58 protein-coding genes and 1 tRNA gene (2 of these 59 cut by a window edge) are annotated in these 55,605 nt (G+C 72.2%); 30 read left to right on the plus strand and 29 right to left on the minus strand.

The features are described 5' to 3' along the window. The 5 genes from OG885_RS23610 to OG885_RS23630 all read right to left on the minus strand — a co-directional run. A protein-coding gene (locus OG885_RS23610; RefSeq protein ID WP_405734746.1) for an RNA polymerase sigma factor SigF crosses the window boundary here: on the minus strand, positions 1–531 show its 5' portion. The gene continues 363 nt to the left of window position 1, outside the view; only the first 531 of its 894 coding nucleotides appear in the window; its start codon is at positions 529–531; its stop codon lies off the left edge, out of view. Between the two features lie 303 nt (positions 532–834). Next, positions 835–1,719: an RNA polymerase sigma factor SigF gene (locus OG885_RS23615; RefSeq protein WP_405734748.1), complete on the minus strand. Its 885-nt coding sequence runs from the start codon at positions 1,717–1,719 to the stop codon at positions 835–837. A 185-nt stretch (positions 1,720–1,904) separates the two neighbouring features. Beyond that, on the minus strand, positions 1,905–2,198 hold the full coding sequence (locus tag OG885_RS23620) for a Dabb family protein (protein ID WP_399953623.1): 294 nt from the start codon (positions 2,196–2,198) through the stop codon (positions 1,905–1,907). Positions 2,199–2,217: 19 nt separating this feature from the next. Then, entirely contained in the window at positions 2,218–2,394 is a 177-nt protein-coding gene (locus tag OG885_RS23625; RefSeq protein ID WP_405734750.1) for a hypothetical protein, read from the minus strand. Positions 2,395–2,667: 273 nt separating this feature from the next. Continuing rightward, entirely contained in the window at positions 2,668–3,267 is a 600-nt protein-coding gene (locus OG885_RS23630) for a methyltransferase domain-containing protein (RefSeq protein WP_329337275.1), read from the minus strand. A gap of 172 nt (positions 3,268–3,439) precedes the next feature. Between OG885_RS23630 and OG885_RS23635 the strand changes: the two genes are divergently transcribed. From OG885_RS23635 to OG885_RS23670, 8 genes are read left to right on the plus strand one after another with little or no spacing between them, the layout of a single operon-like run. After that, entirely contained in the window at positions 3,440–3,697 is a 258-nt protein-coding gene (locus tag OG885_RS23635) for an acyl carrier protein (RefSeq protein ID WP_399953629.1), read from the plus strand. A gap of 28 nt (positions 3,698–3,725) precedes the next feature. Continuing rightward, positions 3,726–4,997, plus strand: coding sequence for a beta-ketoacyl-[acyl-carrier-protein] synthase family protein (locus tag OG885_RS23640; RefSeq protein WP_405734753.1), 1,272 nt, complete (start codon positions 3,726–3,728; stop codon positions 4,995–4,997). A gap of 26 nt (positions 4,998–5,023) precedes the next feature. Then, on the plus strand, positions 5,024–6,352 hold the full coding sequence (locus OG885_RS23645; protein WP_405742836.1) for a ketosynthase chain-length factor: 1,329 nt from the start codon (positions 5,024–5,026) through the stop codon (positions 6,350–6,352). 56 nt (positions 6,353–6,408) lie between these two features. Continuing rightward, positions 6,409–6,672: an acyl carrier protein gene (locus tag OG885_RS23650; RefSeq protein WP_399953805.1), complete on the plus strand. Its 264-nt coding sequence runs from the start codon at positions 6,409–6,411 to the stop codon at positions 6,670–6,672. Further along, positions 6,669–7,463, plus strand: a complete 795-nt coding sequence (locus OG885_RS23655; protein WP_405734755.1) for an SDR family NAD(P)-dependent oxidoreductase — start codon at positions 6,669–6,671, stop codon at positions 7,461–7,463. Before OG885_RS23650 ends, OG885_RS23655 begins: the two co-directional genes overlap by 4 nt. A gap of 18 nt (positions 7,464–7,481) precedes the next feature. Further along, positions 7,482–8,474, plus strand: coding sequence for an aromatase/cyclase (locus OG885_RS23660; protein ID WP_405734757.1), 993 nt, complete (start codon positions 7,482–7,484; stop codon positions 8,472–8,474). After that, complete coding sequence (locus tag OG885_RS23665) at positions 8,438–9,406, plus strand: MBL fold metallo-hydrolase (RefSeq protein ID WP_405734759.1); 969 nt, start codon at positions 8,438–8,440, stop codon at positions 9,404–9,406. Before OG885_RS23660 ends, OG885_RS23665 begins: the two co-directional genes overlap by 37 nt. Further along, positions 9,394–10,086 carry a 4'-phosphopantetheinyl transferase gene (locus OG885_RS23670; protein WP_405734761.1) on the plus strand — a complete coding sequence of 231 codons (693 nt, stop codon included), beginning with the start codon at positions 9,394–9,396 and terminating at the stop codon, positions 10,084–10,086. The genes OG885_RS23665 and OG885_RS23670 overlap by 13 nt, the downstream gene beginning before the upstream one ends. Positions 10,087–10,137: 51 nt before the next feature. On the opposite strand, the gene OG885_RS23675 is transcribed toward OG885_RS23670, so the two are convergent. Further along, positions 10,138–11,166, minus strand: a complete 1,029-nt coding sequence (locus OG885_RS23675) for an acyltransferase domain-containing protein (protein WP_405734763.1) — start codon at positions 11,164–11,166, stop codon at positions 10,138–10,140. Between the two features lie 178 nt (positions 11,167–11,344). Between OG885_RS23675 and OG885_RS23680 the strand changes: the two genes are divergently transcribed. Genes OG885_RS23680 through OG885_RS23690 form a run of 3 tightly spaced genes read left to right on the plus strand, consistent with a single transcriptional unit; the run spans position 11,345 to position 14,308 of the window. After that, a complete protein-coding gene (locus tag OG885_RS23680; protein ID WP_405734765.1) occupies positions 11,345–12,277 on the plus strand; it encodes a DUF6081 family protein in 933 nt (310 codons plus the stop codon). Positions 12,278–12,325: 48 nt separating this feature from the next. Beyond that, a complete protein-coding gene (locus tag OG885_RS23685) occupies positions 12,326–13,231 on the plus strand; it encodes a nitroreductase/quinone reductase family protein (protein WP_405734767.1) in 906 nt (301 codons plus the stop codon). 12 nt (positions 13,232–13,243) lie between these two features. Next, a complete protein-coding gene (locus OG885_RS23690) occupies positions 13,244–14,308 on the plus strand; it encodes an aldo/keto reductase (protein ID WP_405742838.1) in 1,065 nt (354 codons plus the stop codon). A gap of 78 nt (positions 14,309–14,386) precedes the next feature. Here OG885_RS23690 and OG885_RS23695 read toward each other — a convergent pair whose 3' ends face one another. Next, a complete protein-coding gene (locus tag OG885_RS23695; protein WP_405734769.1) occupies positions 14,387–15,496 on the minus strand; it encodes a DUF6081 family protein in 1,110 nt (369 codons plus the stop codon). A 220-nt stretch (positions 15,497–15,716) separates the two neighbouring features. On the opposite strand from OG885_RS23695, the gene OG885_RS23700 reads away from it, so the two are divergent. Genes OG885_RS23700 through OG885_RS23710 form a run of 3 tightly spaced genes read left to right on the plus strand, consistent with a single transcriptional unit; the run spans position 15,717 to position 18,966 of the window. Further along, positions 15,717–16,649 carry a pseudouridine-5'-phosphate glycosidase gene (locus OG885_RS23700; RefSeq protein WP_405734771.1) on the plus strand — a complete coding sequence of 311 codons (933 nt, stop codon included), beginning with the start codon at positions 15,717–15,719 and terminating at the stop codon, positions 16,647–16,649. Beyond that, positions 16,646–17,968, plus strand: coding sequence for an HAD family hydrolase (locus tag OG885_RS23705; RefSeq protein WP_405734773.1), 1,323 nt, complete (start codon positions 16,646–16,648; stop codon positions 17,966–17,968). Before OG885_RS23700 ends, OG885_RS23705 begins: the two co-directional genes overlap by 4 nt. After that, entirely contained in the window at positions 17,968–18,966 is a 999-nt protein-coding gene (locus tag OG885_RS23710) for a DUF6081 family protein (protein ID WP_405734775.1), read from the plus strand. The genes OG885_RS23705 and OG885_RS23710 overlap by 1 nt, the downstream gene beginning before the upstream one ends. A 56-nt stretch (positions 18,967–19,022) precedes the next feature. Here the strand turns inward: OG885_RS23710 and OG885_RS23715 are convergent, their stop codons facing one another. Together OG885_RS23715 and OG885_RS23720 are read right to left on the minus strand one after the other, a co-directional pair. Then, positions 19,023–20,210: an acyl-CoA dehydrogenase family protein gene (locus tag OG885_RS23715; protein WP_405734777.1), complete on the minus strand. Its 1,188-nt coding sequence runs from the start codon at positions 20,208–20,210 to the stop codon at positions 19,023–19,025. A 177-nt stretch (positions 20,211–20,387) separates the two neighbouring features. After that, positions 20,388–21,929, minus strand: a complete 1,542-nt coding sequence (locus OG885_RS23720) for an MFS transporter (protein ID WP_405734779.1) — start codon at positions 21,927–21,929, stop codon at positions 20,388–20,390. 190 nt (positions 21,930–22,119) lie between these two features. Here OG885_RS23720 and OG885_RS23725 point away from each other — a divergent pair, with 190 nt between their 5' ends. From OG885_RS23725 to OG885_RS23735, 3 genes are all read left to right on the plus strand, one after another. After that, positions 22,120–22,572 (plus strand): MarR family winged helix-turn-helix transcriptional regulator, encoded by a 453-nt coding sequence (locus OG885_RS23725; protein WP_329344243.1) that lies wholly within the window; start codon positions 22,120–22,122, stop codon positions 22,570–22,572. A 125-nt stretch (positions 22,573–22,697) separates the two neighbouring features. Beyond that, positions 22,698–23,618, plus strand: a complete 921-nt coding sequence (locus OG885_RS23730) for an SDR family oxidoreductase (protein ID WP_405734781.1) — start codon at positions 22,698–22,700, stop codon at positions 23,616–23,618. Then, complete coding sequence (locus tag OG885_RS23735; RefSeq protein ID WP_405734783.1) at positions 23,615–24,088, plus strand: nuclear transport factor 2 family protein; 474 nt, start codon at positions 23,615–23,617, stop codon at positions 24,086–24,088. The genes OG885_RS23730 and OG885_RS23735 overlap by 4 nt, the downstream gene beginning before the upstream one ends. A gap of 61 nt (positions 24,089–24,149) precedes the next feature. On the opposite strand, the gene OG885_RS23740 is transcribed toward OG885_RS23735, so the two are convergent. From OG885_RS23740 to OG885_RS23750, 3 genes are all read right to left on the minus strand, one after another. Beyond that, complete coding sequence (locus OG885_RS23740) at positions 24,150–25,112, minus strand: 3-hydroxyacyl-CoA dehydrogenase NAD-binding domain-containing protein (RefSeq protein ID WP_405734785.1); 963 nt, start codon at positions 25,110–25,112, stop codon at positions 24,150–24,152. Then, on the minus strand, positions 25,109–25,894 hold the full coding sequence (locus OG885_RS23745) for a BTAD domain-containing putative transcriptional regulator (RefSeq protein WP_405734787.1): 786 nt from the start codon (positions 25,892–25,894) through the stop codon (positions 25,109–25,111). The genes OG885_RS23740 and OG885_RS23745 overlap by 4 nt, the downstream gene beginning before the upstream one ends. A gap of 126 nt (positions 25,895–26,020) precedes the next feature. Then, the gene (locus OG885_RS23750) at positions 26,021–26,626 is read right to left on the minus strand and encodes a DNA-binding response regulator (protein ID WP_405742840.1); all 606 of its coding nucleotides are present in this window, start codon (positions 26,624–26,626) and stop codon (positions 26,021–26,023) included. Positions 26,627–26,957: 331 nt separating this feature from the next. On the opposite strand from OG885_RS23750, the gene OG885_RS23755 reads away from it, so the two are divergent. Both OG885_RS23755 and OG885_RS23760 read left to right on the plus strand, forming a co-directional pair. Then, a complete protein-coding gene (locus OG885_RS23755; RefSeq protein ID WP_405742841.1) occupies positions 26,958–27,866 on the plus strand; it encodes a beta-ketoacyl-ACP synthase 3 in 909 nt (302 codons plus the stop codon). Next, the gene (locus tag OG885_RS23760) at positions 27,863–28,384 is read left to right on the plus strand and encodes a flavin reductase family protein (RefSeq protein WP_405734789.1); all 522 of its coding nucleotides are present in this window, start codon (positions 27,863–27,865) and stop codon (positions 28,382–28,384) included. The genes OG885_RS23755 and OG885_RS23760 overlap by 4 nt, the downstream gene beginning before the upstream one ends. A gap of 150 nt (positions 28,385–28,534) precedes the next feature. On the opposite strand, the gene carB is transcribed toward OG885_RS23760, so the two are convergent. The 10 genes from carB to OG885_RS23810 form a co-directional block, all read right to left on the minus strand. Next, complete coding sequence (carB, locus tag OG885_RS23765) at positions 28,535–31,228, minus strand: carbamoyl phosphate synthase large subunit (protein WP_405734791.1); 2,694 nt, start codon at positions 31,226–31,228, stop codon at positions 28,535–28,537. Continuing rightward, positions 31,221–31,379 (minus strand): hypothetical protein, encoded by a 159-nt coding sequence (locus OG885_RS23770; protein ID WP_399953694.1) that lies wholly within the window; start codon positions 31,377–31,379, stop codon positions 31,221–31,223. Before OG885_RS23770 ends, carB begins: the two co-directional genes overlap by 8 nt. 45 nt (positions 31,380–31,424) lie before the next feature. Next, positions 31,425–33,311 carry a carbamoyltransferase gene (locus OG885_RS23775; RefSeq protein ID WP_405734793.1) on the minus strand — a complete coding sequence of 629 codons (1,887 nt, stop codon included), beginning with the start codon at positions 33,309–33,311 and terminating at the stop codon, positions 31,425–31,427. 32 nt (positions 33,312–33,343) lie between these two features. Beyond that, positions 33,344–35,596 (minus strand): iron-containing redox enzyme family protein, encoded by a 2,253-nt coding sequence (locus tag OG885_RS23780; RefSeq protein WP_405734795.1) that lies wholly within the window; start codon positions 35,594–35,596, stop codon positions 33,344–33,346. A 155-nt stretch (positions 35,597–35,751) separates the two neighbouring features. Beyond that, a complete protein-coding gene (locus OG885_RS23785) occupies positions 35,752–36,783 on the minus strand; it encodes an IopA (RefSeq protein ID WP_405734797.1) in 1,032 nt (343 codons plus the stop codon). 76 nt (positions 36,784–36,859) lie between these two features. Then, positions 36,860–38,095, minus strand: coding sequence for a sensor histidine kinase (locus OG885_RS23790; RefSeq protein ID WP_405734799.1), 1,236 nt, complete (start codon positions 38,093–38,095; stop codon positions 36,860–36,862). Between the two features lie 264 nt (positions 38,096–38,359). Then, positions 38,360–38,444, minus strand: a tRNA-Ser gene (locus tag OG885_RS23795). A gap of 56 nt (positions 38,445–38,500) precedes the next feature. Further along, positions 38,501–38,926: a tRNA adenosine(34) deaminase TadA gene (gene tadA / locus OG885_RS23800; RefSeq protein ID WP_405742843.1), complete on the minus strand. Its 426-nt coding sequence runs from the start codon at positions 38,924–38,926 to the stop codon at positions 38,501–38,503. Between the two features lie 56 nt (positions 38,927–38,982). Then, a complete protein-coding gene (locus OG885_RS23805; RefSeq protein ID WP_405742844.1) occupies positions 38,983–39,534 on the minus strand; it encodes a hypothetical protein in 552 nt (183 codons plus the stop codon). Between the two features lie 232 nt (positions 39,535–39,766). Then, the gene (locus tag OG885_RS23810) at positions 39,767–39,949 is read right to left on the minus strand and encodes a hypothetical protein (RefSeq protein ID WP_399953708.1); all 183 of its coding nucleotides are present in this window, start codon (positions 39,947–39,949) and stop codon (positions 39,767–39,769) included. Positions 39,950–40,077: 128 nt separating this feature from the next. On the opposite strand from OG885_RS23810, the gene upp reads away from it, so the two are divergent. Continuing rightward, positions 40,078–40,713 (plus strand): uracil phosphoribosyltransferase, encoded by a 636-nt coding sequence (upp, locus tag OG885_RS23815; RefSeq protein ID WP_399953710.1) that lies wholly within the window; start codon positions 40,078–40,080, stop codon positions 40,711–40,713. 92 nt (positions 40,714–40,805) lie between these two features. Here the strand turns inward: upp and OG885_RS23820 are convergent, their stop codons facing one another. Continuing rightward, positions 40,806–41,453 (minus strand): LytR C-terminal domain-containing protein, encoded by a 648-nt coding sequence (locus tag OG885_RS23820; RefSeq protein ID WP_405734802.1) that lies wholly within the window; start codon positions 41,451–41,453, stop codon positions 40,806–40,808. A 99-nt stretch (positions 41,454–41,552) separates the two neighbouring features. Further along, positions 41,553–41,849 (minus strand): type II toxin-antitoxin system VapB family antitoxin, encoded by a 297-nt coding sequence (locus OG885_RS23825; RefSeq protein ID WP_003999914.1) that lies wholly within the window; start codon positions 41,847–41,849, stop codon positions 41,553–41,555. A 104-nt stretch (positions 41,850–41,953) separates the two neighbouring features. Here OG885_RS23825 and OG885_RS23830 point away from each other — a divergent pair, with 104 nt between their 5' ends. Beyond that, positions 41,954–43,564, plus strand: a complete 1,611-nt coding sequence (locus tag OG885_RS23830; RefSeq protein ID WP_405734804.1) for a helicase HerA-like domain-containing protein — start codon at positions 41,954–41,956, stop codon at positions 43,562–43,564. Positions 43,565–43,589: 25 nt separating this feature from the next. On the opposite strand, the gene OG885_RS23835 is transcribed toward OG885_RS23830, so the two are convergent. The 5 genes from OG885_RS23835 to OG885_RS23855 all read right to left on the minus strand — a co-directional run bounded on the left by OG885_RS23835 (position 43,590) and on the right by OG885_RS23855 (position 46,187). Next, positions 43,590–43,712, minus strand: a complete 123-nt coding sequence (locus tag OG885_RS23835; protein WP_405734806.1) for a hypothetical protein — start codon at positions 43,710–43,712, stop codon at positions 43,590–43,592. Positions 43,713–43,767: 55 nt separating this feature from the next. Then, entirely contained in the window at positions 43,768–44,061 is a 294-nt protein-coding gene (locus OG885_RS23840; protein ID WP_405734808.1) for a hypothetical protein, read from the minus strand. Between the two features lie 69 nt (positions 44,062–44,130). Continuing rightward, on the minus strand, positions 44,131–44,796 hold the full coding sequence (locus OG885_RS23845; protein ID WP_405734810.1) for an HdeD family acid-resistance protein: 666 nt from the start codon (positions 44,794–44,796) through the stop codon (positions 44,131–44,133). A 54-nt stretch (positions 44,797–44,850) separates the two neighbouring features. Then, positions 44,851–45,444, minus strand: coding sequence for an HhH-GPD-type base excision DNA repair protein (locus tag OG885_RS23850; protein ID WP_405734812.1), 594 nt, complete (start codon positions 45,442–45,444; stop codon positions 44,851–44,853). Between the two features lie 38 nt (positions 45,445–45,482). Then, positions 45,483–46,187, minus strand: coding sequence for a siderophore-interacting protein (locus OG885_RS23855; protein WP_405734814.1), 705 nt, complete (start codon positions 46,185–46,187; stop codon positions 45,483–45,485). A 78-nt stretch (positions 46,188–46,265) separates the two neighbouring features. On the opposite strand from OG885_RS23855, the gene OG885_RS23860 reads away from it, so the two are divergent. The 9 genes from OG885_RS23860 to OG885_RS23900 all read left to right on the plus strand — a co-directional run. Further along, entirely contained in the window at positions 46,266–48,338 is a 2,073-nt protein-coding gene (locus OG885_RS23860) for a penicillin acylase family protein (RefSeq protein ID WP_405734816.1), read from the plus strand. Then, a complete protein-coding gene (locus OG885_RS23865) occupies positions 48,331–48,924 on the plus strand; it encodes a GNAT family N-acetyltransferase (protein WP_405734818.1) in 594 nt (197 codons plus the stop codon). Before OG885_RS23860 ends, OG885_RS23865 begins: the two co-directional genes overlap by 8 nt. Continuing rightward, positions 48,921–49,388 carry a cupin domain-containing protein gene (locus tag OG885_RS23870; protein ID WP_405734820.1) on the plus strand — a complete coding sequence of 156 codons (468 nt, stop codon included), beginning with the start codon at positions 48,921–48,923 and terminating at the stop codon, positions 49,386–49,388. Before OG885_RS23865 ends, OG885_RS23870 begins: the two co-directional genes overlap by 4 nt. Continuing rightward, the gene (locus OG885_RS23875) at positions 49,385–50,143 is read left to right on the plus strand and encodes an SDR family NAD(P)-dependent oxidoreductase (RefSeq protein WP_405734822.1); all 759 of its coding nucleotides are present in this window, start codon (positions 49,385–49,387) and stop codon (positions 50,141–50,143) included. The genes OG885_RS23870 and OG885_RS23875 overlap by 4 nt, the downstream gene beginning before the upstream one ends. Positions 50,144–50,243: 100 nt before the next feature. Next, positions 50,244–51,974 (plus strand): copper resistance CopC/CopD family protein, encoded by a 1,731-nt coding sequence (locus OG885_RS23880; RefSeq protein WP_405742846.1) that lies wholly within the window; start codon positions 50,244–50,246, stop codon positions 51,972–51,974. A gap of 230 nt (positions 51,975–52,204) precedes the next feature. Continuing rightward, a complete protein-coding gene (locus tag OG885_RS23885) occupies positions 52,205–53,503 on the plus strand; it encodes an ABC transporter substrate-binding protein (protein ID WP_405734824.1) in 1,299 nt (432 codons plus the stop codon). Then, a complete protein-coding gene (locus OG885_RS23890; protein WP_405734826.1) occupies positions 53,500–54,480 on the plus strand; it encodes a carbohydrate ABC transporter permease in 981 nt (326 codons plus the stop codon). The genes OG885_RS23885 and OG885_RS23890 overlap by 4 nt, the downstream gene beginning before the upstream one ends. Next, entirely contained in the window at positions 54,477–55,355 is an 879-nt protein-coding gene (locus OG885_RS23895; protein ID WP_405734828.1) for a carbohydrate ABC transporter permease, read from the plus strand. Before OG885_RS23890 ends, OG885_RS23895 begins: the two co-directional genes overlap by 4 nt. Positions 55,356–55,382: 27 nt before the next feature. Next, on the plus strand, positions 55,383–55,605 hold the 5' portion of the coding sequence (locus tag OG885_RS23900) for a glycoside hydrolase family 36 protein (protein ID WP_405734830.1). Its footprint extends 1,091 nt past the window's final position; 223 of the gene's 1,314 nt are visible here — the first part of the coding sequence; the start codon lies at positions 55,383–55,385; the stop codon falls past the right edge of the window.

Here is a 55,605-nt window from a genome sequence, read left to right on the forward strand (position 1 = left end):
GACCGTCGGGGAGCGGTCGAGCTTTTGGGAGAGCTCGTCGCTGGCCTTGGTGAGGGCGAGCCGCAGCTCCTGGAGGCGGCGCGGGACCCGCACCGACCACGAGGTGTCGCGGAAGAACCGCTTGATCTCGCCCACGACCGTCGGCATCGCGAACGTCGGGAACTCCACGCCCCGTTCGCAGTCGAAGCGGTCGATCGCCTTGATCAGGCCGATGGTGCCGACCTGGACGATGTCCTCCATCGGCTCGTTGCGGGAGCGGAAGCGGGCCGCCGCGTACCGCACGAGCGGGAGGTTGAGCTCGATGAGGGTGTCCCGGACGTAGACACGCTCGGGGCTGTTCTCGTCGAGTGCGGCGAGCCGCAGGAAGAGGGAGCGGGACAGGGTGCGGGTGTCGATGGCTCCGGAGACAGCCGGGGGAGCCGGGAGGGCCGGGGCCGGCGCGGCCTCGACAGCGGTTACGTCGTCGAGCGCGGGCGCAGCCTCGCTCTTCGTGAGCGTGAGCACCTTGGAGCTGCCCTGTTCTGCGGACATGCCACCCCCTCTGGGTCGCGGGACGGTCGCGGCGGGCGTTCCGTCGAGGAACGTCAGCCTTCACCTGAATACCGGCGCCGAAGCCCCGGCAAACGCGCTTCCGGCAGAATGTCACATGTCGGCAACACGCTGTAGTGACATGTCGACACGTGAGACGCGAATCCGCCCTGGATAAAGGGGGTCTGACGGTATTTCGGCGCAGAAACGTCGGGATCCGCGCTGGTGAGCGATTCGCTCGCGAAGGTGATCTATCGCTTCTGTATTCGGTTGGGCCTCGTTCGATTCTGGACGAGACCTCTATCGCTAGGCCTCGATGCGGTTCGCGGAGCGCAAACGCTGGAAGCTACGCGCGAGTAGCCGCGAAACGTGCATCTGGGAGACGCCGAGTTCCGCGCTGATCTGAGACTGGGTGAGATTGCTGTAGTACCGCAGCAGCAGGATCCGCTGTTCCCGCTCGGGCAGTTGCACCAGCAGATGCCGGACGAGGTCGCGGTGCTCCACGCCGTCCAGGGCGGGGTCCTCGTAGCCGAGCCGGTCGAGGAGGCCCGGCAGTCCGTCGCCCTCCTGGGCGGCCTCCAGCGAGGTCGCGTGGTACGAGCGTCCGGCCTCGATGCAGGACAGCACCTCGTCCTCGCCGATGCGCAGCCGCTCGGCGATCTCGGCGGTGGTGGGGGTGCGGCCGAAGGCCGTCGTCAGGTCCTCCGTCGCGCTGTTGACCTGCACCCACAGCTCGTGGAGCCGGCGCGGTACGTGCACGGTCCGTACGTTGTCCCGGAAGTACCGCTTGATCTCGCCGACGACCGTCGGCATCGCGAAGGTGGGGAACTGCACGCCGCGGTCCGGGTCGAAGCGGTCGATGGCGTTGATGAGCCCGATCGTGCCGACCTGGACGACGTCCTCCATCGGCTCGTTGCGGGAGCGGAAGCGGGCCGCCGCGTACCGCACGAGCGGGAGGTTGGCCTCGATGAGCGCCCCGCGCACCCGGTTGTGCTCGGGCGTGCCCGGCTGGAGCTCCTTGAGCTGGCCGAAGAGCACCTGGGTGAGCGCCCGGGTGTCGGCGCCGCGGCTGCGCTGGGGGGCGGGGGGCGCCGGGGTCTGGACGGGCGCCGAGGTCTGGACGGGCGCGGGGGTCTGGACCGGAGCCTCTTCCTGGGGTGGCGCAGTACTGGCCGACACGGTCAACGCCACCTCTTCATGGGTCTACATCGGTCTACATCGGTCAACTCATCCGTCAAAAGCGGTCATAGCATCACAAGACATGTGCACTGTGTGCAAGCACCCCATAACACCGTGTTGAGGGAAGAGTTGAGGCACAAGACGCACAAAAGCCCCCCGCCGTTCCGGCGAGGGGCCATATGGAGACGAGGTTCTGCTCAGTACGCGTAATCCGCGATCACCCAGGTGGCGAACTCCTTCCAGAGCCCCACCCCCGCCTGGTGCTCCGGGTGCTCCACGTACCGGCGCAGCGCTTCGGCGTCCTCGAAGCCCGAGTTGATGGCGAAGTCGTAGGCGATGGGCCGGTCGCTGAGGTTCCAGCCCAGCTCCCAGAACCGGATCTCGTCGATCTTCCCCTCGAGCGCCCGGAAGGCCTCGACGCCCTCCTTGACCCGCGGGTCGTCGCGCTCCACACCGTCGTTGAGCTTGAACAGGACGAGATGGCGGATCATGAGCACTCCTGAATACGGCTTACTGCGCCCCGTCGGCGAGCCAGGTGAAGAAGTCGCCGACGGCCTGGGCGGCGTCCGATATGCCCTCGAACCCTATCTGGACGTAGTCGGCCGCCTTGGCCGGGTCCGTGATGATCACGTACAGCACGAAGACCACGAGCACATAGACGGCAGCCTTCTTCGAATTAACCGCCATCGCGGCCTCCCCCGTGACTGTGGTGCCTGTGGGACTGGTGTGCCGGCGGCGAGTGTAACTTCACGTCCTATTTAAGGACCAACGGCCCGCCGTCCCAGGTCCTTTGCCGGGCCCCGGGAGGGAGGCCCCGGCGCAGGGCGGAAGAGAGTGTGGGTCCGGAAAACGGTCGGTGGGTGAGGCCGGGCCCGGCCTCACCCACCGACGGCTGCCTCACCATGGCTGAGGCAGTGTGCCGCCCGCGGGTCACGCCTGCGGCACACGATCAAGGAGCGGCTAACCCGCCCGGCGGGCGAGGATGCCGACTGCGGCGCGGCCCATGGTGCGGCCCTGTATGTCGAGGGTGACGTCCTCGAAACCGGCCTTCACCAGCTCGTCGTGGAGCTGTTCCGGCGTGGTGTTCATGGTGTGCCGGTGGTGCACGATCACCAGACGGCCACCGGGGCGCAGCACGCGTTGCAGCTCGGCGTAGGCCGCCGGGCGGTCCCACAGGGTCACGTTGTTCACGGAGAGTGCCGCCGACACGGACGCGTCGGGCAGGCCGGTGGCATCGGCGGTGCCCTCCTTGATCGACGCGTGCCCGGTGGCGAGATGCAGGGCGCAGTGCTGCCGGGCCATGGAACGCATCGTGGCCGACGGGTCCACCCCGATCGCCCGGCCGCCCGGCGCGACCGCCTCGGCGGCCAGCGCGAGCCCGATGCCGGGACCCGGGCCCACCTCAAGGACCTGGTCCCCGGGCTTGAGGTCGGCCTGTTCGACCGCCCAGGCCTCCTGTTCGGCGTTTCCGCGCTGCATGATCGCGCCTCCGATGAGCCCCGGAATGCCGCTGGGGCGTCCGAAGATCGGGCCGAGGACCGCCAGTAGGAGCGAGTTCATTCGGTCGGCATTCCCGTCTCTGTGAGTGATGGTGCTGGTGGCCACAGAGCGTCGGAGCCGGGACTAGAGGATCACTGGAGAACTCTGCGTGATCGCCGGGCGTCCAGCGAGGCTCGACCGTTCGTCTAGCACCCCCGCCGACCTTGGCGGCCCGTCGAACGGAAGGGGAGTCATGAGCGGGTTCACCCTCACCGAGTTCCGCAAGGTCGTGGAGGCGTGTCTGGAGGGGGCGGATGCCGCCGCCCTCGACGAGTCCGCCGTGGACACCGACTTCGGCGACCTGGGATACGACTCCCTGGTCGTCTACGAGATCGCCATGCGGGTGCAGGACGAGTACCGGGTCACCATCCCGGACGAGGCCTTCGACGACCTGCGCACGCCGGCCGCCTTCATCGCCTACGTGGACGCCGGGCTCCCGGCGGACCGATGACGGCCCTGCCCTGCGAGGAGCTGTTCCAGTGAGCCGAACCGTCGCCATCACCGGAATCGGCGTGATGGCCCCCAGCGGAGTGGGCCGCAAGGCGTTCTGGGATCTGCTGATCTCCGGACGCACCGCGACCCGCACCATCACCAGTTTCGACCCCGCCCGCTTCCGCTCCCGGATGGCGGCGGAGGTCGACTTCACCGCCGAGCAGAGCACCCTCACCCCCCGTGAGCTGCGACGCCTGGACCGGGCCGCGCAGCTCGCGGTGCTCAGCACCCGGGAGTGCCTGGAGGACAGCGGGATCGAGCTCGACACCCTCGACCCCGGGCGGATCGGCGTCAGCGTCGGCACCGCGGTCGGCGGGACGACCAGCCTGGAGCGCGAGTACCTGGTGCTCAGCGACAGCGGCCGGCTGTGGGAGGTCGACGGGAGCTATCTGTCGCCCCATCTGTACGACGCCTTCGTGCCCAGCTCGTTCGCCGCCGAGATCGCCATGATGACGGGGGCGGAGGGCCCCGCGGCCGTCGTCTCGACGGGGTGCACCTCCGGCATCGACGCCGTGGGCCATGCGCGCGACCTCATCGTCGAGGGCACGGTCGACGTGATGATCGCCGGTGGCACGGACGCGCCCGTCTCGCCGATCGCGGTGGCCTGCTTCGACGCGATCAAGGCCACGTCACCGCGGAACGACGACCCGGAGCACGCCTCCCGCCCCTTCGACCGCACCCGGGACGGCTTCGTCATCGCCGAGGGCGCCGCCATGCTCGTACTGGAGGAACTGGAGCACGCGCGGGCCAGGGGCGCCCATGTGTACGCGGTCATCGACGGGCACGCCTCGCGGTGCAACGCCTTCCACATGACCGGGCTGAAGCCCGACGGACGGGAGATGGCCGACGCGATCACCAGCGCGCTCGACGAGGCGCGGCTCGCGCCGGAGGCCGTCGACTACGTCAACGCGCACGGGTCCGGTACCAAGCAGAACGACCGGCACGAGACGGCGGCCTTCAAGCTGGCGCTCGGCGAGCACGCGTACCGAACGCCGGTGAGCTCCATCAAGTCCATGGTCGGGCACTCGCTCGGCGCGATCGGCTCCATCGAGATCGCCGCCTGCGCGCTGGCGATCGAGTTCGGAGCCGTGCCGCCCACGGCGAACCTGCACGAGGCCGACCCCGAGTGCGACCTGGACTACGTCCCCCTGGAGGCGCGCCCGCGCGACCTCGGCACGGTCCTGACCGTCGGGAGCGGCTTCGGCGGGTTCCAGAGCGCCCTGGTGCTGTCGCGTGAGCCGCGGGGGGTGAGGGTGTGACCGCGACCTCGGTGACCGGGGCCCCCGTGACCGGGCTCTCCGCCGGCACCGCCCCACCCGTCGTCACCGGAATCGGGGTCGTCGCGCCGAACGGGCTCGGCGTCCAGGAGTGGTGGGACGCGACCCTGCGCGGCGAGTCCGGCATCCGGCTCGTCCCGGGGTACGACGCCGCCCGCTATCCCTCGCCGCTGGCCGGCGTGGTCACCGGCTTCGACGCGGCCGCGATGCTGCCGGGGCGGCTGCTGCCGCAGACGGACCGGGTCACACGGCTCGCGCTCGTCGCCGCGCAGTGGGCGTTCGAGGACTCGGGGGCCGATCCGGCGGTGCTGCCCGAGTACACGACCGGGGTGGCGACCTCGAACGCGACCGGCGGTTTCGAGTTCACCCACCGCGAGGTCCGCAAGCTGTGGACCGAGGGGCCGGGACGGGTCAGCGTCTACGAGTCGTTCGCCTGGTTCTACGCCGTGAACACCGGCCAGATATCCATCCGGCACGGACTGCGCGGCCCCGGCAGTGTGCTCGTCGCCGACCAGGCGGGCGGTCTGGACACCTTCGGCCAGGCCCGGCGGATGCTGGGCAAGGGCGCGGCCCTGGTGGTGTCGGGCGGGGTCGAATCCGCCCTCGATCCCTGGGGGCTGCTCTCGCACCACTCCGGCGGACGGCTCTCGGGGGTGCGTGACCCGGCCCGGGCGTATCTGCCGTTCGACGAGGCCGCCGCCGGGCACGTGCCCGGGGAGGGCGGCGCGCTGCTCGTCGTGGAGAGCGCGAGCGCCGCCGCCGAGCGGGGCGCCCGGCAGGTGTACGGGCAGTTGGCCGGGCACGCCTCGACCTTCGACCCGCCGCCGGGCTCCGGCCGGCCGCCGGGGCTGGCCCGGGCCGCACGGCTCGCGCTCGCCCAGGCGGGGGTGGTACCGGCGGACGTCGACGTGGTCTTCGCCGACGCGGCGGCGCGCCCGGCGCTCGACGACGCCGAGGCCGCCGCCCTGGAGGAGCTGTTCGGCCCGTACGGCGTGCCTGTCACCGCGCCCAAGACCCTGACCGGACGGCTGACCGCGGGGGGTCCGCCGCTGGACGTCGTCGCCGCGCTGCTCACCCTGCGGCACGGACTGATCCCCCCGACCGCTCATGTGGAGCGCCCCGTCCCACGGCATCGGCTCGACCTGGTCCGCGGCGAGCCCCGCCCCGCCCGGGTGCGCACGGCCCTCGTCCTGGCCCGTGGCCACGGGGGCTTCAACTCGGCCCTGGTCGTCACCGCCCCGTCCGGCGCGCCCGCCGCGCCGGACGCGGACCGCGGCCCACGAACAGAACCGGACGCGGACCGCGGCCCACGAACAGAAGAGGAAGGCATCGCGTGAACGACATCGTCCTGCCGGAGCACTCCGGTCCCGAACTGCACCTCGACGGCCCGCGACTGCAGCTGGCCGATCTACGGAACGTCCTCGTCGAATGCGCCGGCGACCTGGACGACGTGGAACTCGGCGAAGCGGCGCTCGACCGGCTCTTCACCGATCTCGGCTACGACTCGCTCGCGATCCTGGAGACCGCCGCGGCGGTCGGGCAGCGCTACGGCGTCGAGCTGCGCGACGAGGACGTGGCCGAGGCCGTGACCCCGCGGGCGTTTCTGCTGCTGGTCAACCGGACCCTGGCGACCGCGGCCCAGGGGACGCCGTCATGACCGGCACGCGGGCCGCCGAGCCCGGCCCCGCGCTGGTCACCGGTGCGACCCGGGGCATCGGCCGCTCCGTGGCGCTGACCCTCGCCCGCCGGGGGCACCCGGTGTTCCTGTGCGCGCGCGACGCGGATGCCGTCGCCGCGGAGGTCAAGCGCCTCACCGACCTCGGTCACACGGCCGCGGGTGCCGCCTGCGACGTGACCGACGCGGCGCAGGTGCGCGCCTGGGTCGGGGCCGCCGTGGACCGCTTCGGTCCGGTGCGGGTCCTGGTCAACAACGCCGGCCGCAGCGGTGGCGGGCCGACGGCCCAGTTGTCCGAGGACCTCTGGGACGACGTCATCGCCACCAATCTGAAGAGCGTCTTCCTGGTCACCCGCGAGGTGCTGACCACGGGCGGCATGACCCGCCTGGTCAGCGGACGCGTCATCAGCATCGCCTCGACCGGCGGCAAGCAGGGCGTCGTCCTCGGCGCCCCGTACTCCGCCTCCAAGCACGGCGTGGTCGGTTTCACCAAGGCCCTCGGCCTCGAACTGGCCAGGACCGGCATCACCGTGAACGCCGTCTGCCCCGGCTATGTGGAGACGGAGATGGCGGCGGAGGTGCGCAAGGGCTACGCCGGTCTGTGGGAGACCGACGAGCAGACGGTCCTGGAGCGGTTCCAGGCGAAGATCCCGATCGGCCGCTACACGGAGCCCGAGGAGGTGGCCGCGTTCGTCGGCTTCCTCGTGGGCGACGAGGCGGCCGCCATCACCGCGCAGGCGCTCAACGTCTGCGGCGGACTCGGAAACTACTGACACGGGGAGGGGTCGGCCGTGCCGATCGAATCGACCACCACAACGCCCGTTGCGACGACGGCTGCTGAGCACACGGCCCGGTACGCCGGGCCGGCCCGGCGCGGCTACGGGCTGATCGCCGACGTGACCCGCTGGCCGGTGCTCTTCCCGCCGTGTCTGGCGGCCGAGGTGCTGGAGAGCGACCGTGACTCGGAGCGGATCCGGCTGTGGGCCGTCGCCGGTTCCGAGATCCGTACCTGGACGTCCCTGCGCAAGCTGGACGAGGAGCGGCTGCGGATCGACTTCCGGCAGGAGGCGCCGGGACCGCCGCTGGAGTGGATGAGCGGGCACTGGCGGTTCGACGAGCGTGACGGGCGCACGGAGCTGGTCCTCGGACACGAGTGGATCCTGGAGCCCGGGGCGGAGAGCGCGCGGACGACGGTCGCCGAGGCGCTGGGCCGCAACAGCGAGGCCGAGGTCGCGGCCGTGGCCCGCTGGGCGGGGCGGGACGCGGGCCCGGAGGAGCTGCTGTTCACGGTCCGCGACGAGTACGTCGTACCCGGACCGCCGGCCGCGGTGTACGACTTCCTGTACCGGGCCGACCTGTGGCCGCAGCGCGTCCCGCACGTCGCCGAGCTCGACCTCCAGGAGGACGAGACGGCGCTGGTCGGCGGCGCCCGGGTGCAGACGCTCGACATGCGGACCCGCGCCGCCGACGGCTCCGTGCACGGCACCCAGTCGGTGCGGCTCTGCTTTCCCGGCGAACGGCTCGTCTACAAGCAGACGACCGTGCCGCGCGGGCTGCTGGGGCACAGCGGCGCCTGGCTGCTGGTGGAGGCGGAGTCGGGGGACGCCACCCGGGTGGTCAGCGTCCATCAGGCCGCCCTCGACCCGGACGCCCTCGACACCGTCTTCGGCACCGGCACCACGCTCGCCGGGGCCCGGGACCGGGCGGCGGCGCTGCTGGCCGGCAACAGCCGCCGCACCCTGGAGAGTTGCGGGACGTATCTGACGGCGGAGGCGCGGCGGTGAGCGCGTCCCGTACGGCGGCGTCCGCGTCCGCGGTCCTGGAGGAGATCGCGGACGGGGTCCACGCGTATGTGCAGGAGACCGGCGGCTGGTGCGTCAACAACGCGGGCGTGCTGCTCGACAAGGACCGGGCGCCGGTCGTCGTGGACACCGTCGCGACCGAGGCACGGGCCCGCCGGTTCGGCGAAGCGGTGCGCCGGCTCGGCGGGGCGGCGCCCCGGGTGCTGGTCAACACGCACTTCCACGGGGACCACACCTTCGGCAACGCGCTGGTCGCCGGCCCCGACACGGTGATCGTGGCGCATGAGCGGGCCCGGCAGGAGATGGCGGCGGCGGGCCTCGGGCTCACCGGTCTGTGGCCGGGGGTGGAGTGGGGCACGATCGAGCTCAGGCTGCCGGACACGACGTACGACCGCCGTATGGAGCTGCACGTGGGCGGGCGTACGGTCCAGCTGCTGCACCCCGGACCGGCGCACACCACCGGGGACACGGTCGTGTGGCTCCCCGCCGACCGGGTGCTGTTCGCGGGGGACGTCGTTCTGCCCGGGTGCACGCCGTTCCTCCTCATGGGGTCCGTGCGCGGTTCCCTGCGGGCTCTCGCCGAGCTGCGCGCGCTGGCCCCGCGTGTCGTGGTCGGCGGGCACGGGCCGCTCGCCGGGCCCGAGGCGATCGACGAGACGGAGCGGTATCTGCGCTGGCTGCTGCGGACCGCCGAGGACGCGCGGGCGGCGGGCCTCGCACCGCTGGAGGCGGCACGCCAGCTCGGCGCCCACCCGTTCCAGGACTGGACGGACCCCGAACGCCTGGTGGGAAACCTGCACCGCGCCTACGCGGAGGCGGCCGGCGCCCCGGAGGGCGAACCCCTGGACGTGGTGCGCGTCTTCGGCGAGATGGTCGAGTTCAACGACGGCAGACTGCCGACGTGCCACGCGTGACGGCCGGGCCGCCGGTGCTGGGAGAGCTGCTTCCCCGCTGGGCCTGTGTCGTCGAGATGTACGTCGACGTGCCGGTCACGGCGTTGTACGACGAGGAGCGTCAGCTGCTCGCCCCGGCGGCGGTGGAGCGGCGCCGGCGTGAGTTCGCCACCGGGCGGGTCTGCGCCCGGCAGGCCCTCACCGCCCTCGGGGTGCCGTCGCCCGGTCCGCTGCTGCGCGGGCCGGGCGGCGCGCCGACCTGGCCCGACGGCGTGCGGGGCAGCATCACGCACTGCCCCGGCTTTCGCGCCGCGGCGGTCGCCTTCGCCACCGACGCCCGGGCGTTGGGGATCGACGCCGAGCCGCCCGGACCGCTGTCGCCCGCCGCGACGGCGGCACTGACCACGGCCGCCGAACGTGGGGCGCTTCCGTCGCCGCACGCCCAAGTCCCCTGGGAGACGGTGCTGTTCAGCGCGAAGGAAGCGGCGTACAAGGCATGGGCCCCGACGCTGGGACCGGGCCGCACCCTCGCTCTGCGGGACGCGCGGGTGCGCCTGGTCCCGGCCACCGCGGACTCCGGTCGTATGGAAGTCCGGCACGAGCGCGGGGAGTTGCCCCGACTGGAGGGTGCCTACCGGCTGACGTCGGACCTGATCGTGACGGCCGCCTATCTGCCGGCCGATGCGGTCGCGGGCGACTGAGCGCCGCCGTGCGCGGTGCCGACGCTCCTCCTGTCTGCGGTGCGCGACGGCTCATCGGTCCACACCGTCGTGCGCGGGCGAGCGGGGTGCCGCGTACGTCCTGACGGTCGCCACCGCCCGGTCGAACGCCTCTATGTCCGCCGGGCCACCGGTGTGGGCGGCCGGGGCGAGCAGGGGCAGCACCTGTGAGGCGCCGCTGCGTACGGCGGGGTGGCGGCGGGCCGCGGCGCCGAGGGAGCGGTCGGGTGACGCGTCGAGCAGCAGCAGCCCCGGATCGGTGCCCGAGGCGTCGAGCAACGAGGTGAGCGCGGGCCAGTACCGCACGGGCAGCGCGATCTGATCGCCCCAGAACGCCGGGTCGACGGCCTCGCTGTCGCGCAGGGGCCGTGCCGTACGGCAGGACACCAGCGTCGCGCGGGCGGGCGCCGGGCGCAGGGCCGCCACCTCCTGGGTGAAGCGCCGTGCCGTGGCCGACGCCGACGGGCTGTGGAAGGCGTGCCCGGAGCGCAACGGCAGCACCGTGCGGCCCGCGGCCGTCAGTATCGCGCGGGCCCGCTCCAGCGCGTCGGACGGACCGGCGAGCACCGTCTGGCGGGGGCCGTTGACCGCGGCGACCGTCACCGGGCCGAGCCCGGCGGGCAGTTCGTCCTCGGCCGCCGCCACCGCGAGCATCCCGCCCCGGCCGTCGTCCCCGACGACCCGGGCCCGTGCCGCCGCGAGCCGGCCCAGATCGGCGGTGCGGAACACCCCGGCCAGCACGGCGGCGGCCAGCTCACCTGCGCTGTGTCCGAGCAGCAGCCCCGGTGGGCCCACGGTGGCGGCGACCGCCTGCCCGAGCGCGTACCCGACGCCGAGCAGGAGGGGCTGGGCGATCCGGGCGTCGTCGAGGTCCGGGTGGGGCGCGGGCCGCAGCCAGTGCCGGACCAGCAGGTCACCCTGCCCACCCTGTGCGGTGAGCGCGCCGAAGAATCCGTCCATGGTCGCGGTGAACTGCCGGTGTGCCCCGTACAGTCCCGCGGCCATGCGCTCGCGCTGACTGCCCTGTCCGGGGAGCAGCAGCACGGTCGTCGGGTGGCTCACGCGCGGCCTCCTTTCCTTTCTGCGGACGCGGCCTCGGCTCTCCACCGCGGACGCGGCCTCGTCGACCGGAGCCGCGACCCTGCCCGCGGTTTCTCGATCCGGAGTGGACGCGGGCTCGAGCGGATCTCGTGTCCGGGTGCCGACACTCGCGGCCCGCGACCCCGTCCCCGGAGGGACCATGGAACTGTTCGACGACGACTTCCGCGTCGGCCTCGGCGCCGCCTGGGACGTGCCGCCGCTTCAGCCGGTGACCGTGCGGACCGCGGCCGAGGGCCTGACGGTCACGCCGGCCGACACCGACCCGCTCACCGGCGAGCCCGCGTTCGCGCCCCCGGCCGAGGGGCGCGGGGCGGGCGGCCCCGGTGATCATCTCGCGTGGGTGGCGCTGGCCCGCGGACCGGGCGGCGCCCGGGGGTTCGAGGTACCGGACGACGGGACCGTGGAGTGCGCGGCGACCCTGTCGGCGCGCGTCCTGGGCGGGGTCCGGCATCCCTTCGGCGCGGCGGTGCCCGACCCGGACGGCGACGTCCGGCTCGCGACCGCGGCCCTCATCACCATGGACCCGTTCTCCCATGTGGTCTGCGACTTCCTGCTGACCAACACCCGCGTGCACGCCCTGTACGAGCGGGTGCCGTTCCCCGGTGAGCGGTACACCGCGTTCTCGTACGCCGTCCCGGTGGCCTCCCGCACTCCCGACGCGTGGCACCGGCTTTCGATCCGGTACGAGGCGGGCGGCACCCGGGTGGTGTGGTGCGTCGAGGGCGCGGAGGTCTTCCGGGTGGACCGCCCGGGGCTGCGGCCCGCGGACCGCGGCGGGCTGCTGCTGGACCACGGCGGGGAGGAGGGCGAGCCGGTGCGGCTGGGCCGGATGGTTCCGGCGCTCGGGCTGCTCACCCTGCTGGACGGCGCGGGCCCCGACGGCCGGGGTCTGGTCCGCCCGGCCGCGGGGAGCGGGACCTGGTTCGACCCGCGTCTCGGGGCGCCTCGGGAGCAGGAGTTCGTGGGCGACGACGACCTGCTGAAGCAGTCGGCGTGGCGGCCCGGAGCCGTGCTCGGGGCGCGCCGGGTGACGGTGCGGGCCGAGGTTGACAGCGGGGTACGGGGATCCTAGATTCAGGTTGGATTTGCTTTCAAAGCAAAATAAAACGCGGAGACTCTCATGAGTGAAGAGCAGGCAGACAGCGGTCTGAGCTGGAACGAGCGGGTCATCCAGGAGTTCCGGGCGAACAACGGCCGGGTGGGCGGGATGTTCGAGGGCGCCCCCATGGTGGTGCTGACCACGATGGGCCGCAAGACCGGAAAGCCCCATGTGAACCCCGCGATCTACTACAAGGACGGCGACCGCTACCTGGTCTTCGCCTCCAACGCCGGACGCGGGAAGAACCCCGACTGGTACCACAACCTGCTGGACAGCCCCCAGGTGACGATGGAGATCGGCACGGACGAGGGCGCCGTACGGCCGTACGCCACCCGCGCCCAGGTCCTGGAGGGCGAGGAGCGCGACCGGTACTGGGAGTTGCAGTGCTCCCTCGACCCGGCGTTCCGGGAGTACGAGGAGAAGGCGGGCCGTGCCATTCCCGTGGTCGCCCTGCACCCGCTCGACCTCGGTGTGATCACCGAGCGCAGCCGGATGATCGGCACTCAGCTCCTCAAGCACCACGCCGACCTCAGGGCCGAGCTCGCACGGGTGCGCGCGGCCGTCGACGAGACGCTCACCGCCGGCGGCGCCGACCCCGGGTCCATGGCGGACCTCTCGGAACAGCTGCGCAAGCACTGCCTGACGTACTGCTACGGGCTCCAGATGCACCACATCCGTGAGGACGGCTCCTTCTCCGCCTTCGAGAAGCGCTTCCCGCACCTCGTCCCGGCGATCACCCGGCTGCGCGAGGAGCACAAGGTGGTGGAGGCCGCGCTGGCCGAGTTCGAGGAACTGCTCGACAAGGGCGGTTTCCAGAACCCGGACGACGTGGCCCGGCTCCGCGCGGAGCTGGACCGGGTGGTCGGCGGCCTGGAGGACCACTTCCGCTACGAGGAAGAGACCCTGCTGCCGGCGCTGGAGGTCTGAGCGATGACCGAGATGCGCTACCGGGTGCTCGGCAAGACGGGCTTACGTGTCTCCGAACTCGCCCTGGGCACCATGACGTTCGGCGACGACTGGGCGCTGCCCGAGGGCCGCGCCGGCCGGCTCCTCGACCTGTTCGCCGAGGCCGGCGGCAATGTGATCGACACCTCCAACGAGTACGGGCGCGGCAGCGCCGAGTCCACGCTGGGCGAGTTGCTGACCGGTCGCCGCGACTCCTTCCTGCTCACCACGAAGTACACCCTCCAGATCCGCCCCGGCGATGTGAACGCCGCGGGCAACCACCGCAAGAACCTCGTGGTCTCGCTGGAGGACAGCCTGCGCCGGCTGCGCACCGACCACCTCGACATCCTCTGGGTGCACGCCCGTGACACCCTCACCCCGGTCGCCGAGGTCATGCGGGCCCTGGACGACCAGGTGCGGGCGGGCAAAGTCCTCTACGTCGGCGTCTCCAACTGGCCGGCCTGGGAGATCGCGCAGGCCAACACCCTGGCGGAGGCGCGGGGTTGGACGCCCTTCGCGGCCATGCAGGTGCACTACAACCTGCTGGACCGCGCCGTCGAGAACGAGTTCCTGCCGATGGCCCACGCCTTCGACCTCCCCGCGTTCGTCTGGGGACCGCTCGCCGACGGCCGCCTCACCGGCAAGTACCTCAGGGGTGAGGAGGGCCGTCTCGACAAGGTCGCGTGGGGCAGGGCCCGCGGCGCCGGTGACGACGTGGTGCGTGAAGTGGTGCGGATCGCCGAGGAGTTGGACCGCCCGCCCGCCCAGGTCGCGTTGGCCTGGCTGCGCTCACGTCCCGGCACCGTGATCCCGGTGATCGGCGCCACGACCGAGGAGCAACTGCGGCAGAACCTCGGCAGCGTCGACCTCAAGCTCGGCCCCGGGCACCTGGCCGACCTGGACAAGGCCACCGCGGCGCCCGCCGGTTACCCCCATCTGTTCCTGCGTTTCCCGGCGATGACCCGCATGATCTACGGCGAGCACTGGGAGCGCGTGGACGACCGCCGGACGACGACCCGACGCGCGGTCACCGACGACCTCTTCTCGACCCGGGACTGACCGCCCCCCAGTACGCGCAGCGCCCGGCCGGGATCTCCCGACCGGGCGCTGTCCGTCGTACTCAGCTCGATCGCGCACTCACTCCGACGTCGTGATGCTGAACGACCGCACCTTCAGGGTCACGCCCTGCCCCCACAGCCGGTTGCTCTGCAGGCTCTTGTCGTCGTGGAACTTCTGCGGCGCCGGGGCGCCCTTGGCCGGGTCGTAGTAGAAGTCCGGGCTGTCCTCCAGGCGCACCAGCCCCGCCTTGTCCCGGTCGTTGGCGCCACCGCCGCCGTCCAGGAGGTTGCCGGTCGCGATGCCGCACTGCACGGAGGTGGCCGTCACCTGCTCGTCGGGGCCGCTGTGCTCGATGCGCAGGTACTTGCGGTCGAAGGCATGGGTGCCGATCTTGTCCGTCGACAGCACGGTCTTGCCGTTCACCAGCCAGCTGACCCGCTTGCCGCCCTGGTCGTAGCGGATCCGCAGCTTCACCGGCTGGCCCGCGGTCCGCTTGAACACCGGCACCGAGTAGTGGAACGCGGCGTACTCGCCGCTCTCCACCGGGAGGCGCTCATAGACGGCGTGCACCTCATGGTTGGTCACCGAGAAGTTGGCCACGGTGTGACTGGCGTGGTCGACGGTGATCACGGTGGCGCTGGCCAGCCGCGGGTCGGACTGCGGGTCGCTCACCGCCTTGCCGAAGGGCTGCTGCTCGACACCCTCGGCCCTGACGGTGACGTCCGCGTTGCAGTTCCAGGACCCGGTCGCGGGGACGGGGAAGCCGTTCGCCGAGGACACCCGGGGCTGGGCCACCCACTTGAGGTGGTCGCCGGTGCCGCCGCCGAAACCGGACGCGTTCTGGTCGGAGGTCGCGGCGAACGCGGGCCGGCCGGTGCGCGGGTTGCGGCCGGTCGGTACGACGGTGATGCCCTGGGCGTTGGAGGTGATGACGCCGTCACCCTGCGCCAGCTTGCCCTCGGGGGTGTTGGCCGAGCCGAGCAGCCAGGTCTGCTGCGCGTCGAAGCCCTTGCTGAAGTCGTCCGCGAACAGGATCTTCTCGGAGTGCGAGGCCCCGGTCCGCTCGGCGGCACCGGCGCCCGGGGTGAGCGTGAGGGCCGAGCACACGGTGGCCGCGGCCACCAGGGTCACGGCGGTGCGGCGGGAGCGGACCAGGGGACGGGTGCTGTGACCAGCCGCTGCGGGCATGGGGTCTCCTTCGTACATCGGTACGTCGACTGCGTGCGTCGGTACGTCGAACGTCGTCAGCGCGGACCCGGTCGGACCGCGCGGCAGCACCGTGCTCACCACCCCTCGATTTCCACTCGAAGCACACCCGTGCCCGCGACGCCGGATCGAGCGGTCTTCGAGCCGCCGCTCCCACGCTGTGCGCGCAACCGGACAGATCCCCGACGCCAAGGGCAGGCACATGAAGATCCCCGAGGAACTCCTCCAGGTCTCCGAGGAAGTGGCCACCGCGCTCGCCGAAGAGCGGCCGGTGGTCGCCCTGGAGTCCTCCCTCATCACCGCGGCCCCGACCCTCGAACTCCCGCTGGCCATCGAGAAGTCCGTCCGCGACGCGGGCGCCGTACCGGCGACGACCGGCGTGGCCGACGGGCGCCTGCTGGTCGGCATGGACGCCGATCAGATCGAGCGGATCCGCAGCGCCGAGCACGTCCAGAAGCTGAGCGCGCGTGACCTGGGCGCCGCCGTGGCGGGCGGCGGGGTCGGCGCCACCACCGTCGCCGGCACGATCGTCATCGCCGAGCGGGCCGGTATCGAGGTCTTCGCCACCGCGGGCATCGGCGGCGTGCACCGCGGCGCCACCCGCACGCTCGACATCTCGCCCGACCTCCTCCAGTTCACCCGCACCCGGATGGCCGTCGTCTCGGCCGGGGCCAAGAGCATCCTGGACGCCCGGCTGACCGCCGAGTACCTGGAGACCGCCGGCGTCCCGGTCCTCGGTTACGGCACCCCGTGGCTGCCCCGCTTCTACGTCCGCGGCGACGACATCCCGGTCACCCGCGTCGACGACCTGACCACGGCCGCCCGCGCCGCCCGCACCCACTGGCAGCTCAACGGACGCGGCACGGTCCTGCTCGCCGTGCCGGTGGACGACGCGGAGGCGGTCGACGGCGACCTGGTCGAGGAGGCCATCGCGGACGCGCTGGCCGAGGCCGAGCGCACCGGCGTCACCGGCAACAAGGTCAGCCCGTTCCTGATGCGCGCGGTCTCCCGCGCCACCGGCGGCCGCACCACCAGCGCCGGCCGCTCGATCCTCCTCGGCACCGCGCGAGTCGCCGGCGACCTGGCCGTAGCCCTCACAGCGGAACGCGCCAAGGCCACGGGGGAGGAACGGTGAGCGGGGGCATGGCGGCTGGCGGCGCGGAAGTCGGCGGCAATGGGACCGGCGGCACGGGAGCCGGCGGCATGGTGGCCGGCGGCGACGGGAGCGGCGGCGCAGGGACCGGCGGCGCGGGGACCGGTGGCATGGTGGCCGACGGCGACGGGAGCGGCGGCGCGGGAGCCGGCGGCATGGTGACCAGCATCGCGGGAGTCGGCCGCGCGGAAGTCGGCGGCAGCGGGAGCGGCGGCATGGTGGCCGGCGGCGACGGGAGCGGCGGCGCGGGGACTGGCATCGTGGGAGTCGGCATCGCGGGAGTCGGCGGCAACGGGGGCGGCGGCGCGGGAGCCGGCGGCGACGGGAGCGGCGGCGCGGGGACTGGCATCGCGGGAGTCGGCGGCGCGGAAGTCGGCGGCGACGGGGCCGGCGGCGCGGGGACTGGCGGTGCGGGGACTGGCATCGCGGGAGTCGGCGGCAACGGGACCGGCGGCGCGGGGACCGGCGGCATGGTGGCCGGCGGCGCGGGGACTGGCGGAGCGGGAGTCGGCGGCGCGGAAGTCGGCGGCGACGGGGGCGGCGGCGCGGGGACCGGCGGCACCGTGTTCGGCGGCACCGTGGCCGGTGGTGTGGTGAGCGGTGGTGGGCCGGTCGCCGGACTCGTTCTGGATCTCGACGGGACGTTGGCCGACACCCCCAGGGCCATCACCGCGATCATGCTGAAGATCCTCGCCGACCGGGGCGCCCCGGCGGACGAGGCGGACGTCCGGCCGCTGGTCGGGCGGCCCCTGGAACAGAACTTCGCCCAGTTGCTCGGCCAGGCGCCCGACGGTCCCGAGATCGCCTCGGCGCTCGCCGCCTACCGGGAGCTGTTCCGGGCCCACCTGGAGGCGACCGGCCCGGCCGAACTGGCCTGCGCGGGCGTCGTCGAGGGGTTGCGCGCCGCGCGCTCCGCGGGGCTGCGGCTCGGCGTCGCCACCTCCAAGCCGCGCCGGGCCGCCGACAGGGTCCTCGGCCTGATGGGCGTCGCGGGACTGTTCGACGTCGTGGCCGGCGACGACAGTGTGCGGCACGGCAAACCCGACCCCGAGATGGCCCTCCTCGTCGCCGACGGACTCGGGCTGCCCCCGGCCCGCTGTGTGGTCGTGGGGGACGGGGTCGCCGACATGGAGATGGCCCGCGCCGCCGGGATGCGGCCGATCGGGGTCTCCTACGGGGTCGCCACCCCCGCCGAACTCCGCGCGGCGGGCGCCGAGGTGGTCGTGGACTCCTTCGCCGCCGTGCTCGCGCTCGTGACCGGGTCCGCAGCGGACCGCACCACCGACGACAGGGAGTTGTGATGACCCAGCCGACCACCGACCGCGCCACCGTCCTGTGGCGGGACGACTTCCGGGAGGGCGTACGGGCCGAGGGCCCCGACGCGCCCTGGCGGTTCGTCCAGGCCTCGGCCGACCTCATCGCGAACGACGCCGTGATCACCACCGGTCCCGACGGGCTGCGTCTGGTCGCGCGCGGCCGTCATCCCCGTACCGGCGAACCGGCCTTCACCCGCACCGTCCCGCGGGAGACCGGCGAGCCCGGGTCCATCCCCGGCTTCGCCGACCACGCCAAGTGGATCGCCTACGTCAACCGCCAGTCCACGGCCGGTTTCCAGGGGTTCGACACAGAGCCCGGGCGGGTCCTGTCCGTCGAGGCAGTGATCTCGGGCCGCTCCTACGGCACCGCGGGCCACCCCTTCGGGGACGCGGTCGCCGACCCGGACGACGACATCCGGCTCGCCGCCTCGATGCTCAACACCATCGACCCCGAGACCTCCGTGGCCTTCGACTTCCTGCTCACCAACAAGCACGTGTACGCCTTCTACGGCCGCACCAACTTCTCCCGCCGTCACCTCGGCGCCTACGGCTCCTTCGCCAACACCGTCCCGCTGGCCCCGCGTTCACCGGGCGACCGGCACCGGGTGCGGATCTCCCACGACCGGTCGGCCGGCACGGTGAGCTGGGTCCTGGACGGTGAGACCGTGTTGACGGTGGACCGGATCGGGCACCCGCTGGACCGCGCGACCCTCACCCTCGACGAGGGCGGCCGGCTCACCGAGGTGGAACCGCGTCAACTGAGCTTCGGCATGGGCCTGATGAGCCTGCTGGACGGCTCCTGGCCCACCGGCCGTGGCCTGGTCCGGCTCTCCCGCGCCACCACCTACTACCGGCCGGACCAGGGGGCGCCGGCCGAGCAGCGCTTCGTCGACGAGGACAGCGCCGAGAGCAGCAGGCTCTTCGGCCAGGGCGCCGAACTCCGCATCGCCGACTACGTGGTGACGAGCAGCCCGTCCGTCTGATCACCCACCTGAGTGAGGGGCCGCCTCGATCGAGGCGGCCCCTCACTCAGGTGCGGTCAGGACAGATCGCCGAGCGGCACCGCGAGCCGGGCCGAGCCGAACCGTCGGGCGGCGGGCTCCCACTTGAGTACGGCGTGCCCGGCCGCCGTGTTGGCGTCCCGCCAGAACCGCTGAAGCTCGGCGCCGAGCGACTGGCCGCCGGTGCCGCCGGTGCGCTGAAGCCGGCCCACGGCGTCGAGCAGCAGATCGACGGCGACGACATGGTCGCGCTGGGCACGGGCCCCGGTCAGCTCCGTGCCGAGCAGCCCGCGGTCGGCGTCGCGGGCGGCCCGCGTCAGCAGCAGCTCGGCCGCGTCCGTCCACGCGGAACTGTGCGCCAGGTCGAGCTCGGCCGACACCGAGGGCAGCTGGGTGGACGGCGCCGCCGCCCGCTTGTGCGCCGTCGTCCGCGTCCAGGCGTCGAGGGCGCCGCGGACGGCACCGAGCACCGGTGCCGCGAAGGTCAGACCGCTGACGTTCTTGTGCGGCACCTCAAGACAGGCGGGACCCGCGCCACCCGGGTCGCGCCCGGTGGCCAACTGCCGCTGGAGGAAGGTGTGGCCCTCCGGTACGAAGACCTCGTCCAGGACGACGGTGTCGCTGCCGGTCCCGCGCATACCGACCGTGTCCCACGTCCGCTCGATGCCGTACGCGGCCCGCGGGACCAGCAGGAAGCGCACCTGTGAGCGGCCCGAGGGCAGCGGGACCTGCGCGGCGAGCAGCGCGAAGTCGGAGAAGTGCACGCCGCTCACGTAGGGCCAGCGGCCGCTGAGGATCCAGCCGCCCGAGGCCATGCGCGCCGCGCCGCCGGGGACCAGGGCGCCGACGACGAGGGCGTCAGGGCCCTGCGCCCACACCGTGTCCCGGCCCTCCTCCGGCAGGAACGCGGCCATCCGGGAGAGCGAGGCGAGGATGGCGGCGCACCAGCCCGCCGAGGGATCGCGGCGCGACACCTCGGTCACGGCCGTCAGGTAGTCCTCGAAACCCCCCTCGTGCCCACCCCACTTCGCGGGGACGAAGTGCCGTGCGAACCCGGCCTCGCGCAGCGCCTCGGCCACCTCGGGATGGAGCACCTTCTCGCGCTCCGCGTACGCCGCGTGCCGCGCCGCCAACTCGGGCAGCCGGTCAGGGAGTTCGGACAGAGGGGCCGGGCGCGGCCCGTTCGGGCGCTGGAGCGGCGCCTGGTACGTCGTTGTCTCCGACACGGAGTCCTCCCCGCGGTCGAGCCGCCACGCTGCTGCGACGGCAAGGGAGGGCAGCGTGGGCGCCCAGGGTCGAAGCTGCCTCGACGGTGGCTGGACGAGCCTGTCGGCCGCCGGACGACGTACGGCCGTCTCTCCGGTGCGGGAGAGACGGCCGTACGGTCGTGCGGGCGCCGCGGCTCAGTCGGTCGTGCGCCGGGAGGCCAGGGAACCGGACGTCGCGTCGTCGTCCGTACCGCTCTTCTCCTCCTCGTCGGCCGGGCCCGCCTGCCGCGGCGGCTTGGCGTTGCCCGCGGCGGCGAACATCAGGCGGCCCGGAGGCAGGATGAGCGCGGCCGGGGAGGCCAGCAGATAGAGGATGACGACGGTCAGCAGCCCGGCCCCGGCGGCGTCCACGGCCTTGCCGTCGTCGTCCAGGGACCCGAAGAAGACCGTGCCCACCACGGCGATGCCGACGGCCACGCCGACCTGGATCGCGGTGTTGACCAGCGCGGCGGCGGAGCCGGCCAGCCGGCCCGGGGTCTTGGCCAGCACCGTGGCGATGAGGACCCCGGAGGTCATGGAGACGCCGAGGCCCGTGACGAGCATCCCGGGCACCAGCTGCCAGGAGTGCAGGTCCTCACCGGCGGAGCGCACGGCGAGCAGGTTGCCGGCCATGCCGATCGCCGCGAGCAGCGAGCCGACGACGGCGACAGGCCTGCCGTAGGGCCGGATCTTCGGCGCGAACGGGCTGAAGAGCCCGACCCCGACGGCGAACGGAACCATGGTCAGCGCGGTGTGCAGGGGGCTGTAGCCGAGCCCGGACTGGAGATGGACGGTGATCACCAGGGTGTAGCCGGTGCCGGCGAAGAAGAGCACGGCCACCGAGAGGCCGCCCATCGGCGCCCGCTCCCGCAGCAGCCCGGGGTCGATGAGCGGGGCGTGACCGCGCCGGACGACGGTCTTCTCGTACCGCCCGAAGAGCCACAGCAGGACGGGGCAGGCGGCCATCAGGACCCAGGTCCACCACGGCCAGCCCATGGTGCGGCCCTCCACCAGCGGGTAGAGCAGGGCGAGTACGGCGAGGGTGGCGATGGCGAGGCCGCGGACGTCGGTGGTGGCGGCGTGCTGCGCGCGGGAGTCGCGGCACAGGACGAACGTACCGATCAGGGCGGCGATGCCGATGGGGACGTTGATGAAGAAGATCGGCCGCCAGTCGAGCCCGAACAGGTCGGCGTCGAGGATCACACCGCCGATGAGCGGGCCCGCCACGCCGCCGACCGAGAAGTTGAGGCCGAAGAGGGTGGCGGCCTTGTGCTGCTCCTCCGGGGGGAACTCGACCCGGAGCATCGCCAGCACCTGCGGCACCATCATCGCCGCGGACGCGCCCTGGGCGACGCGGGCGGCGACCAGCATCTCGGCGTTGACGGCGAGGCCGGTGAGCGCGGAGGTCAGCACGAACGCGGCGAGGCCCCCCTGGAAGACGCGTAACCGCCCGAAGCGGTCGCCGAGGCGGCCCGCGGTGATCATTCCGGCCGCGAAGGCCATGACGTACCCGGCCACGGCCCATTCGAGCTGGGTGCTGGAGGCGTCCAGGTCGCGGCGGAGGGAGGGGAGCGCGACGTTGATCACCGTGGTGTCGACCAGGTCCATGAACGCCGCGGACAGCGTGACGACGAACGCCGCCCAGCGCCGTGGGTTGTACGAGGTCGTGTCCGGTGCGGGTGGGGCGGAGAACGACATCGGCCGTCCCTTTCCTGATCAGTCCCGGAGCGAGGGTGTCCGGTATCGTGGAGAACGGAGAGATGATTTGCTTTGAAAGCAAAGGTATTGGGGGTTGTGGCTGATGTCAACGCAGCGCGGGGCGCGGCGCGCCGAGGGGTCGGCGGGTGCCTCTGACGAGGCGGTCGACGGCGGCGCCGGTGACGAGGAGATGAGCCGGGACGACGCCGTCCGCGCGATGCTCGTCCTGATGCCCCGCGTGGCCCAGCGGCTGAAGAAGACGACCGTCCCCGAGCGGCTCAGGTCCCTCAACCTCGCCCCCCGGCATCTGTCGCTCCTGTCGCACCTGGTCTTCGACGGCCCGGCCCTGGTGAACGAGCTGGCCGCCCGGCTCCAGGTGGCGCCGACGACGGTGAGCCTGATGGTCGCCGACCTCAGCCGCCAGGGCGTGGTCGAGCGCAAGCCGGACCCGGCCGACCGGCGCCGCACGATCGTCTCCATCTCGGACGACCCCGAGACCCAGGAGGCGATCAACGGCTGGCTGGCCCGCGGCGCCAGCTCCTGGGGCAAGGCCCTCGAACCGCTGACCCCGCGGGAACGGGCGGTGTTCGTCCGGACCATGGAGGCGTACGAGCGCGGCGCGTCCGGCGAGCCGGAGAGCTGACGCCCGTTCCCGGAGGGGTACCGGGCCCGGCCTGAGTGGTCCTGGAGTGTTCTTCGAGTGGGGCCTGGTGTGTTGCGCGTCGGCGGCGGGCAACTCCGCCCGCCGCGCACTCCGGGAGGATGCGCATGCCCGAGACCGTGCTGGTCACCGGTGCCACCGGAACGGTGGGACGCCGCCTAGTCGCGGCGCTGAGCGGCCAGGGGGGCCAGGGGAGCAAGGGGAGCCGCGGGGGTCGGCGGTTCACCGTCCGTGCCCTGGTCCGTGACCCCGGGCGCACCGGGCCGCCCGAAGGCGCGGACGAGACCGTGACCGGCGACCTGACCGACTCCGCCGCGATGGCCGAGGCGCTGCACGGCGTCTCCACCGCCTTCGTCGTCCTGGCCGCCGACGCCGGGGACGCGTTCGCGCAGGCCGCGGAGAAGACCGAGACGCTCCGTCATCTGGTCGTCGTCTCCGCGGACGCGCCCCCCGACTCCGCGCACCGCGGGCCGCTCTTCGCCCGCCATGTGCTCGGCGAGGCGCGGATGAACGCCACCGGGGTGCCGGTCACCGTGCTCAGACCCGCCCCGTTCGCGACCCAGGCGCTCGGCTGGGCCGCCGATCTGGCCGCCGGGGACACGGTGCACGTCGTCCACCCGGACCTCGCCGTCCCGGTGATCGACCCCCGGGACGTCGCCGAGGCGGCCGCCGCCGCGCTGCGGGGCGCCCCGCCGGACGGGTCCCGGGTGCTGAGGCTCTCGGGGCCGCAGATCCTCGACGTCCCCGAGCGGGTGCGCGTCCTCGGGGAGGTGCTCGGCCGCGAGCTGAGCGTGGCACGGGTGGAGCCCGATGCCTGGGTGGACCGGGTCGCCCCGTTCCTGCCCGAGGCCTACGCCCGTGGCCTGCTGGACGTGGAGCGCTACCTCCACGAGCGCCGACTGCCGGTCGCAGCGACCGTGCGGGAGCTCACCGGCCGGGCGCCCCGCTCCTTCCGCACCTGGGCCGAGGACCACGCAGCGGCATTCGGTGCCCCCGGCCGGGGGCCGTCATCCAAGGAGACATCATGAGCACCGCAGCCCGCCCCACCCCCTCGACCTCCGTCCGTCACACCGCCCAGTCGGGGCTCTACGCGGAGGTCCAGCTCTTCTACGCCCGTCAGGTCCACCACCTCGACGCCGTCCGCGCCGAGGAGTTCGCGGCCACCTTCGCCGAGGACGCGCTGTTCGCGCACTCCCCGGACGAGCCCGCGGTCCGCGGCCGGGCCAACATCGCCAGGGAGGTACGGGCTTACAACGAGCGGCGCTTCCGGTCCGACCCGGTGCAGCGCCGGCACTGGTTCACCATGCTCGACGTACGGGAGCAGGACGACGGCTCCGTCCACACCGAGTACTACGCCCTGATCGGCACCACCCGGCCGGGCGAGCCGCGCCCCGTGATCGCGCCGAGCTGCCTGGTGCGCGATGTGCTCGTCCGTGAGGACGGCGAACTGCGCACGCTGAAGCGCGAAGTGACGCAGGACCAGGAGATCGTGGGCTGACCGACAGGGGCGGCGGAAGGGCCGGGGCGCGCTCGCCCCGGCCCTCATCGCTGCCTGGGCCTCAGGCCCCCGGCCCGTCGCTCTCCACCGGTCCGGACTCCCGCACCGCCGCGATCACCGCGTTCTGCCCCCGGTCGCGCCAGGCGGCGAGCCGCTGGTAGTCGTACCCGCCGAACGCCTCGTCGGCCTGGTCGAGGAGGGTCTCCTTCAGGTCCTCGTCGACCGAGGGGTTGCCGAGCCCGGCCCAGCTCCGTTCCAGGCCGTCGCCCAGGTGTGCCATCAGATGGCGCAGACCGCCCTCGCCGCCGCCCAGATGGAAGGCCCGGAAGGGGCCGGTGACCGCCCACCGGGAGCCGAGGGACGCGGTGACGATGTCGTCCAACTCGCCCACCGTGACGACCCCTTCGCGCACCAGGTGGATGCTCTCGCGCAGCAGCGCCGACTGCAGCCGGTTGGCGACGAACCCGGGCACGGCGCGGCGCAGCAGCACCGGTGTCTTGCCCAGCGCGCGGTAGAACTCCATGACCGCCTCGACCCGCGCCGGCTCGGCCTCCTCGGCGGCCACGACCTCCACCAGCGGAACGATGTGCGGCGGGTTGAAGGGATGCCCCACGATCACCCGCCCCGGCTTGTCGAGCGTGGCACCCAGGTCGGCCGGGAGCAGCGTGGACGTCGAGGACAGCAGCAGGGCGTCCGGCGCGGCTTCGGCGACCGCGCGGAACACGTCCTGCTTCAGCGCCAGGTTCTCCAGCACGTTCTCCTGGACGACCTGGGCCCCCTCGGCGGCCTGTGCGGGGCTGCCCCAGAAGGTGAGCCGCGCGGCCAGCTGTTCGGGGGGCAGCCGGCCGCCGGGCAACGAACGGGCGTACAGCGGAAGGGCGCGTGTGACCTGTTCCTCGGCGTCCGGGCGGGTGCTGCTGATCCGGACGTCGAGGCCGGCGGCGGCGAACAGCGCCGTCCAGCCGAGGGCGATGGTCCCGGTGCCGAGGACGGCGACCGTGCGGGTGTTCTCGAAACCGGTCATGCCGCACTCCGCTCGTCGTCGCGGCCGGAACTGAGGATCTCCTGGTGCAGCCGCTGGATCCGGGTGCACGGCTCCACGCCGAGCTCCCGCATCAGCGTGCCGCGCAACTGCTGGAAGGCCTCCAGCGCCCGCCAGGTGTGGCCGGACCGGTGCAGGGCGGTCATCAGCAGCGCCCAGATGTTCTCGCTGAGCGGGTTGTGCGCGGCGACGGTCACCAGCTCCGCGAGGATCTCCCCGTGCCGCCCCATCCGCAGGTCGGCCGACAGGCACAACTCCAGGGCGCGGGTGCGGGCTTCGTCCATCGCGAGGATCTCGATGTCCAGGATGCGGCCGGCCGGTACGTCGGCCAGAGCGGGGCCGCGCCACATGTCCAGCGCCTGCCGCAGCAGGGCGGAGGCCTCGGCCGGTGCTCTGCGCTCCAGCGCGAGGGCGCCCGCCGCGGCCTTCTCGTGGAACTGCGCCATGTCGGACCGGCCGGGCTCGGCACCCAGCTGGTAACTGCCGAACCGGGTGATGAGAACGTCTTTCGCGGTGAGCGGCGAGCCCGCCGGGAGCGCCTTCCTGATGAGCCGCCGTAATTGCATGACATAGGTCTGCAAGGTGGTCTGTGCGCTGCGGGGTATGTGCTCACCCCACAGTTCCTCCATGAGCGTCGGGATCGGGACGAGATGTCCCGACCGCAGGGCGAGAAGTGCCAGGAGCTGACGGGGTTTTCCGGCGCTGGGCACCAGTGATGTGCCGGCCAGGCGTACGTGCAGCGGACCCATTACCTCGATATCCATGACTCGGCCTTCGCTCGGAAATCAGGACGGCCTCGAGTCTGGCACGAGCAATTCGCGGTTCCCAGTGATCCCTTCATGACTCGACGGGATATTTTCATGCCCGTGCCGGGGAATATTGACAGGGCGTCAGATAAGCCCGTCCTCCCGCGCCATCCGGATGGCGTCGACGCGATTCCGGGCGTTCAACTTGGTGACGATCGCGGTGAGATAGTTGCGCACCGTGCCCGCCGACAGATGGAGCTGGGCGGCGATGTGGCCCGCGTCGTGCCCGTCCGCCGCGCGCGCCAGCACCTCGGTCTCGCGCGGGGTGAGGATCCCGGAGCCCAGGGTGAGCGCCTCCAGCGTCATGTCCTGGTCATAGACCCGCTGCCCCGTCATGACGTCACGCACCGCGGCCGCGAGCCGGTCGGGCGGCGCGTCCTTGAGCAGCAGCCCCTCCAGCCCGACGTCCAGGGCCCGGCGCACCACCGCGGGCCGTGCCGTGCTGGTCAGGATGAGGGTGCGGCACTCCGGCAGGGTCGCGCGCAGCTGTGCGGCGGCGGTCAGGCCGTCGGTGCCGGGCAGGCCCACGTCGATGAGGGCGACATCGGGGCGGGTCCGTCGGGCGGTGGGCACGATCTCGTCACCGTGGCCGATCTCGGCCACCACCGTGAAGTCCGGTTCGAGGTTCAGCAGGGCGACCAGCGCCCCGCGGACCATGTGCGCGTCCTCCGCGATCAGTAGACGTACCACGTCCACGGCCTCCCCCGAGCTGCCCTTGGTCGTCGGCTGAAAAGAGCCTTGCCCAACAATACGGCTGGTACTGACGTTGCCACAGACAACTATCAGCCAATCAAGCAAGTATGTGGTCGGGGTCGAGTCGCACTCGAGAAGTGCTCCACCGGGCGCGGTGAGGGTGCGCCGTGTTCTTTTCTCACTCCTGCGGAGTTTTCCTCGTCAGCACGGCGAAGTGGAGAAGGCGTTGACAAGAACGACAGGTATCAGTGTTTCCGATACGCCGCACCCGCGCACGAGTTCATACGGCAGGATTCTCGGCGTCGGCGGCTATCGCCCTCGCACGGTGATCGACAATGCGGAGTTGTGCCGGACGCTCGACTCCACGCCCGAGTGGATCGAAACCCGCTCCGGTATTCGGGAGCGACGCTTCGCGGCCCCTGACGAAACGCTGGAGCAGATGGCCGTGGCGGCGTCGGGCAAGGCGCTCGCCCAGGCCGGGATCGGCCCGGAGGACCTCGATTTCGTCCTGATCGCCACGATGACGAACCTGAGGCACGCCCCGCCGCTGTCGGCCCGTATCGCGCGCTCCCTCGGGGCGGACCGGGCCGCCGCGCTGGACACCTCGGCCGCGTGCTCCGGCTTCTGCCACACGCTGGCGATCGCCTCGGACATGGTGAGCGCGGGCAGCGCCCGCCATGTCCTGGTGATCGGCGCGGACCGGATGACGGACATCGTGCAGCGCACCGACCGGGGCAGCGCGTTCCTGTTCGCCGACGGCGCGGGCGCGGTGGTGGTGGGGCCGTCGGACCAACCCGGGTTCGGTCCCGTCGTACGGCGCACGGACAGCCGGTACGTCGACTCGGTGTGGATGACGGCCCCCTGGTCCGAGGGCGGTGAGCGGCCGTGGCTGCGCATCGACGGCCGGCGCATCTTCCGCTGGGCGATGGACGAGGTGGCGCCGGCCGCCGAGGAGATGCTGCGGGTCGCCGGCGTCGCCCCCGACCGGCTCGGCACCTTCGTCCCGCACCAGGCGAACGTGCGGATGATCGAGCTGATGGCGGACCGGCTCGGGCTGGGCCCGGAGACGGTGGTGGCCAGGGACGTCGTCCACACCGGCAACACCTCCGCCGCGTCGGTACCGCTCGCGCTCGACGCCGTGCTCGCCGAGGGACGGGTGGGCCGGGGCGACACCGCCCTGCTGATCGGGTTCGGCGCGGGGCTGAGCTTCGCCGGGCAGGTGGTGGTGCTGCCATGACCGAGCAGACCACCGGCGTTCCGCGTTCCGTGCCGACGGAGGCGTTCCGGGCGGCCATGGCCTGTCACGCGGCCGGCGTGGCGGTCGTCACCACCCGGGACGCGACGGGGCGCCCCTGGGGACTGACGGTCACCTCGTTCAGCTCGGTGTCCCTGGAGCCGCCCCTGGTCGTGGCGTGCGTGGCCCGTCGCGCGGGCGGCTACCGGGCGTTCGCGGACTGCACGCGGTTCGTGGTGAGCCTGCTGGACGAGGAACAGGAGGAGGTCGCCGCGCGGTTCGCCCGCAGCGGCGCGGACAAGTTCCCCCCGCACGAACACGACACCAGCACCCCCGGCATGCCCCCCGCGGTGCCGGGAGCCCTGTGCCGCCTCGACTGCCGCGTCCACGCCCGCCACCCGGCGGGCGACCACCTGCTCCTGGTCGGCCGCGTCACCGAGGCCCACCACCGCGAGGGCACCCCCCTCATCCACCACCGCCGAACCTTCCACACCCTGCACTCGGACCCGGTGCGGTCCTGAGAACAGCGAGGACCGAGCCGTCCGCGGGCGCCCGCGGACGGCTTCGCGCGGGCCGGCAGTTCAGCCGCGGTGCCGTACCCACCGCATCAGGGCCCGGTCGGCGGGACGGGGAACCGGAATCGTTCCCCGTCCCGCCGACCGGGCCCTGAATCAGTGTGTGGTGCGGGACTGCCGGGACTGCCAGTGCTGGAGCGGGCGGAGCCGGGTGCGCTCGCGCGGGCGCCGCAGGGCGTCGATGCCCTGGACGGCGGCGGCCAGGTCCCGGACCGTGGTGAGACAGGGCACTCCCTGCGCGAAGGCGGCGGCCAGGACCCCCTGGCCCTCGGCGGGATCGTCCCCCCGGTGGTGTGTGACGACGACCAGGTCGATCTGCTCCTCGCGGACCAGCCGGGCGGCACTCGTCCGGTCGATCGCGTGGAGGGCGCCGGCCTTGACGCCGTTACGTCGGAGCAGGCTCACCAGACCGCCGGTGGCCAGCAACTCGAAGCCCAGGGCGGCCAGTTCACGCGCCGGGAAGACCACCGAGCGCCGGTCGCGATCGGCGATGGCCAGCAGGGCCCGGCCCTTGGTGGGCAACGGGCCACCGACGGCCGCCCGGGACTTGGCGTAGCCGACGCCGAAGGACTCCCCGACCCCCATGGCCTCCGTCCCGACGCCCGCCGCCACCCCGGCCCCCGGCAGGGTCTGCGCGACGGCGACCGGGGCGCCCGGGGGGAGGGTGGTGCCGTCGCCGGTGGCGGGCAGCAGACCCTCGGCCCGCAACTCCGCCACGGAGGCGCCGAGCGCGATGCGAGCGGCGGCCCGCGCGAGTGGCACGCCGGTTGCCTGCGTGGTGAAGGGCACGGTCCCGGAGACCCGGGGTTCGGCCCCGCGCACCTGGAGCACCCCACCGGCCAGAGCGCATCGCACGGTGAGCGCGCCGCGCACCCCGAGCGCCCCGGCGAGCACCCGGGTGGCCGCCCGCACCCGCTCGATGTCATGGCCGCCGAGCGTGACGGCCGGCAGGACGTGCACCGCACCGGCATCCGACACATCGACCCACCCGAGCCGCTCCAGCACCCCGCCCAGATAGACCTCCTCCCCGTCGTACAGCGCGTCCACGGCGACCTCGACGGCATCACGCACCACCTGCCCGATCACCACGGGCCACGCACCACCGACGCTTCCGGGCCCGCCGAGCAGAGAGGTCAACGCCTCCGTGTCCGAAACGAGTTCCTGCCTCCCGTCCCCGCCGGCCCACCGCACCGTCACCGGATACTCGACGGCCTCGGCGGCGGCCCGGGCCCCGGCCGGGGAGGACGCCGTCGCGTACCGCACCGCGCTCAGTCCGGCGGCACGCAGGAGGTCCTGGAACGCGTCGTGCCCCTCGGTGGCGAGGACCGCTGACGGTGGGGCGCCGAGGACCCGTACGCCCTGGTCCGCCAGGTCCCGCGCGAGCCGCGTCGCGTCCGTGCCGCCGAATTGCACGCACACCCCGGCGACAGGGCCGCCGCGTCGCTCGGCGTGCACCACCTCCAGGACGGCCTCGGTGGTGAGGGGGGCGCAGTAGAACCGGTCGGCGGCCCGTTCGTCCCAGTCCGGGGACGGCGGCATCGGGGCGCGGCCGACCACGACGGTCTCGTGCCCCGCCGCGCGCAGGGCGGCCGACGCGCCGTCGTTCCGCCCCAGGACGATCACCACGGGTTTCGTACGCCCGGCCGTCGGCCCCCGCCCGTCGCGGCACCGGTCCGGCCCGAGCACCGGGGGCACCGAGCGCACACCGAGGGCGTACCGGATCTCCCGGACGACGTCCTCGCGCAGCCCGCGGAGCTCACCGATCCGGCGGTCACGAAACCCGTGCCGTTTGGCCTCCTCCATGAGCTCCCCGGTCAGCTCGGGCGCGGCGGCCACCTCGTCCGCCACTTTCCGGAGCACGGCGAGCTGCTCGGCGAGCCAGGGATCGGTCCCGGTACGGCCGTCCTCGATCACGTCAGACGCGACGCAGGTCAGTGCCTCGTGCAGGGCCCCGGTGACGGTGTGGCCGACGGCCAGGGCTTCCGCTCCCGAGGGGGCGACCGCGCGGACGGCGACATGGCCGGTCGCGGGGCGGGAGCGTACCGACGTCTCGTCGAGCGTGCGGCCGACAGCCAGTTCGGCGCAGATCCCCGCCATCGGCAGCCCGGTGGCGCACGCCACCAGCGTCGCCTCGCGTGCGCCCCGTGGGTCCACGTCGAGGACGGTCACGCCCCCGCTCTCCGGGTGCACCGCGCACCACAGGGTGCGGCCCCCGGCGCCCGCGCCGGTCTCGCCGACCACGGACCGGCCGACGTCGCGCAGCATCTCGTACACCCGCGTGGTCGGTGTCCTCGCGGGCGCCACGGTGATCGTGCCGCCACCTGGCAGGTCGAAGGTCTCGAAGAAGCAGACGACCTCGGTGGCGCCGTCCCGGTCGCGCAGCAACTGGAGCCCGTATCTGCGCCCCCCGGAGACGGCCCCCGCCCGGTCCGCCCCCGCCCCTACAGCCTCCACGGCCCGGTGGAGCGCCCCGGCGTCGGCGCCGAGCAGCCGGACGCCGTACCGGTCGAGCGTGCCCGCCTCGTGCAGGGCCACGGCCGTGTCGAGGGCGGCGCGCCCGTGGAGGGCCGGCAGCAGCGCGTCGGGGCGCTCCCTGGCGATGACGTTCTCGACGGACTCGGGGGTGAGGGGTTCGACGTAGGCAGCGTCGGCGAACTCCGGGTCGGTGGTGACCGTCCCGGGGTCGGGATCGACGAGGACGACCCGCAGCCCCAGCTCCGTCAGCGCCCGGCACGCCTGCGGGCCGGCCCCGAGGACCAGGACCGACCGCACGGTGCCCAGCTCAGGCACGAGGCCCGCTCCAATAGGTACGGGCGTCCGGACGCAGCGCGCGGTTCAGGGGATCGCGCAGCAGCCGGGCGGCCAGGCCGGCCGGCAGGACGACGAAGAGGTAGGCGACGGCGAGCAGCGCCAGGACGCAGGCGCGGCGAAGCGCATCCATGATGAGGCCTCTCAGCAGGGGGAGTTCGGTCCATGAGTCCGGGGATCAGTCCAGCGGGATCAGTTCGCGCCAGTTGTCGTTCTCCGGCCAGGCCGGCTGCTCCGCCTTCTCGATCAGGAAGCCGCCGATGGCCAGGGTGTCGATGTTGGTGCGCATGAAGCAGCGGTAGGCGTCCTCTGGAGTCGCCACGATGGGTTCGCCCCGCACGTTGAACGACGTGTTGACGAGGACGGGGCACCCGGTGAGCCGGTCGAACTCGGTCAACAGCCGGTGGAACGCCGGGTCTTGCTCCGCATCGACCGTCTGCACCCGGGCCGAGCGGTCGACATGGGTGACCGCGGGCACGGTGGACCGGGGAACCTTCAGCAACTCCAGCCCGGAGACCTGCCCGGACGCCGGCTCGGACACCTGCCCGGAACCCCCCCCTGGGTCCCGCTCGGCGAGCTGCTGCTGCGCCGCGATCCGGGCGACGATCAGCATGTACGGGCTGGGCTGGCCCAACTCGAAATACTCCTTGGCCCGTTCGGCCAGCACCGCGGGTGCGAACGGCCGGAACGACTCACGGAACTTGATCTTCTGGTTCATCGCGGACTGCATCGCCGGATCCCGTGGGTCGCCGAGGATGGACCGGGAGCCGAGCGCCCGCGGCCCGAACTCCATCCGCCCCTGGAACCAGCCCACGACCTTGCCCTCGGCGAGCTGCCCGGCCACCGCGCGGCTGAGCTCCTCGGGACCGAGCCGGCGGTGCGGAATGGCGGAGGCGTCCAGATAGGCCTGGATCCGGTCGTCGTCGAACCGGGGGCCGAGGCGGGAGGCGCGCATCGCGTCGCGGCCCTGTCGGGTGTGGCTCCGGGCCCGCGCCGGCCCCCGCTGGGCCAGCAGCGCGGCCCCGAGGGCGCCGCCCGCGTCACCGGCCGCCGGCTGGACCCACAGTTCGTCGAAGATCCCGGCCTCGGCGAGCTTGCCGTTGGCGACGCAGTTGAGTGCCACCCCGCCCGCCAGGCACAGCCGGCTCTCCCGGGTGAGCCGGCGCGCCGTCCGCGCCAGCTTCAGCATGATCTCCTCGGTGACGGCCTGCACGGACGCGGCCAGGTCGAACTCCCGCTGGGTGAGCGGGCTCTCCGGCTCCCGGCGCGGACCGCCGAACAGCTCCTCGAAGCCGCGCCCCGTCATGACCTGGCCGTACTGGAAGGCGAATCGACGCAGGTCGAGGCGGAAGGAGCCGTCGTCCTTGATGTCGACCAGATGCTCCCGGATCAGGTCGGCGTGGACGGGCCGCCCGTAGGGGGCGAGGCCCATGAGCTTGTACTCGCCGGAGTCGACCTTGAAGCCGCAGAAATAGGTGAACGCCGAGTAGAGCATCCCGAGGGAGTGCGGGAAGGACAGCTCGGCGACCGGCACGACCTCCCCGGCCACGCCGTGCCAGATCGACGTGGTCGTCCACTCGCCCACCCCGTCGACGCACAGGACGGCCGCGGTCTCGTAGGGACTGGGCAGATAGGCGGACGCGGCGTGCGACTCGTGGTGCCCGAAGGCCCTGATCTCGGGGACCGGACCGGCGAACAGCGCGCCCAGCCGCTCCCGGACCGTGTCCGGCGCGCGCCGCTTCCAGCTCAGCCAGTCGGGCATCACCTCCCGGAACGAGCTCCAGGAACGCGGCGCCGTACCGAGGTAAGTCGCCAGCACCCGCCGGAACTTGAGGTCCGAGCGCTCGTAGTACGCGACGGCGTCGAGGTCGGCGAGGGCGAGACCCGCCTCGTCCAGGCAGTAGCGGACGGCGAGTTCGGGGAAGGACGGGTCGTGGCGGCGTCGGCTGAACCGCTCCTCCTGAGCGGCGGCGACGATCCCGCCGCCGTCGACCACGGCAGCCGCGCTGTCGTGGTAGTACGCGGACAGACCCAGGACGGTGGTGACGGGGGCATCAGATGCCATGGACCGAACTCCTCGGTGTCAGTGGAGGCGGGTCAGTGAGAGGCGGACGCGAGGCGGGCGAGGGGCGGGGTGCGGCGTACGGTGCGCAGCGCGGCGTACAGTGCGGCGGCCCGGCCGGAGGGCGGGTTGAGGGAGCGCTGGCCGATCCGGACGCGCTCCCAGACCTCGGCTTCTCCGCCGGGACCGGGGCGTGCGGGCAGTTCGTTGAGATGGCTGTCGATCGCGTCGGCCGCCCACGCCGAATGACCGGTGGCCACGTTGTCGATCGTGTTGTGGAGATCGACGAACTGGGTGCTGAAACCGTGGTGCCTGAGCGCCACCCGGGCATCGCGGTAGCTGCCGCCGACCCCGGACAGCTCCATCGCCAGGTTGAGCCCGAGGATCTCCGGCATGAACTCCTCCGGGAACCGGGAGACGCTCAGCCAGAACACCGGCATGGCGAAGGCCTCGTCGCGCAGTTGGGGGCAGGCGATGAACTCGGGTGAGGCGGTGGGCGGCAGATCGATCCCCATCTGGCGCAGCAACGCACGGTAGATCCGGGGGTGGTTGAGCTCCGGCTCCCCGTTGCCCAGCTCGTCCCAGTAGGTGCGGAACAGGAAGTGTCCGGCGCGGGACGCGGCGAGCCGGTAGTCCGTGAACCCCTGTAGCCAGCCGCCGTCGATCATGATGAGGGGCGCCAACTGAAGCGTGGAGTCGATGAGTTCGTCACGACCGGGCAGGGCCACCTGCTCCTCGTCGAAGCCCTCGGCATGCTGGTCGTGGGCCCGGGCCAGCCAGGGACGCAGCCCGTTCTCCCGGTCCCAGCGCTCGGGCAGGGCCCCCTTCGCGGGCCGGTTGAGGGCGTAGCGGGAGCGGGCCAGCCAACGGGTCGCGTAGGCGTGCGCGAACGTGCGCAGACCGGGTGAGTCGGCGCGGCTCAGGAGCAGCGGATACGCCTCGCGCGCGGCCCGGGGCGTAAGAGCGGGCCGCCGCACCGAGCCCGGCCCGCGCACCCCCGGTGCCCCTACCGAGGCCGACTCGCGTGACCCGGGTGCCACCGTCGAGGCCGACGCCACCGCCCGGGACACCCCGCCCCGCCCGGGCCAGTCCGCCTGGGCCCGATGCAGCCCGGCCTGACGGCTCGCCGCATCCGGTGCTTCGGGATGCAGCACGGACCCCGTCTCGGGAAGCCCCCGTATCCACCGCCGCAGCACGGCGAGCTCTTCCTCGGTGAAGATCCGGAACATGGGCCCCTTGGGGCCGATGAGCCGCCCCAGCAGCGGACTGGACTCCGGCTTCCCTGGCCGTACGAGCCGACTGCGGGCCAGCGCCGCGAGGAAGGGCGCGGGACCGGCGTCGACATCGGCGAACCACTCCGACAGCGGGCGCCCCTCCAGCCGGAAACCGGAGTGGTAGACCGCCGCCTGCCGCGCCCGGGTGTGGATGAGCCTCCAGACCCCGTAGTCGGGATGCAGGGACAGCGCGGTCTCCTGCCGCAGCCGCTCACTCCACTCCCGCACCTCACGCAACGCCCAGCGGAACCCCTCAAGCACCCCGCCCGCGGGCCCGGCCGCCGCCAACTGCGCCCGGACGGCGGCCCAGGACAGCTCACGCCCGGGCACCCCGCCGACGGCGCGGGCCGCGCCCAGGTCGAGCGTCTCGTACGTCTCGTCCTTGGCGTCCGTGGCCCGCAGCGCGGCGGCGAGGGGCGGCAGCACGCCGAGGTGGCGCAGGCACAGGTCGGCGCCGAGCAGCTGGCAGCGGTAGGTGTCGGGCAGTCGGCTCATCGTCAGCAGCAGAGCGGGGAGCCGGAAGCTGAATCCGTCGACGGACTCGCTGCCCGCCAGCAGTACGCCGGGCACCTCCTCCGCGACACCGTGGCGCCGCAGCAGTTCACGGAAGTCGCTGCCGCGGTCGGCCAGCGGCAGCCCGACCCCGACGTCCGCGGCGTACAGGGTCAGGGTCCGCAGGACGGGTTCCGTCTCCGAGTTGCCGGGCCCCGACAGCCATTGCAGCCAGGCCCCGGCACTGAGCGCGAACGGCGCGCAGTTGCGCAGCACCCGGCGGACGGCCTCGTCGAGATCCTCCCCCGCGTCAGGGAGCACCGCGGCGAAGGCGTCGGTCTCCGCGGCGCTCCACCGGGCGGCTTCCGCGCACAGCGCGAGCAGCTCCCGTTCGGCGGCTTCGGGGGCGTGGTGGGCGGGGACGGCGGTGGACGGAAGGCCCCGGCCGTCCTCCGGGGTGAGCGGATCGGGAGCGCCCGGAGAGAGGGCGCGCAGATACAGCGTGCGATAGCGGGAGGACATGACGCAGCGGCACCTTCCCTCAGAACATCGGGTAGATGGTGTTGTCCTTGCGGCGCCTGCGGCGGTTCCTGCGCTGCTTGAACAGGGCGGCGAGCTTGCGGAACACAGTGATCACCTCACGGTGGGAGACAGGGAGAGCCGGCGGGAGCGAGGGCTCAGGCGAGGGCGAACTCGGCGCGCAGAAGGTCGGCCACGACCCGCGAACCGTCGTCCGTGTGGTGCGTCTGGTCCACGAACAGCCACGCGTCCCGCTCCGGCGAAGCCCCCAGCGCCTCGTTGACGTCGAGGAAGGGCACACCGTGCTGCTTGCAGACGGCGGCGAGCCGCTGGGCGTAGGCGGCGTGCACAGCCGGGTCGAGGATCTGCTGGAACAGGTTCCACATCTGGGCGCGCTGGCTGTAGTTCTCCTCGATGAGCAGCCGTTCCTGCTCGGTGAGGCGCTTGCCGCTCCACGAGGCCGTGGCCTGGAGGGCGAACAGCACCCGGGCCCCGGTGGGGGCGGCGAGTTCGACGAGCCGGGCGAGGTCCCGCCCGGTCGTCCGGGCCGCGATGTCGATCCGCTGCTCGGGATCGGCCAGCGACCGGTCCTCCTGCCGGGCTTCCCCGCCCAGCCGCCGGGCCGCCTGGGCCAGCCGCCCCTGGGCCCACCCGGGCTGTTTGCCGCCCTGTCCGAGCGCGGGCACGCCGAGCTGCCGGAAGAACTCGCCGGAGAAGAAGAACTGCCCGTATCCGCTGTCCGCGGCGGGCAGCCCGCCGACCACGAGGTCGTTGAGGCCGGAGTAGACGACGATGTCCCGTACGGCGGGCAGTTCCCCCCGGTGCATCAGGAAGAGCAGGGTCTCCTGCGTGGAGTTGAAGGCGGGCGCGGCGAGGTTGAGCCAGGGCCGGGCCCCCGGCGCCTGGGAGAGCAGGGACGGGATGGTGTGCGCGTCGTCCGTCGCCCCGAGCCCGAAGGCGGGCGAGGCCCCCAGCATCAGGCTCACCGGCCCCTCGGGCAGTTCGCCCTTGAGCGAGAACGCCCCCCGCGCCGAGACCGAGTGCCGAAAGCCTCCGGCGTCGGTGTTGATCACGGGGGAGCGGAAGCCGGGCCGGTTGAAGAACATGACGTACGGCGTCCAGCAGATGTCGCCGGTGGCGAACTCCTCGTAGTGGCGCATGTGCGGAGTCAGTCGTTTCTGCTGTTCCACTGGTTCCCCTCCGAGCAGACGGTGAGCCTTGACCGGCGGCCGGCCCGGAGTGGAGTCCGGCCCGGCCGCCCGGGGCTCAGCGACCGTGCTCGGGCCCGCTAGAGAGGTGCTCGAAGGTCGTCGGAGAAGTGGCGACGGTCACCGGGGGCGCGGCGGGTGGTCGCAGGGCGGGGACGCGGACGATGAGGACGAACCAGCCGTCGACGCTCTCGGTGCGCAGGCTGCCGCCGACCTGCCCGGCGCGCGCGGCCATGTGTTCGAGCCCGCTGCCCCCGTGCTGGGACTCGGCGGCGGCATGGGGGCCGTCGGCGGCGGGACCGCTCACCCCGTCGTTGGCCACGGTGAGTTCGAGCTGCCGCAGTTGTCCGTCGCACCTCGTCGCCAGGGTGATCCGGCACCGGGCGGCCCGGCTGTGCCGCAGCATGTTGGTGACCGCCTCGCGCAGCACCACCGCGAGCACATGGCCGACGCGCGGTTCGATGTGCCGGAAGTCGCCCTCGGTCGTCATCTCGATGCCCGCCGAGTCGAGCACCCGCTTGCTGAGCTCGACCTCGTCGAGCAGCCGCAGGGAACGCCTGCCGTGCACCACGGTGCGTACGTCGGCGAGGGCGGCGCGGGTGATCGCCAGTGACTCGGACAGTTCCTGGCGCGCCTGGGCGTCGTCCTTGCCGATCAGCCGGTTCGCCAGCTCGGTCTTCAGGGTGATGGCGGACAGGCTGTAGCTGAACAGGTCGTGCAGGTCCTGGGTGAACCGCACGCGTTCCCGGGACACCGCGACCCAGGCGGACTCCTCGCGCCGCCGGTGCAGTTCGGTGACGAGATCGACCAGCCGGCTCAGCGCGGTGGTGATCAGACCGATGGACGCACAGGACAGCACCATGAAGGCGGCGGTGAAGAGGTCGTCCCCGGTGCCGAGCGCGGTGAGAAGGACGGCCACGTTGATCACGCCGAACAGCGCGTACGCCAGTTTGGCGCGCAGCAGCACGGTGCAGGCACCGGCGAGGAAGCCGGCCAGGGCGCCCGACTGGTGGCCGAGGAAGAACACTGGGGAGAGGGAGAGCAGGGCCTGGAGGGCCAGCGTCCAGGGGAAGCGCCGGTTGACGACCTGGAGGCGGCGGCGGGCCGAGGGCGAGCAGTGCGCCATCTGCAGGACGTAGCAGCAACTCACCACGGCGGAGGCGAGGGTGAGCCCCTCGGGGGTGTGCGAGACCTTGATCAGGTTTGCCACGCCGATGACGGCGAAACCGGCCAGGATGACCGACATGAGGGTCATGGCGTACTTGGGCGGCATCACCGCTGTGGACCGACGCACCGATCCTTGGCGGCTGAGGGTCTGGACGACAGCGGTATCGCGGAGATCCGTATCCGGAAGCGACGTGGCGGCAGATCTGTCGAGGGGGACGTTCCTAACAGCACGTGGGGGGCCTCGCGTTTCTGGTGTGAGGAGTGCGGTGCGGACACGCCACTTACTTTTGCCCAAGCCGGAGACATGACAAACGGAATTCGACCGCCCGGTGCGCTTCTCACACGCAACAGCCCCCGACCCGTTTTCCCGGGTCGGGGGCTGTTCCTCAAGCGGTAGCGGAGGGATTTGAACCCTCGGTGACTTGCGCCACACTCGCTTTCGAGGCGAGCTCCTTCGGCCGCTCGGACACGCTACCGAGGGAGACCTTACAGCAAGGTGGGGCATGGTTTGAAATCGGTATCGGGGGCGCTCTCAGCGCTCCCGGAAGAACGCGGTGAGCAGGCTCGCGCACTCCTCGGCGAGGACGCCCTCGATCACCTCGGGCCGGTGGTTGAGCCGCCGGTCGCGGACGACGTCCCAGAGGGAACCGGCCGCGCCGGCCTTCTCGTCACGGGCGCCGTAGACGACCCGGTCCACCCGGGACTGCACGAGCGCGCCCGCGCACATCGTGCACGGTTCGAGGGTGACGACCAGCGTGCAGCCGGTCAGCCGCCACTCGCCGAGCCGGACGGCCGCCCGGCGGATCGCGAGGACCTCCGCGTGGGCGGTCGGGTCGCCGACCGCCTCGCGTTCGTTGTGCCCGGCACCGAGGACGGTGGCGCCGTCCGGGGCCAGTACGACGGCCCCGACCGGCACATCGGGCCCGGCCTTCCCGGCCTCGTCCAGGGCGAGCCGCATCGCGGCCCGCCACCGGTCGCGCACCGGGTCCGGTGGACCCCCTGAGGGCTCCCCGGTCAGCGGACGGTCTCCAGGACCTCCGAGGCGCCCAGCGCGTCGGCGATCTCGGTGAGCGCGTCGTCCGCCAGGGACTTCAGCTCCTTCTCGCTGACGCCCAGGTCGTCGAGGATGCCGGGATCGCCGACCGGGCCGTGCGGCACGGCCTCGGCGGAGCCGCCGCCCTCACTGGCGCTGCTGTCGTTGTCATCGTCCTCGTCCTCGTCCTCCCCGTCCTCGGTGCCGTCGAGGTCGAGGGAGTCCAGGTCGGCGTCGTCGTCGCCGGGCTCCCTTCCGAGCAGTTCGTCGGTGAGCAGGATCTCGCCGTAACTGCTGCGGGCAGCGGCGGCGGCGTCCGAGACGTAGATACGAGGGTCGTCCTCGCCGTCGATGCGGACGACACCGAACCAGGCGTCCTCCTGCTCGATCAGCACGAGCACCGTGTCGTCCTCGGCCGCGGCTTCCCGGGCGAGGTCGGCCAGATCCGACAGCGTCTCCACATTGTCGAGGAGCTCTGTGTCGCTCGCTTCCCACCCGTCTTCGGTGCGCGCGAGCAGTGCGGCGAAGTACACCGTGACTCTCCCACTGGTCATAGGCGTGCCGGTTGGGGGTCCCCCCGGCGGAGGTCTGCGGGCGGGGAGGCATTGGCTCCGAGCCCCACCCACTCGGAATCGTGGCAGAAACGGAGCGCTCAGGGGACGTCTTCGGCTCCCTGTGTCCGCCCGTTTTGATCGTCCACCAGCGGGATCGTACGCGGCTGACCGTGCGGCGCACGCATCAGGCGGTCCAAGAACGCCCCAAGCCCTACCAGCGGAAGGTGCGCATGCGCATGGCGTGGCGCAGCCGTGCGGCCTTGGCGCGCCGGGGCTGGACACGGTCCCGCAGCTCCCGGGCCTCGGCGAGATCGCGCAGGAACTGGGCGCGCCGCCTGCGGCGCGCGGCGTCGGTCTCCTGTTGTGGGTCCTGCTCCGGCACAGGCACTGGCATAGGCACACCACCCCGTCACGTCCCTCCCACTTTCCCTCTGTCGGGGGGTTTGATGCCAGCGCACGGGTGAAGCGGGGTTTGTGGTTGCCGGGACGCCGGGCAGGGCGGGCCCGGTTACTGTTGTGGACATGCGTCTCCACGTCGTCGACCACCCTCTGGTCGCCCACAAACTCACCACGCTGCGCGACCAGCGCACCGACTCCGCGACCTTCCGCCGTCTCGCCGACGAGCTGGTCACGCTCCTCGCCTACGAGGCCACGCGCGACGTGCGCACGGAGCAGGTCGACATCAACACGCCGGTCTCCCGGACCACCGGCGTGAAGCTGTCCTACCCGCGCCCCCTGGTGGTGCCGATCCTCCGCGCCGGCCTCGGCATGCTCGACGGCATGGTCCGCCTGCTGCCGACCGCCGAGGTGGGCTTCCTCGGCATGATCCGCAACGAGGAGACGCTGGAGGCGTCCACGTACGCCACGCGTATGCCGGAGGACCTCTCCGGCCGCCAGGTGTACGTCCTCGACCCGATGCTGGCCACGGGCGGGACGTTGGTCGCCGCCATCCGTGAGCTCATCAAGCGCGGCGCGGACGATGTGACGGCCGTGGTGCTGCTCGCCGCGCCCGAGGGCGTGGAGCTGATGGAACGCGAGTTGGCGGGCACCCCGGTGACGGTGGTGACGGCAGCGGTCGACGACCACCTCAACGAGCACGGCTACATCGTCCCGGGCCTCGGGGATGCGGGCGACCGCCTCTACGGCGCCGCTGAGTAGAACGCCCCAAAGGGGCGCGGGGAACTGCGCGACCAGCCACAACAGGCCCGCAGTCGCGCAACAACCGCACCCCTACGGCGAAATGGCGTCTCTCAACACGCCTTCTTCGAAGAACTCGGCGTCGGCTGCGGCTTCCCCAGCGCGGCCAACGCCTTGTCCGCGTCCGCCTTCTTCGTCAGCGTCTTGAACCCGGTGCCGATGACCAGATCGACATCGCCACCCTTACGCCCGTCCGCCCGCGTCTCGGCGCCACCCAGCTGCGTGCCCAGCACCGGCAACGACGTGCCCATGGCCGACGTACGCCCCAGCAACAGCCCCGCGCCCTTGACCTTCTTGTCGAACTCCGCGGACGCGTTGCCCACATCGCCGATCTTGAAGCCGCGCTTCTTCAGCTCGTCCGCGGTCTTCTTCGCGAGCCCCGCGCGGGGCGTGGCGTTGAAGACGTTGACGGTGATCTGCGCGGGCCTGGGATAGGCCGACGAGGACGTGGACGCCGAGGCCGACGGCGAGGCGGATGTCGCGCAGTCCGCCTTGGGTCCCGCCGCGGACGCCTTGTCGTCGTTGCCGGTGAAGATGCCGATGAGCTGCAACGTGCCCCAGCCGACGAGGCCGAGCGCGGCGACGGAGGCGACCAGCGCCAGCACGAGTCTGCCGCGCCGCCTGGGCCGGCGCATGCGTGGGTATGTGTCCCCCGTGATCCGGTACTTGCCGCCCATGCCTGGGGGAGTCAGCATGCTCATGGGCGCAGCGTAGTGCGCCGGGGCGGCGATGCCTACTAAATGATCATTGGATCCGGGTCAGGTGAACCCGAAAGGGCCAACCCTCTACAGGGCGGCCACTTAATCCAGCTCAAGTACACGCGCGTGCAGTACCTGGCGCTGCTGGAGCGCCGCCCGTACCGCGCGGTGCAGGCCGTCCTCGAGATACAGGTCGCCCTGCCACTTCACGACATGCGCGAAGAGGTCGCCGTAGAACGTCGAGTCCTCGGCGAGCAGGGTTTCCAGGTCGAGCTGGCCCTTGGTCGTCACCAACTGATCGAGGCGGACCGGGCGCGGCGCGACGTCCGCCCACTGCCGGGTGCTTTCCCGGCCGTGGTCGGGGTACGGCCGGCCGTTTCCGATGCGCTTGAAGATCACACGGAAAGCCTACCGGTCAAGACCTTCCGGGCGCAGCCATGGCGACGGAGTGTGATGCTGGAAAAGATGCCGTAAACGGGGGCAAACCGGAACAGGTGCCTGAGATGAGTGACAGCGAGACCATGCCGCCGGCCACCGCTCCCGAGGCGCCGGGCAGTGCCCCCGCGCTTCCGAAGGAGGCCTTGGAGATCGCCTCCGGGTACGCCTTCGCCGGCCCCGCCCTCGATCTCGGCGCCCTGTTGTGGGACGGGGTGTGTCTGCCGGACGCGCAGGTCAGGATCCCGCTGCCGATGCTGAACCGGCACGGACTGGTCGCGGGCGCCACCGGCACCGGCAAGACCAAGACGCTCCAGCTGATCGCCGAGCAGCTCTCCGCGCAGGGCGTGCCGGTGTTCCTGGCCGACATCAAGGGCGACGTGTCCGGCATCTCGGCCCCGGGGCAGCCGAACGACAAGGTCCGCAGCCGCTCGCAGGAGGTCCATCAGGAGTGGACGGCGACCGGCTTCCCGGCCGAGTTCTACGCCCTCGGCGGCATCGGTCACGGCATCCCGGTCCGGGCGACGGTCACCGACTTCGGCCCGCTCCTGCTCGCCAAGGTGCTCCAGCTCAACCAGACCCAGGAGCAGTCCCTCGGCCTGATCTTCCACTACGCCGACACCAAGGGCCTCGAACTCGTCGACCTGAAGGACCTCAGGGCCGTCGTCACCTTCCTGACCTCCGACGAGGGCAGGCCCGAGCTCAAGAACATCGGCGGCCTCTCCACCGCCACGGCAGGGGTCATCCTGCGCTCCCTCACCGCCTTCGAGGCGCAGGGCATGGCCGACTTCTTCGGCGAGCCCGCGTTCGACACCGCCGACCTGATGCGCACGGCGTCCGACGGGCGCGGCCTGGTCTCCGTCCTCGAACTGGCCGCCGTACAGGACAAACCCGCGCTGTTCTCGACGTTCCTGATGTGGCTGCTGGCCGACCTCTTCCACGATCTGCCCGAGGTCGGGGACGCCGAGAAGCCCAAGCTCGTCTTCTTCTTCGACGAGGCGCATCTGCTCTTCAACGACGCCTCGAAGGCGTTCCTCGACTCCATCACGCAGACCGTCCGGCTGATTCGCTCGAAAGGGGTTGGCGTCTTCTTCGTGACGCAGACCCCGAAGGACGTACCCGGCGACGTCCTCGCCCAGCTCGGCAACCGTGTCCAGCACGCGCTGCGGGCGTTCACACCGGACGACCAGAAGGCGCTGAAGGCGACGGTGAAGACGTTCCCCAACTCGGCGTACGACCTGGAGGAGCTGCTCACCGGCCTGGGCACGGGCGAGGCCGTGGTGACCGTCCTGAGCGAGAAGGGCGCCCCGACCCCGGTCGCGGCGACCCGCCTGCGCGCTCCCGAGTCCCTGATGGGCCCGATCGAGCCCGCCGCCCTCGACGAGGCGGTGAGGTCCTCGCCGCTCCACGGACGTTACGCACAGGCTGTGGACAGAGAGTCGGCGTACGAGAAGCTGAACACCTCCGGCGGGGCGAAGGGCCCGGACGAGATGACGGCACCTCCCAAGGCAACCCCTAAGGCGGCCCCCAAGGCCACCCCGAAGGCCAAGGAGGACCCCTCCGTCGTCGAACAGGTCGTCGGCAGCGGCATGTTCAAGTCCCTCGCACGCTCCCTCGGCACACAGATCGGCCGCGAGATCACCCGATCGATCTTCGGTACGGCCAAGCGGAGGCGGTGACCCAGGGCCCGCCTCCGCCTGTGGATCAGCCGCGCTCGCCCTCCTTCACCGGCGGCTTCTGCTCCTGAGTGACCGGCGGCTTCGGTGTGTTGCGGGCGGCCTCGGCGCGCAGCAGGGCGCGCAGGACGGCGTACGGGTCGACGGGCATGGTGAGGGTGCTCCTTGCGTTCGTTGCTGGAAACGGCCTCTGACGCGAGGGCCGGTCAGCAGCGCAGGACCACCGTGCGGAGGGTGAGCAGGGCGTACGACGGGTGCGACGGCGCCGGGAGCGGGGCGCGCTCAGGGACGGCGGGGGCCGGGGGCGGGGCCAGGGGCGCGGGTCGCAGCGGGGCGACGGAATGCTGGGAGGCCGGTCGCAGGACCGTGTCGAGGACGTCGTACTCGGCGGCCTCACTCGCCGCGACCGGCACGGCGGCGTGCGCCCCCGCGTGGGCGCCGGGCACGAGCAGCGCGAGCAGCAGGACGAAGGCGCGGAGCCAGGCGCGGGTGCTGCTCATGGTTGCTGGTCTCCCCCGGGGCGTACGAGGTTCATCGCCTCGCCCGTCAGATCCGCCCGCACGGGTTACTCAGATGGTGTGCGGCACTTGCCGGGCCCGCCCGCGCATCCGTACCGCCGTGACGATCTCGACGATCCCCACGACGACCAGCCAGATCCCGCCGACCACGGTGAGGACGGCGACCGACTCGAAGGGGGAGTCGATGAGGACGATCCCGGCGACGAAGGTGACGATCCCGAGGAAGACCTGCCAGCCGCGGGCCGGCATCGACGGGTCGGAGGCGGCGGCCAGGGTCTGGGTGATGCCGCGGATCAGCCAGCCGATGCCGATCCACAGGGCGAGCAGCAGGAGCGACTGCATGGGGCCGCGGAAGCAGAACAGGCCCAGCAGGATCGACAGGGCGCCACTGATGAAGGCGAGCACGCGCAGTCCGGTGGTCTTGTGCGTGCCGAAGGCGGAGACGAGCTGGAAGACCCCGCTGACGACGAGGTAGACACCGAAGAGGAGGCCGGTGGCGCGGAGCGTGGAGCCCGGCCAGACCAGCACCAGGACGCCCAGGACGAGGGAGGCGAGCCCGGTGACCAGGACCACCTGCCAGGCCGCCCTGGACAGCGCGTGGAGCGGTCCTTCGAAGGGCGGTTCGGGCTCATGGCCGCCCCGCGGGGCATGCTGCGCGTGAACCTTGCGGTCGTCGTACTCCGGGCTCCAGGAGGAGCCGCCAGGTGCCTCGGTCATGGTTCATGCTCGGACCGCGTACGACGGTGCCGCGAGGCGGATGAGCCGTTCGGCTCAGTTCTTCGCGGCCTTCGCCGCCTTGGCCGCCGCCTTCATCTCCTGCTTGTGCGCCCGCACCTTGGACAGGGATTCAGGGCCCGTGATGTCGGCGACCGACCGGAAGGACTTCGTCTCGCCGTAGGCGCCCGCGGCCTCCCGCCAGCCCTTTGGGGTGACGCCCAGCTGCTTGCCGAGCAGGGCGAGGAAGATCTGGGCCTTCTGCTTGCCGAAGCCGGGAAGTTCCTCCAGTCGGCGGAGCAGTTCGCGGCCGTCGGCCACGCCCTTCCAGACCAGTTCGGCGTTGCCGTCGTAGTGCTCGACGAGGTACTGGCACAGCTGCTGGACCCGCTTGGCCATGGAACCCGGGTAGCGGTGGACCGCCGGCTTGTCGGAGAGGACGGCCGCGAAGGCCTCCGGGTCCTGGGCGGCGATCTCGTGGGCGTCGAGGTCGTCGGCGCCGAGCCGGTCGGCGATCGTCCGGGGCCCTTTGAACGCCCACTCCATCGGGACCTGCTGGTCCAGCAGCATCCCGACGAGCGCGGCGAGCGGGGAGCGCCCGAGGAGCTCGTCGGCCTCGGGGTCCTGGGCGAGGTGCAGGGTGACGTCCATGCCCTCGATCATGCCGTCCGACCCGTCGAGCCGCTCGGTCAGGCCGCCCGCCAGTACCCCAGCGCGTGCAGGCGCTCCTTGGGGACGCCGAGGTCCTTGCGCACGTAGGAGGACAGGGTGCGGGTCGTCCCGGTGTCGCAGGCGATCCAGACGTACGCGTCCGGGTGGGCCCGCAGGAGGTCCGGGAGGTCGGTCTTCACCTGGGTGACCAGGTCGTCGCCGGTCCGGACGTCGTGGCGGGACGCGTCCGTGCGGAAGGGGAGGCCGTCGGGGGCGCCCGCGAACCAGATCGTCGCCGGGGACGAGTCGAGCGCCGCCAGCAGGGAGTTGATCGCGGGCAGCGAGGCCGGGTCGCCGATCGCGAAGACATGCGTCGGGGCCGGGTCGGGGTGGGTGAACGCCGTGCCGTGGACCGTGGCCTCGATGGTGTCGCCCGGCACCGCCGCGCGGGCCCAGTCGCTCGCCACGCCCTCGTGGAGCGCGAACTCCAGGCTGAAGGTGCCGGCCGCCGGGTCCGGATCGACGAGCGTGTACGCCCGCTGGTGCGGCTTGCCCGCGGCCAGGAACCACAGCCGCACCCACATCGTCGGGTGCACCCCGGTCGCGGCGAGCAGTCCGCCGTCGGTGAGGTGGAGCCGCCGGTAGTGCGGGGTGACGTCCTCGGCGCCGGTCACCGTGAGGACGAAGTCCTTCGCCCGCAGCAGTCTGAGGACCGCGCCCTCCCAGCCGTGCCCCTGCCCCATCGTCTCTTCACCCCTCGCGTACGATTCCACCACGACCTACTTAGGTGAGCCTAACCTAAAGCACAGGAGACCCCCAGCGTGAGCGCCGAGATCTACCGAGATGCCTGGGGTGTCCCACATCTGCGCGCCGACAGCGTGCGCGAACTCGCCCGCGCCCAGGGCCGGGTCACCGCCCGCGACCGCGCCTGGCAGCTGGAGGTCGAACGGCGCCGCGCCGACGGCACCTCGGCCGCCCTCCTCGGCGTCGACGCCCTCCCCTGGGACCGCTTCGTCCGGCGCGCCCGCGTCGACGACACCGCGCGACGCTGCTTCGCCGACCTCGCGGCGAAGGACCCCGAAACGGCCGACTGGGTCCAGGCGTACGTCGGCGGCGTCAACGAAGGTCTGGCCGAGACGGCCCTCCCCCTCGGCACCCCCGGCCGCTGGGAGCCGTGGACCCCGCTCGGCGTCTGGCTCGCCACCCACATCCTGTTCGCGGGCTTCCCGGCGAAGCTCTGGCGCGAGCAGGCCGTCCGGCATCTCGGCGAGGAGGCCGTCGGCCTGTTCGCCATCGACGGCCCCGGCACCTCCGGCAGCAACGGCTGGCTGGTGAGCGGCGAGCGGACCGCGACCGGACAGGCCGTCATCGCCGGCGACCCGCACCGCTTCATCGAGGACCCCGGCGTCTACCAGCAGATCCACCTCTCCTGCCCGGAGTTCGACGTCGTCGGCCTCGCCGTCCCCGGCGTCCCCGGCATCGCCCACTTCGGCCACACCGGCACGGTCGCCTGGGCCATCACCAACGCCATGGCCGACTACCAGGACCTGTACAGCGAGAAACTGCGCCGCACCGGCGCCGGGGTCGAGGCCCTCGACCCGGACGGGAGCTGGCGGCGCGCCGCCCGGCACACCGAGACCGTCGAGGTCGTCGGTGAGGAGCCGGTGGAGGTCGAGGTCATCGAGACCGCGCGCGGGCCGGTGATCGCCGGTGGCCCGGAGGGCCTCGACGACGGTTCCGAGGGAAGCGACGACGGCACCCCGCTCGCCCTCAGCCTGCGCACCCCGCCCCGCGTCACCGGTGACCTGGGCTTCGGCACCCTGCTGCCCCTGCTGCGCGCCCGCCGGGTCGCCGACGTCGACCGGGCCTTCGACCACTGGGCCGAGCCGGTCAACGTCGTGCAGGCCGCCGACACCGAGGGCGGGCTGCTGCACCGGGTCGCGGGCCGGGTGCCGGTACGGTCCACGGCCAACCGCACCCGGATCGTGCCCGCCTGGGAGGCCGGGCACGAATGGACCGGCTGGCACGAGATGCCGTACGGCGAACTCACCGACGGCGTCGCCGTGATGGCCAACCAGCGCGGCCCGGCCGCCCCGCTCGGGGTCGAGTTCGCCCCGCCGCACCGGGCGAACCGCATCGCCGCGCTGCTCGCGGAGAAGGAGAAGTGGAGGGCCGCCGACATGCCGGCCATCCACATGGACACCCATCTCGCCTCCGCCGCGCCCCTGTTGGACCACCTCGCGGCCCTCGAAGACCTCAGCCCCGAGGCCGCCGAGGTCAGGGACACCCTCCTGGCCTGGAACCGCCGCATGGACGCGGACAGTCCGGCCGCCGCCCTCTACTCGGCGGTGCGCGGCGCGGTCGTACGACGGCTCGCCGCGCACCCCGCGTTCGCCGCGCTCACCACCGCGCCCGCCTACCCTGAGGTCCTCCTCCCCTGGCTCGGCCTCGTCCCGCGCATCGGCTACGCCCTCGAACACCTGCTGCGCGCCGAGGAGTTGTACGGCGTCGACCGGCCCGCGGAGGTCCGGGCGGCCGTCGAGGAGGTGGCCGCGGGCAAGCCGGTGAAGACCTGGGGCGAGACCCACCGCCTGGTTCCCTGGCGGGCGTTGCCGGAACCGTCGTACGACGAACCCGGGCTCTCCGGCGACCACGACTGCGTCCTTTGCACCTCGGCCGTCCCCGGGCTGACCGACCTGGCCGCGCGCGGGCCCGCCGCCCGTTACGTCTGGGACCTCGCCCGGCGTGAGGACAGCCGCTGGGTGGTGCCGTTCGGCGCCTCCGGGGTGCCCGGCTCACCCCATCACCGTGATCAACTGCCCCTGTGGCTCGGCGGCGACCTCGTCCCGGTCGTCACCGACTTCGAACAGCTCAGCAAGGAGAGCGATGTCTGACCTCCACGTCCACACGCAGGACGTCGACGACTTCGGCACCGTCCGTATCCGGGTGCTCGACGCCAAGGCCGACGCCGGGTTGGTGCACGGCTGGGTCAGCGAGGAGCGCGCCGCCTTCTGGGGCATGAACGGCCTCACCGAGGACCAGGTCGCCGAGATCTACGCCCACATGGACACCCTCGACACCCATCACGCCTACCTCCTGGAGAAGGACGGCGAGCCGGTCGGGCTGCTCCAGACCTACGAGCCCGAGGCCGACCGGGTCAGCGAGTGCTACGCCGTGGAGCTCGGCGACATCGGCGTCCATCTGCTCCTCGCGCCCGCCGGGACCGACGGCGCTCGGGCGGGCTGGTCCTCCGCGCTGCTCGGCGCCGTCGCCTCGTACGTCCTGGTCGGCCTCGACCGGCGGCGGGTCGTCGTCGATCCCGACGTGCGCAACGAGAAGGCGATCGCCCGCTTCCTGCGTCAGGGGTTCGTGGCCGGGGAGCGGGTGGTGCTGCCGGAGATTGACATCCCGGACGTGTACCTGCCCGAGAAGCACGCCCAACTCGCCTTCCTGCGCCGGGAGGTAGCCTTCCCCGGGTGACCCCGGATGACCTCGTCGCCCACTACGGACTGGAACCGATCCCGCGCGAAGGGGGTCTGTTCCGCCGTACGTGGGAGGGCCCCGAGCGGGCCGACGGCCGCCCCGAGGGCACCGCCATAGTCGCCCTCCTCACCGCGGCCGACTACTCCGCCCTGCACCGCCTGCCCGCCGACGAGATCTGGCACCACTACCTCGGCGACCCGCTGGAACTCCTCCTCCTCGCACCCGACGGCACCTCCCGTACGGCGGTCCTGGGCCCGGACGTCCTCGCCGGTCAGCACGTCCAGCTCACCATCCCCGCCGGTACCTGGATGGGCGGCCGCACCCTCGGCGCCTGGACGTTCTTCGGGTGCACGATGGCCCCGGGGTTCACCTACGAGGGTTATGAGCACGGGGACTTGACGGACCTCGTGGCGCGTTACCCCGCCGATGCCGACCGGATCGCGCGACTGTGCCGTCCATGAGACTCCTCGAAGGACAGACCGCCCTGGTCACCGGTGCGGGCGGCGGCATCGGCCGCGGCATCGCCCTGCGCTTCGCCGAACGGGGCGCGGCGGCCGTCGCGGTCCACTGCCGTACGTCGGTGGCGGCGGCGGAGGAAGTGGCGGAGCGGGTACGGGAGTCGGGCGCCCGTGCCGTCGTGCTGCGGGCCGACCTGCGGGACGAGGACGCGTGCCACCGGCTGGTGCGCGACGCCGCCGAGTGGGGCGGCGGGCGCCTTGACGCGCTGGTCAACAACGCCGGTGTGCAGCCCGTCCGGGCGCTGGCCGGGATGGGCGCGGACGAGTGGCGCGAGGTCGTGGACGCCAATCTGTCCAGCGTGTTCGCGTGCACGCAGGCCGCGGCCGAGGTCATGGGCGAGGGCGGGTCCGTGACCCACATCGCCTCCATCGAGGCGCACCGTCCCGCCGCCGGGCACGCCCACTACTCCGCCGCCAAGGCCGCCGTCGTCATGCACGCCCGGTCCGCGGCCCTGGAGTACGGCCCGCTCGGCATCCGTGTCAACAGTGTCTCGCCCGGCCTGATCGACCGGGAGGGGCTCGCCGGCGACTGGCCGGAGGGAGTGGCACGGTGGCTGGACAAGGTGCCCCTGGGACGGCTGGGCCGGCCCGAGGACATCGGTGACGCCTGCGCCTTCCTCGCCTCCCCGCTCGCCTCCTGGATCACCGGACAGGACCTGGTCGTCGACGGAGGAGTGTCGGCGCGGCCGACCTGGTGAGTGTTCCGGCGCGCGCGTACGTACATGTTCCGGAGCGGCGGGACGGAGTGCGGACGTGGAGCGTGACGGTGGCCGAGGTCGGCGGCGATTTCAAGGGCTGGTGCTGCTGGGCACCGTGCTGGTCCTGCTCCTCTTCGGCGGCGCGGGACCCGCGTCCGCCCACGCCGCCCTCCGCGCCACCGACCCCGAGGACGGAGCCGTCCTCAAGTCGGCCCCCCGTCAGCTCACCCTGACCTTCACCGAGTCCGTCGGTCTGCTCGACGACTCCTTCCGCGTCCTGGACCCGAAGAACCAGCGGGTCCGCACCGGCGAGGCCGAGCACGTGCCGGGCCGTTCCGACACGGCCCGGGTGACCCTGCCGGCCAAGGGGCTCGGCGAGGGCACCTTCACCGTGGCCTGGCGGGTGGTCTCGGCGGACAGCCACCCGGTGTCGGGCGCGTTCACCTTCTCGGTCGGCAAGCCCTCGGCCACCACGGCGTCCGTGGACCCCGGCCCGGTCGAGAACCCGACGACCGCCGCCCTCTACAACATCGCCCGCTATCTGGCCTATCTCGCCGCCGCCCTGCTCATCGGCACGGCGGTGTTCCTCGCCGGCTGCCGCCCGGCCGACGCGACCGTCCTGCCCCGGCTGCTGTGGGCGGGCTGGTGGACGCTCACCGGATCGACCGTCGCCCTGCTGCTGCTCAGGGCGGCCTACGAGACGGGGACGGCCCCGACCCTCGACGGCTTCGGCCGGACCCTGACGACCCGTCCCGGCCAGGTGCTGCTGGCCCGGCTGGGGCTGCTCGTGCTGACGGCGCTGTATCTGCGCTGGGTGCGCAGGGCGTGGAGCGCCAAGGGCACCCGGATCGTCGGCGGTGTCCTCGCCGTCGCCCTGGCCCTGACCTGGGCCGCCGGTGAGCACGCCTCGGCCGGTATCCAGGTGCCGGTTGCGATGGCCTCCTCCGTGCTGCATGTCCTCGCGATGGCGGCCTGGCTGGGCGGCCTCACCGCCCTGGTGACCACCCTGTACCGGGCGTCGGTGGTCGAGGCCGCCACGGTCGCCCGCTTCTCCCGGCTCGCCTTCGCCTGTGTGACCGTCCTGGTCGTGACCGGCGTGTACCAGTCCTGGCGCGGCCTCGGCTCCTGGGCGGCGCTGACCGGGACCTCGTACGGCCGTCTGCTGCTCTTCAAACTCACGGCGGTGGTCGTGCTGCTCGGGGCGGCCGGGCTGTCGCGGCAGTGGGCGGCGCGGCTGGTGACGGTGGACGCCGAGAGCGTCGTACGCGTGTCGGAGCGGGTGCCTGAGCCGGTGGGCGGGCCCGCGCTGCCCGCGCCGGAGAAGCCCGCGCAGGCCCCCGATGACGGCGGCTACCGGCGGGGGCTGCGGCGGTCGGTCGCCGTCGAGGTCACCGTGGGGGTCGTCGTGCTGATGCTGACGACCGTGCTGACCGGCACGCTGCCCGGGCGGGCGGCGGAGGAGGCGGGCGCCGAGGCCCCCGCCGGCGGGCTGCCCGTCGCCTCGGTCACGAACGTGCCCTTCGACCTGGGCGCCGCCGGGCGCGGGACCGTGCAGATCACCCTCGACCCGGGGCAGGTCGGCCAGAACCAGATCCAGGCCGTGGTGTTCGGCGCCGACGGCGGCTTCGCGACCGTCCCCGAGCTGCGGCTGACCTTCACGCTTCCGTCCCAGGACATCGGCCCCCTCGACGCCCGGCTCAGCGACCGGGGCGGCTACTGGGGCACGAACGACTTCAGCCTGCCCCTCGCCGGCACCTGGACGATGCGGACCACCGTGCGGATCTCCGAGACCGACCAGGTCAGCGAGACGGACTCGGTCGAGATCAGGTAGCGGGCCCGGAGGGCCTGTGCGACGGGTCGAAGGCCATTCGGGCCTTCGGCCCGATCTTGTATGTGTCGGTCACGTTTCCACAAAGGTGCCATTCCGCTCTTGACGCATGACAGGACATACGGCTGTCATTACGCAACCGTGTTCGGTCAAGTTGATTTCTGGTCGTTTACGACGGACTTCAGCATTCCCCTTCGCCCTGCCTGGCCGAACCCTGCCCACAGGAGCCGTTCATGTCCGACCTCCACCTCCCCTCGCCCAGCCGCCGCACCCTGCTGCGCGGCATAGGCGGCGCCGCCGTACTCGGCGCCGGCATCCCCCTGCTCAGCGCCTGCGGCGGCAGCGGCACCGCCGCCGACCCGAAGACCGTCAGCCTCGGCTCCAACGGCTCCGACGCGGTGCCGAAGAAGGCGTACGCCGAGATCTACGCGGCGTTCAAGAAGCAGTCCGGGATCACGGTCGACGTGAACACCAAGGACCACAACACCTTCCAGGAGCAGATCAACGCCTACCTCCAGGGCACGCCGGACGACGTGTTCAACTGGTTCGCCGGGTACCGGATGCAGTTCTTCGCGGCCAAGGGCCTCGCCACCCCGCTCGACGACGTGTGGGCGAAGATCGGGGACAACTTCCCCGACGCGATGAAGAAGCTCAGCAAGGGCGCGGACGGCAAGTACTACTTCGTCCCGCTGGACACGTACCCGTGGGCGGTCTTCTACCGCAAGAGCGTCTTCCAGAAGCACGGCTACACGGTCCCCACCAAGTGGGACGAGTTCGTCGCCCTGTGCAAGCAGATGAAGAAGGACGGCCTGGTCCCGATCGCCTTCGGCGACAAGGACGCCTGGCCCGCCCTCGGCACCTTCGACCAGCTCAACTTCCGTACCAACGGCTACGACTTCCATGTCGACCTGATGGCCGGAAAGGCATCCTGGACCGACGCCAAGGTCCGCAAGGCCTTCGACCTGTGGGCCGAGATCCTGCCCTACCACCAGGACGGCGCCGTCGGCCGCACCTGGCAGGACGCCGCCCAGAGCATGCTCTCCGGCAAGGCCGGCATGTATCTGCTGGGCTCCTTCGTGGGCCAGCAGGCCACCGACAAGACCATCGCGGACGACCTCGACTTCTTCGCCTTCCCGGAGATCAGCCCCGAGTTCGGGCAGGACACCGTCGAGGCGCCGACCGACGGCTTCATGATGAGCAAGAGCCCCAAGAACCACGCGGGCGCCGTCAAGCTCCTGGAGTTCCTCGGCACTCCGGAGGCCGAGGCCATCTACCTCAAGGCCGACTCCAGCGTGGTCGCCGCTTCCAGCACCGCGGACACCTCCTCGTACACCGCCCTGCAGAAGAAGGCGTACGACATGATCAGCGGCGCGAAGAGCCTCACGCAGTTCATGGACCGCGACAGCCGCCCCGACTTCACCTCGACGGTGATGCAGCCCGCGCTGCAGAAGTTCATCCGGGACCCCAAGGGCATCGACGGCATCCTGTCCTCGGTCGAGCGCCAGAAGAAGACGATCTTCGCCTCCTCATGACGACCGGCACCGAGACCACCGAGACCCCCAAGGCGACGCCCCTCGCGTCGCCTTCGGGCGTTGCCCCGCGCAAGAGGCCGACGGGCCACCGCCGCCTCCTCACCCGCCGCGACCGGATCACCCTCGGTCTGATGGCGGGCGTGCCGACCATCCTGCATGTCGCCCTGGTGTGGCTGACGGCACTGGCGTCGATCGCTTTGGCGTTCACGACGTGGGACGGCATCGGGTTCGACTCGATCAAGTGGGTCGGCCTGGACAACTTCCGTGAACTGTTCACCACCAACCCGCAGTTCTGGCCGGCCGTCCAGCACAACGTGATCTGGTTCGTGGTGCTGATCCTGCTGCCCACGCCGTTCGGCCTGTTCCTGGCCGTGCAGCTGGACAAGAAGATCCGCTTCAGCCGCGTCTACCAGACCGCGTTCTTCCTGCCCGTCGTCATGTCGATGGCCGTCATCGGGTTCGTCTGGCAGCTCATCTACAACCCCGACACCGGCCTGATCAACAGCGTGATCGGCGCCAACACCCCCGGCCACTACATCGACTGGATCGGCGACCCCGACCTCAACCTGTGGGCCATCCTGGTCGCCGCCTCCTGGCGCCACGCCGGCTACATGATGATCCTCTACCTCGCCGGCCTCAAAAGCGTCGACCCCGCCCTGCGCGAAGCCTCCGCACTCGACGGCGCGGGTGAGTGGCAGACCTTCAAGAACGTCATCTTCCCCACCCTGCGCCCCACCAACACCGTCGTCCTGGTCGTCACCATCATCGAATCGCTGCGCGCCTTCGACCTGGTCTTCGTCTTCAACAAGGGCGCCCAGGGCACCGAACTGCTCTCCATCCTGGTCACCAACAACATCATCGGCGAGTCCAGCCGCATCGGATACGGCTCCGCGATCGCCGTCGTCCTGCTGGTGATCTCCCTCGCCGTGATCGTCCCGTATCTGGTGTCCACCTTCCGTAAGGAGCGGCGCGCATGAGCACCCTCGCCCTGCGCGGGAAGCCGGTCCGCCCGGCCCGCATCCTGCTGCACACCTTCCTCATCGTGACCTCGCTGGCCTGGCTCGCCCCCCTGCTGTGGGCGCTGTTCGCGGCGCTGCGGCCGTATGCGGAGACCAGTGAGAAGGGGTACGTGTCCTGGCCCGACAAGCTGAGCCTGGACAACTTCACCAACGCCTTCCAGCAGTCCGACATGCTCCACTACTTCGGCAACACACTGCTCATCGCCATCCCGGCGGTGCTGCTGACGCTGCTGCTGTCGTCGATGGTCGCCTTCTACGTCAGCCGCTTCGACTTCCGTCTCAACCTCGCCCTGCTCCTCATCTTCACCGCAGGCAACCTGCTCCCCCAGCAGGTCATCATCACCCCCCTCTACCGCCTCTACCTCCTCATCGACCTGCCCGGCATCACCATGAGCGGCAAGCTCTACGACTCCGCCCTCGGCCTGGTCCTCATCCACATCGCCTTCCAGTCCGGCTTCTGCGCCTTCGTACTCAGCAACTACATGCGCTCCCTGCCACACGAGCTGACCGAGGCAGCGCTCGTGGACGGGGCGTCGGTGTGGCGGCTGTACTGGCAGATCACCCTGCCCCTGTGCAAACCGGCCATGGCCGCCCTGGCCACCCTGCTCTCCATCTGGATCTACAACGACTTCTTCTGGGCCATCGTCCTCATCTCCACCGGCGAGAACATGCCCATCACCTCGGCCCTGAACAACCTCTCCGGCCAGTACTTCACCGACCCCAACCTCGTCGCCGCCGGTGCCCTCCTCACCGCCATCCCCACCCTCGTCGTCTACTTCACCCTGCAACGCCAGTTCGTGAGCGGCCTGACACTGGGCGCCAACAAGGGCTGAACCCCTCGTACTTGAAAGAGAACCACCGTGTCCCTCCCCTTCACCCCGGTCACCTCCGTCCCCGTGGATCCGGTCAACGCCCGTGTCCACGAGGAGGGTTGGCAGTCCTGGAGCCCTAGCGGCGCCTACGCCCTCGACGACAGGCCGTACCGTCCGACGAACGACAACTGGGCGACGGTCTGCTACCGGCCCGCCGTCACCGTTCCCGAAGGAGCCTTCCAGGGTGAGGGGTTGCTGGCCCTGGACCCGG

Origin of the sequence: Streptomyces sp. NBC_00028 (genome assembly GCF_045041065.1) — a bacterium.
Lineage (GTDB): Bacteria > Actinomycetota > Actinomycetes > Streptomycetales > Streptomycetaceae > Streptomyces.

Coding starts and splice junctions, on each gene's coding strand:
- OG885_RS23840 (WP_405734808.1), bottom strand. CDS start 44,061: ATGAGCAGCACCCGCGCCTGGCTCCGCGCCTTCGTCCTGCTGCTCGCG.
- OG885_RS23630 (WP_329337275.1), bottom strand. CDS start 3,267: ATGAACTCGCTCCTACTGGCGGTCCTCGGCCCGATCTTCGGACGCCCC.
- OG885_RS23735 (WP_405734783.1), top strand. CDS start 23,615: ATGAGCACCGCAGCCCGCCCCACCCCCTCGACCTCCGTCCGTCACACC.
- OG885_RS23845 (WP_405734810.1), bottom strand. CDS start 44,796: ATGACCGAGGCACCTGGCGGCTCCTCCTGGAGCCCGGAGTACGACGAC.
- OG885_RS23865 (WP_405734818.1), top strand. CDS start 48,331: ATGTCTGACCTCCACGTCCACACGCAGGACGTCGACGACTTCGGCACC.
- OG885_RS23760 (WP_405734789.1), top strand. CDS start 27,863: ATGACCGAGCAGACCACCGGCGTTCCGCGTTCCGTGCCGACGGAGGCG.
- OG885_RS23830 (WP_405734804.1), top strand. CDS start 41,954: ATGAGTGACAGCGAGACCATGCCGCCGGCCACCGCTCCCGAGGCGCCG.
- OG885_RS23745 (WP_405734787.1), bottom strand. CDS start 25,894: ATGGATATCGAGGTAATGGGTCCGCTGCACGTACGCCTGGCCGGCACA.
- OG885_RS23820 (WP_405734802.1), bottom strand. CDS start 41,453: ATGAGCATGCTGACTCCCCCAGGCATGGGCGGCAAGTACCGGATCACG.
- OG885_RS23740 (WP_405734785.1), bottom strand. CDS start 25,112: ATGACCGGTTTCGAGAACACCCGCACGGTCGCCGTCCTCGGCACCGGG.
- OG885_RS23725 (WP_329344243.1), top strand. CDS start 22,120: ATGAGCCGGGACGACGCCGTCCGCGCGATGCTCGTCCTGATGCCCCGC.
- upp (WP_399953710.1), top strand. CDS start 40,078: ATGCGTCTCCACGTCGTCGACCACCCTCTGGTCGCCCACAAACTCACC.
- OG885_RS23810 (WP_399953708.1), bottom strand. CDS start 39,949: ATGCCAGTGCCTGTGCCGGAGCAGGACCCACAACAGGAGACCGACGCC.
- OG885_RS23730 (WP_405734781.1), top strand. CDS start 22,698: ATGCCCGAGACCGTGCTGGTCACCGGTGCCACCGGAACGGTGGGACGC.
- OG885_RS23895 (WP_405734828.1), top strand. CDS start 54,477: ATGAGCACCCTCGCCCTGCGCGGGAAGCCGGTCCGCCCGGCCCGCATC.
- OG885_RS23835 (WP_405734806.1), bottom strand. CDS start 43,712: ATGCCCGTCGACCCGTACGCCGTCCTGCGCGCCCTGCTGCGCGCCGAG.
- tadA (WP_405742843.1), bottom strand. CDS start 38,926: ATGCGGCTCGCCCTGGACGAGGCCGGGAAGGCCGGGCCCGATGTGCCG.
- OG885_RS23620 (WP_399953623.1), bottom strand. CDS start 2,198: ATGATCCGCCATCTCGTCCTGTTCAAGCTCAACGACGGTGTGGAGCGC.
- OG885_RS23850 (WP_405734812.1), bottom strand. CDS start 45,444: ATGGACGTCACCCTGCACCTCGCCCAGGACCCCGAGGCCGACGAGCTC.
- OG885_RS23685 (WP_405734767.1), top strand. CDS start 12,326: ATGAGTGAAGAGCAGGCAGACAGCGGTCTGAGCTGGAACGAGCGGGTC.
- OG885_RS23690 (WP_405742838.1), top strand. CDS start 13,244: ATGCGCTACCGGGTGCTCGGCAAGACGGGCTTACGTGTCTCCGAACTC.
- OG885_RS23720 (WP_405734779.1), bottom strand. CDS start 21,929: ATGTCGTTCTCCGCCCCACCCGCACCGGACACGACCTCGTACAACCCA.
- OG885_RS23655 (WP_405734755.1), top strand. CDS start 6,669: ATGACCGGCACGCGGGCCGCCGAGCCCGGCCCCGCGCTGGTCACCGGT.
- OG885_RS23625 (WP_405734750.1), bottom strand. CDS start 2,394: ATGGCGGTTAATTCGAAGAAGGCTGCCGTCTATGTGCTCGTGGTCTTC.
- OG885_RS23885 (WP_405734824.1), top strand. CDS start 52,205: ATGTCCGACCTCCACCTCCCCTCGCCCAGCCGCCGCACCCTGCTGCGC.
- OG885_RS23680 (WP_405734765.1), top strand. CDS start 11,345: ATGGAACTGTTCGACGACGACTTCCGCGTCGGCCTCGGCGCCGCCTGG.
- OG885_RS23890 (WP_405734826.1), top strand. CDS start 53,500: ATGACGACCGGCACCGAGACCACCGAGACCCCCAAGGCGACGCCCCTC.
- OG885_RS23635 (WP_399953629.1), top strand. CDS start 3,440: ATGAGCGGGTTCACCCTCACCGAGTTCCGCAAGGTCGTGGAGGCGTGT.
- OG885_RS23700 (WP_405734771.1), top strand. CDS start 15,717: ATGAAGATCCCCGAGGAACTCCTCCAGGTCTCCGAGGAAGTGGCCACC.
- OG885_RS23770 (WP_399953694.1), bottom strand. CDS start 31,379: ATGGATGCGCTTCGCCGCGCCTGCGTCCTGGCGCTGCTCGCCGTCGCC.
- OG885_RS23780 (WP_405734795.1), bottom strand. CDS start 35,596: ATGTCCTCCCGCTATCGCACGCTGTATCTGCGCGCCCTCTCTCCGGGC.
- OG885_RS23875 (WP_405734822.1), top strand. CDS start 49,385: ATGAGACTCCTCGAAGGACAGACCGCCCTGGTCACCGGTGCGGGCGGC.
- OG885_RS23695 (WP_405734769.1), bottom strand. CDS start 15,496: ATGCCCGCAGCGGCTGGTCACAGCACCCGTCCCCTGGTCCGCTCCCGC.
- OG885_RS23710 (WP_405734775.1), top strand. CDS start 17,968: ATGACCCAGCCGACCACCGACCGCGCCACCGTCCTGTGGCGGGACGAC.
- OG885_RS23775 (WP_405734793.1), bottom strand. CDS start 33,311: ATGGCATCTGATGCCCCCGTCACCACCGTCCTGGGTCTGTCCGCGTAC.
- OG885_RS23855 (WP_405734814.1), bottom strand. CDS start 46,187: ATGGGGCAGGGGCACGGCTGGGAGGGCGCGGTCCTCAGACTGCTGCGG.